Here is a 57,671-nt window from a genome sequence, read left to right on the forward strand (position 1 = left end):
GCTGCGGGCGTACGCGGCCGAGCTCGCCGCCGAGACCGACGGCCCCACCGAGCGGGCCGAGGCCCTGGCCCGCCTGCTGGACTACTACCTGGCCACCGCCTCCAGCGCCCTGGACGCCATCGCGCCCGACCGGGACAACGAGCGACCGAAGCCGCCGGTCTGGTCGGGAGAGGTCCCGCCGTTGACCGACGCCGGCCAGGCCCTGCGCTGGCTGGACGCCGAACGCGACACCCTCCTGGAACTCGCCCACCACGGCGACCAGGAGTTCGTCGTTGACCTGTCCACGATCCTCTGGCGCTACCTCTTCACCGGCGGCCACATCGCCGAGGCGATCGGCCTCATCACCGAGGAGCTACGCGCCGCCCTGGCCCTCGGCGACCCACGCGCGGAGTCCCGGGCGCGCACCCACCTGAGCACGTGCCTGAGCCGGGCCGGAAAGGATCCGGAGCTGGCGTTCGAGCACGTCCAACGGGCCCTGTTCGCCGCCCAGCAGGCCGGCGACGCGGAGCTGGAGGCCCCCGCCGTCAACTCCCTCGGTCTCGCGTACGCGAGGAGGGGGGAGTTCACGGAGGCCGCCCGCCACTTCGAGCGGTCCCTGGAGCTGGCCAACTCCACCGGGTCGTGGGCGGCCCGCCGCGCGGCCCTGGTCAACCTCCACAACTGCATGATGGCGATCGGCCGCTTCGAGGAGGCCCTGCGGTACGCGGAGGACGCCAGAGCGGTCTGCGAGGAGGTCGACGACGAGACGAACCTCTCCAACGCGCACATGGGCATCGCCGAGGCGTGGCGGGCGCTGGGCCGCGACGACCGGGCCAGGGAACACGCCGAGCGCAGCCTGGACCTGGCCCGCAGGACGGGATACCGCGCTGTCGAGTCCGACGCCCTGTGCCTGCTCGGCAGCATCGCCCGCGACGCGGGGGACCACGAGCAGGCCACGCGCCACCAGGCAGAGGCACTGGGCCTCGCCCGTATCCTCGGCGCCACCGACAACCTGGTCACCCGCCTCAACGAGTTGGCCAGCACCCACACCGCCGCGGGCCGCCCGGACGAGGCGCTGCTCCTGCACCGCGAGGCCTTGGCCGTGGCCACCGAGGGAGGCCACCGCAAGGAGCAGGCAGACACCCACGCCCACCTCGCCGTCGTCCACGCCGACCTCGGCGAACACGAGGCGGTCCACGAGCACCGGGGCCTCGCCCTCGCCCTCTACGAGGAACTCGGCCTGCCACGCGCCGAGGAGATGCGGGCACTGCTGTCCGCAAACCCCGCGTGAACGAGGCCATCGCATGATCACTCGATAGGGTGGCGTTAAGTCATCAGAAACATCATCGGGTGGACTGCTGGTTAGCCTACGGGCGGTGTTGATCTCTGTAGGGATCTTTCGGGAAGGACATCATGCGCCGCCTCTCTCTGCTCGTCGCCCTCGGAGCAGCCGTTCTCGGCACGGGAATGACCGCCGCTCCAGCGCACGCCTCGACCGGTGAGGTCGTCATCTTCACCACGGAGTTCGCTCCGCTGACCGTCCACGAGAATCCCAGGGGCTGTCATTCCTTCCCCGCCCTGGCGCACGTGCTGAACAACCAGACCGACTCCACCGTCACCATCCACGGGGACCCCTTCTGCATGACCCCGGGGATCAGGGTGGCTCCCGGATACGGCACGCACGTTCCCGAGGGTGTCGGAAGCTTCTCGGTCTGACCGGTTCCCAGAAGAGGAACGCTCACGGAATTCCGGCCCGTCATTGCCGGATATCTCACCAGTCTTGTGACGGGCGTCGAACGACGCCCGCACGAGTCGGCACCGAAAGAAAATCGCGGTCGGTGCCGGTGCTGTTCACGGACTCCTGGCGAAATTCTCCCGGAGTCGAACGATGACCAAAAGAAAGGGAAGGGAACGGGATCGTGACTACCGCCCTCGCGAACGACCGGCTGAAGAAGCGCTTCGACAAGTGGGACGCTGACGGCAACGGTCAGCTGGAGCGCAGCGACCTCAGGGAGGAGGCCGCCAGGATCGCCTTCAGCTTCGGCAAGCCGGCCAGCGCCCCCGAGGCGCGGGCCCTCAGGGACGCCTTCGACGGCCTCTTCGACCACCTCGCCGGTGAGGCGGGCGTCGGCGCGGACGGCCCCATCGGCGAGTCCGCGTTCCTGCGCGTCGCGGGTGACCTCATCTCCGCCGAGTCCACCTTCGACCGGGTCCTCGGCCCCGTGGTCAAGGGCATCGTCGGGCTGTGCGACAGGAACGGCGACGGGCTGATCAACGCCGCGGAGTTCGAGGCGTGGCTGGCGGGCGTCGGTGTCGACCGTGAGGAGGCCAGGTCGGCCTTCGCGCAGGTCGACACCAACGGCGACGGCGAGCTGTCGCTGGACGAACTGCTGGTGGCCGTCCGCGACTTCCACTTCGGCCGCCTCGAGGTCGAACTGCTGGGATAGCGGCGCGGCGCCCGCCGCGTCGCGCGGCGGCCCGAGCAGCGGCTGGTGTCCCGCACGGCGTGGCACGGGCACCAGCCGCCTTCGCACGGCGCGTTGGCGCGGCGCCTTCGCACGGCGCGTTGGCGCGGCGCCTTCGCACGGCGCGTTGGCGCGGCGCGTTCGCCGGCCCGTCGGGGACGCGGCCGGACCGAGCACCAGCAGTGAGCTTTCTTCTTGGTGAGGTGAGCGATGATCCCGTTCTTCTCGCAGGCGGCGACGTTCGAGGAGCTGTGGCCGCTGATCGAGCGGCACGTGGGAGAGGTCTTCGACAGCGGGAAGTTCTCCCACGGCCAGCAGGTCGAGCGACTGGAGCGCGCCGTGGCTGCGTACACCGGCGCGCGGCACGTCGTCGGCGTCAACAGCGGCACAGACGCGCTCGTTCTGCTGCTGCGGGCGTGCGGCCTGCGCCCCGGGGACGGCGTTCTGGTGCCCGCGTACTCCTTCGTGTCCACCGCCACCTCGGTGGTGCTGGCCGGCGGGCGGCCCCAGTTCGTGGACATCGACCCCGCCACGTACGCCATGGACCCCGACGCGCTGGAGCGTGCCGTCACGGAGACCAGCCGTTTCGTCATGCCGGCCCACCTGTTCTGCCAGATGGCCGACATGGCGGCGCTGTCCGAGGTGGCGGCCCGCCGCGGCCTGGTCCTGCTGGAGGACAGCGCGGAGGGCATCGGCATGCGTCAACGCGGCGTCCACGCCGGCCTGCACGGCGTCGGCGGCGTGCTGTCGTTCTTCCCCAGCAAGACCCTCGGCGCCCTCGGCGACGCCGGGGCCGTACTCACGGACGACGCGGCGCTCGCGGAGCGCGTCGCCGGCCTCCGCCACCACGGGCGACCGGGTCCCACCCTCAACGACTTCCCGAGGATCGCCACCGAGACGGCCGTCCCCGGGGTCAACAGCAAGATGGACGACATCCAGGCCGCCGTGCTGCTGGCCAAACTCACCCACCTCGACCGCGACATCGCGCGGCGCGACGAGCTGGCCAGGGCGTACCGCGAGCGGCTCGACGGCCTCCCGGGCGTCGTCCGCCTCCCCGAGGTGGGCGACGGGGCGCCCGGCGACGCGCGCGTCTTCTACGTCTGCCTCGTCGAGGTCGAGCGGCGCGACGCGCTCGTCGAGCACCTGGCGCGCGAGGGCATCGGCACCGAGGTGTACTACCCCACGCCGCTGCACCTCCAGCCCTGCTTCGCCTACCTCGGGCACCGCGCCGGGGACTTCCCGCACGCCGAGGCCGCGAGTGGGCGCGCGGTGGCGCTGCCGCTCTATCCCGACCTCACGCTCGACCAGGTCGACCGGGTCTGCGAGGCGGTGCGCGCCTTCCTCACCGGCACCGCCGCCCCCACCCCCGCCGCCGCTCCCGCCGCTCCCGCCGCCGGGACGATCACCGCCACCGCGACCGTGGGGAGGACACTGTGACGGCGACGGACGCGGCCACGGACGCGCCGGCGGCGCGGGCGGCCATCCCGTTCTTCCCGCCCGACCTCTTCGAGGGCGACCGCGCGGTCATGCTCGACCTGATCCGCCGGATCGGGCTCGCGTCGGAGCAGCGCTTCATCCTCGGCGAGCACACCCTCCGCTTCGAGGCGGTGCTGCGGGAGTCCCTCGACCCCCTCGGTCCCACCGGCCCCGGGGGCGCGCCGGGCGCGCCGGGCGCGGTGGACGTGATCGCCTGCGGCAGCGGCACCGCCGCGCTGACGCTGACGCTGACCGCCATGGGCGTCGGCCCGGGTGACGAGGTGGTGGTGCCGGCCTTCGGCTGCGCCCCGTTGGCCGCCAGCGTCGTCGGGGTCGGGGCCACGCCGGTCTTCGCGGACATCGACCCGTACACCATGGTCGCCGACCCCCACGAGGTGGAGCGGCGCATCACGCACCGCACCGCGGTGGTCATGCCGGCGCACGTCTTCTCCGTCATGGCGGACATGCCGCGCTTCGTCGAGATCGCGCGGCGGCGGGGCGTCCGGCTGCTGGAGGACTCGGCCGTCGCCCAGGGCGGCGTGCTCGCCGGCACGCCCGCCGGCCTGTGGGGGGAGGCGGGGGTCTTCTCGTTCGTCCAGGTGAAGACGCTGGGCATGCCGGGCGAGGGCGGGGCCGTGGTGACCAGGGACGCCGACCTCGGCCGGCGGGTGCGGATGCTGCGCAACCACGGCCAGGACGGCACGCGGCGCTTCGTCCACCACGTCATCGGCCACAACAGCAGGTTCGACGAGATCCAGGCGGCCTTCCAGGTGCACCGCATGGCCGGCCTCGCGGAGCGGCTCCAGCGGCGGGCCGCGATCGCGGAGTACTACACGCAGCGGTTCGCCCCGCTCGTCGAACGGGGAGTGGTGCCGCCGCCGCCGGGCCGTGACGGCCGCTGCTTCTACGTCTACACGCTGCTGGCCGCCGCCCGCGACAAGCTCCGCGCGCACCTGCTGGCCCGCGGTGTCCACACCCACGTCTACTATCCGCGCCCGCTGCCCCGGCAGGCCGCGTTCGCGCGCTTCACCAGGCCGGGCGACCACTGGCCGAACGCCGAGCGCGCCAGCGCCCGCATCCTGTCGCTGCCCGCCTACCCCCACCTGAGCGACGCGCAGGTCGAGCACATCGCGGACGCCGTCTGCGCCTTCCAGGGCTTCGACGCGGCGGACGGACGCGCACCCGAGGAGACAAGCCCATGACCCCCAGCACCACGGACACCGCCCAGGCCACCGCGGCCACCACCACCGCCGCCGCGACGGGCGTCGGGGACGGTGCCGCGCCCGCGACCCCGCCCGCGACCGAGAGCAGGCTGCGCGCCTACGCCCGGCTCGGCAAGCTCGACGTCTACGACTACTACCTGAGCATCGCCGTGGTGGTCGCCGCCGTCGTGGCCCTGCCCGCCTCCCAGGTCGCCGCGGGAGACGCCCCGTGGGTGCTGGCGCTCTTCCTGCTCGGGGAGGTCGGCGTCGTCATGGCCATGGTCGCGCTCGACGACCTCACCGGCTTCCGCGACGGCAGCGACCTCGCGAACTACGGCCCGGACAACCCCCTGCGCAACAAGCTCCGCAAGCCGCTGGTGGCCGGCACCCTGACCCCCCGCCAGGCCGGCGGCTTCGCCTGGCTGACCGCCTTGGCCGGAGCCGCCGCGTGGGCCGCCGCCACCGCGCTCTCCCCGCACCGCCCGACGTGGGCGGTGGCGCTCGTCGTCGCGCTGTTCGTGGTCTCGCTCCAGTACTCCTACGGCCTGAAGATCAGCTACCACGGCTTCCAGGAGCTGTTCCTCGTCGGGCTCGGCGTGGGGCTCGTGCTCGCGCCGTACGGGCTGGCGACGGGCGAGTTCAGCGGGTTCCTGCTCGTCCAGGGCGTCCTGTTCGGCTTCGGCCCCCTGATGTTCGGGGTCTACTCCAACACCAACGACGTCGCCGGGGACCGCGCCGCCGGGCGCCTGACCGTCGCCTGCCTCGTCTCACACCGCGGCAACGCGCTCTTCGTCGGAGCCCTGTCGGCCGCCGAGTTCCTGCTCGGCGCCGTCGCCTCCGCCACCGGCGTCGCGCCCTGGTGGTTCGTGCTGCTGATGCTGCCGGTCACCGCGCTGCGCCTGCGTCAGTACCTGATCGGCTTCCGCACGGGGGAGATCATGCGGGCTCGCCGGCTCGGCTTCGCGGTGCACCGCGTCAGCGTGGCCCTGCTGCTCGTGGCGAACGTCGTCGCCTGGGCGGAGGGCGCCTGATGGCCCCCGACCTCGACGTGGCCGTGGTCGGCGCGGGCGTCGCCGGCCTCACGGCCGCCCACGAGCTGCGGCGCGCCGGCCTCGACGTCCGCGTCTTCGAGGAACGCCCGCACGTCGGCGGCAGGACGCACAGCCACCGACACCGGGGTTACACCATCGACGAGGGCGCCGAGCAGCTCTCGCCCCACGGGTACCGCGCCACGTGGCAGCTGCTGACGCGGCTCGGCGTGCCGGCGAGCGAGATCCGGCGCATCGGGCGGCCCGTCGCCGTGTGGCGCGACGGGCGCGCGCACCCCGGCGTGGCGGACCGCTCCGCGCCGCTGACGGGGGCGGGGCTGTCCCCGAGGGCCCGCCTGGACCTGGCGCGCTTCCTCACCTGGGCCGGGCGGCGCCGCGCCGGGTTCGACTGCGACAGGCCCGAGGACACCCCGCTGGGTCACGCCACCGTCGCGGAGCTGGCCGGCCGGTACCACGGGGACCTGCACGACTACCTCCTCCAGCCGGTCGCGGGCTGCTTCTTCGGCTGGGACACGGCACGCTCGGCCGCGGCGCCGATGGTGAGCCTGCTGCTGGAGGTGGGGCCCGCCGCCGGCTGGCTGACGTACGCGGGCGGCATGGACCTCCTCGCCCGGCGGCTCGCCGAGGGCCTCGACGTCGTCACGGGCCGCCCGGTCCAGGAGGTCGTCACCGACGACGACGGCGACGGCGGCGCGCGGCTGCTCCTCGGCGCGGGCCGCGAGCCCGACGGCTCGGGCGGCGGGGAGCGCGGCGGCACGGAGACGGTGACGGCCCGCGCGGTCGTGCTGTGCGTGCCCGCGCCCGTCGCCGCCCGCCTCCACGTCAACGCGCCCGACGCGGAGCGCGACCACCTCGCGGCGTGCACCTACCGGCCCGTGCTGAAGCTGAGCTGCCTGCTGGACCGGCCGCTCGCGCCCGCCCACCGCGCCGGCGGCCGCACCCCGTACATCGTCCTCACGCCGGCCGTGGAGGAGAGCGAGCTGTCGGGGATCATCGTCGACCACGCCAAGCACCCCGACCGGGCGCCCGCAGGCAAGGGGCTGCTGACGCTGATGGCCGCGCCGGGCGTCGTCCCCGAGCTGCTCGGGGCGCCGCGCGAGCAGGTCGTCGACCGGCTGGTGTGCGCGGCGGGCCGCTTCGTCCCCGGGCTGGAGGCCGCCGCCACCGAGCACCTGGTGCACGCCTTCACCCACGGCCTGCCCGAGGCCACCCCCGAGGCGCTGCGCGGCCGCGCCCGGTTCATGGCGCGGCCCGTGCGGCCCGTCGAGTACGCGGGCGACTGGCTGATGCTGCGCCCCTCCAGCGAGGGCGCCGTGCGCTCGGGCGCGCTCGCCGCCTCCCGGGTCCTCAGCCGCCTGCGCCCCCTCCGTGGCGCCGGGGCCCCTCCGGCCGTCACGGGCCGACCGACCACCGCAGGGGAGAAGCACGAGTGAAACCACACGACATGGGCGTCCTCTTCGACGAGTGCGCCGAGCGCGGCTCCGCCACGCTGGTCCACCTCGACCGTCCGTTCGACATCGACGGCGGCGGTCCGGGGCCGCGTGACCCCGGCCTCACGGTCCACACCGTCGCCGAGTTGGCCGCCCTCGTCCGGGACGCCGCCGGCTGGCTGGCCGCCGCCGGGGCCGGACGCGGCCACCACGTCGCGATCGTCAAGGACAACCACTGGGACTACGACCTGCTGGCCTGCGCGGCCGTGCGCGTCGGGGCCGTGCCCGCGCAGCTCTCCGCCCACCTGCCGGGCGGCACCCTGGCGACGCTGCTCACCCGCCTCGAACCCGCGGTGCTCGTCACCACCGCCCGCCTGCTGGCGCGCGCCCGGCGGGAGGGCGTCGACCTCGCCGCGCTGGCCTCCGCCACCGTGGTGCTGGACGCCGGGCGGCCCGGGACCGAGGTGCCGCCCGGCGTGCTCGGCCTCGACGACGTGCGGGGGCACCCCGCGCCCGCCCCCGCGCGCCGGCACGACGACGAGCCGCTGGTCGTCAACCACACCTCGGGCACCACCGGTGTCCCCAAGCTGGTGGTGCACTCCACCCGCACGATCGTCCACAAGCTGGCCCGGTTCGAGACCGTGCGCGTCCCGCGGGTCGGCCTGCGGCGCGACGACACCCTCGTCAACGCGAGCGCGTTCGCGCACGGCAGGACGTTCTGCTGGACCGCGAGCGTCCTGTGCCTGGCGCCCCGCCACCTCGTGATCCTCAGCCGGCAGGACCCCGACGCCGCCGACCCGGTGCTGCGGGCCCACCCGCCCACCGTCATGGAGGCGCTGCCCGCGACGTTCGTCCGCTTCCGGCCCCTGACCGAACGGCTGGACAGCCCCTTCCGCCGGATCCGCACCATCATCAGCACCTACGACGCGGTGCACCCCCCGACGATCCGGGCGTACCTGGCGGCGAGCGCCCACCCGAGGCCGGTGTGGATGGAGGGCTGGGGGCAGACCGAGACGGGGCCGCTGACGTTCCGCTTCCACACCCGCCGCTCGGTCGCCGAGCGGCGGCCCGCGCCCGCCCGCCGCAACCTCGGCCGCCCCGTTCCCGTCAAGACGCGGCTGCGCGTGGTGGACCCCGAGACGTTCAGGCCGCAGCCGCGCGGCCGGGCGGGCCTGGTGCTGACGCGGACCGCGGCCTGCGCCCAGGGGTACGTCGGCGAGCGCGAGCGGTGGGCCGCCAAGTGGGCCGACGGCTGGTGGAACACCGGCGACATCGGCGTCCGCAACCGCGACGGCAGCGTGCGGCTGCTGGACCGCGAGGTCGACCACCCGTGGGAGCTGAGCTGCCTGGAGACGGAGGACCTGCTGGAGGAGCGGCTGCCGCGCGCCTTGGAGTGCGTCGTCCTCGCCAGCAGGGACGAGGCGCCGCTGCCGGTCGTCGTCACGGCCGACGGCGAGCTGGACGAGGAGAGCTGGCGGCGGGCGGTCGTCGGCCTGCCGCGGCTGCGCGAGCCGGTGGTGCTCGCCTGGGAGCAGGTGCCGCGCACCGGCACGGGGAAGGTGCGGCGCGGCGAGCTGACGCGGATGCTGACGGGCAGCGTGCGGAACTGTGGGTCGGGGCGATGGACGTAGAGCGGACCCGCGTGGCGCCCGGGGCGGCGCGCACCCGGTACGTCTTCGACGACGACCGCGCGCGGGGCGAGGAGCAGCACCGCTGCCTGGCCGCCGCCTACGACCCGATCACCCTCGAACGGCTGGCCGCGACCGGCGTCGGCGCCGGATGGCGGTGCCTGGACGTCGGGGCTGGCGGCGGCAGCGTCGCGCGGTGGCTCGCCGAGCGCGTCGGACCGGGCGGCGAGGTCGTCGCCACCGAGCTGACGTCGCGACACCTGCCTGAGCTGGCCGAGCTGGCCGCGTGCCCGACGATGACCGTCCTCGTCCACGACGTCGCGGCCGACCCGCTGCCCGAGGCGGCGTTCGACCTCGTCGTCGCCCGGCTCGTCGTCCGGCACGTGACGGACCGCGTCGCGGCGGTGAAGAAGCTGGCCCGCGCCCTGAAGCCGGGCGGCTGGCTCCAGCTCGACGAGCTCGACGCCGGCTACGAGCCCGCCCTCCTCACCCCCGACACGCGCTCCGCCGAGCTGTACCGGACGTTCCTGCGCGCGAAGGCCACCGCCATGCGGGCCGGCGGGGGAGACCCGCACTGGGGCCGGCACGTCCCGGCCGCGATGCGCGCCGCCGGGCTCGTCGGGGTCGACCCCCGCCCGTACGTGGGGTTGCGCCGGGCCGGCTCGCCGGAGCTCGCGCTCCAGCTGAACCACACCCACACCCTGCAAGACCGCCTGCTTGCCGCGGGCATGACGGAGAGCCAGCTCCGGCAGGTGCGGGAGCTGCTGCTTAACCCGTCGTTCTGCGCCACCTCCAGCGTCCTGTACTCGGTGCAGGGCCGCAGGCCACGCGAGGGGGAGGCGCCGTGACGGGGCGGATGCCGCCGCCCGTCGCGCGCGTCGCCGCCCCGCTGCTGGCGCTGGCGGACCGGGCGGCGCCCGGCGGGGTCCACGCCGACGCGGACCGCGGTCTTCTGTGCGAGGTCGACTGGGCCGGCCCGGTGGGGCTGCCGCTGTCGGAGGAACGGGAGGTCCAGGCGGCCTGCGGCGTCATGCACGTCCACGGCCGGGTCGCGGGCCGGCCCACCCCGCTCGCCGTCGACTACGCGGCGACGGCGGCCGGGGTCCTGGCGGCGCAGGGCCTGCTCGCGGTACGGCTCGCCCGCGCCCGCGGGCTGCCGCTGACGGGCGTGCGCACCTCGGTCAGCCAGGCCGCGCTGCTCGCCGTCTCCCAGTACCTCGCGGCGGCGACCGTCGCCGTCGCCGACGCCGACGGTGGGGAGTGGGAGCCGGACGAGGCGGGGGAGACGGACGGGCTGGCGGGGGCCGCGACGCTGACGTCCCGCGACGGGGTGCGGTTCGAGTGCGAGACGCTCGACCCCACGCGGTGGCGGGAGTTCTGGACGGAGCTCGGCGCGACGCCCGGCGAGGCCGGGCGCGGCTGGCGCCCGTTCCAGGCGCGGTACGCGACCGCGCGCTGCGCGCTGCCCGGCGCCCTGCGCGCCACGGCGGCGCGCGCCTCGTTCGCCCGCGTCCTGGCGGCCGGCCGCGCGGCGGGCGTCGACGTGCTGGCGGTGCGGGAGGACCCGACGCCGCCGCTCGCCGCCCCGGCGTGGCGGCACACCCCCTTCCCGCACCGCCCGCGCGTGCAGGCCCCCGGCGTCGCGGGCCCCGTGACGGCGGGTCCGCTCAGCGGCCTGCACGTCGTGGAGTCGACGCGGCGGGTCCAGGGGCCGCTCGCCGGCCACCTCCTGCGGCTGCTGGGCGCGCACGTCACGCGCGTCGAGCCGCCCGGCGGGGACCCGCTGCGCGGCGTCCCGCCGATGGCCGGCGACTGCTCCGCCCGCTTCAGCGCCCTCAACGCGGGCAAGGACGTCGTCGAGCTCGACCTCGCCGCCCCGGCCGGCCGCCGCGCCGCCCTCGACCTGGCGGCCGACGCCGACGTCTTCCTGCACAACTGGGCGCCCGACCGGGCCCGGCGGTGGCGGCTGGACGCCGACGACCTGGGCGCGGCCCACCCCGCGCTCGTCTACGCCTGGTGCTCGGGCTGGGGTGAGGACTTCGGGCCGAGGCCGCCGCTGGGCACCGACTTCCTCGTGCAGACCGGCGGCGGCCTGGCCGCCGCGGTCCGGCCCGCCGAGGAGCCCGCCGCCCCGTCGCTGATGACCCTCACCGACGTCCTCGGCGGCATGGTCTGCGCGACCGGCGTCGTCGCCGCCCTCCTCGCCCGCGCCCGCACGGGACACGGCGGGCGGGTCGACTCCTCGCTGTACTCCGCCGCCTCCCTGATCCCCCGCCCGCCCGGGCGGCCCCGGTGGACGCCGCTGGACCGCCCCGTCGCGACCGGTGACGGCCACCTCTGGCTCGGCGAGGAGGCCCGCGCCCACCCCGACCGGCTGGCGAAGGTCCTCGACCTGCCCGCCGACGCCGATCTCGCCGCGCTCGCCGCCGGGTTCCGCGGACGGTCCACGGCGGAGTGGTGCGGCCGGCTGGCCGAGGCGGGACTGCCCGGCACCCCCGTCCTCACCGAGCTGCGCCGGCTGGCCCACGACCGGTGTTTCGCCCGGGCCGTCACCGTCGCGGCGCACGCCGCGCCCCGTTCCCCCTGGGAGTTCTCGTCACCTTCCCGGCCCTGAGAAACCGAGGGTGGTGACCGGCACGCACCGGCACCCACCGGCACGAAAGGACCTCGATTGCACGCCCTGTCCCCCGCACGTCCCGTCCCCCGCCGGCCGCCGGGCCCGGCCCGCGTCCGGGGCCGCACGGCGCGGCCCCGGGGCGCCTGACCGCGCCCGGCCGCCGCACGCCCGCGCGGGGGTGAGGGAGTCGCCGCGTCCCGCTTCCGGCCGCGACCCGTCCGCGGCCGAGCCACGTCCGTGGCGAGCCGGTCCCGGCGAACGACCGTGTCCCCGCCGGCGCGTGGTGCCCGCCTCCCCGCCCGCAGCCTCCCACGGCGAGCGCCCGACGCCGCGACGCCGCGACGTTCCGCAGCGCCTCGACGTTCCTCGAAAGGACCAAGGTGAACGACCCCGACAGGCCCGGCGTCCCGACCGCCACCGACCGCGTCTGGACCTCCCGCGACGGCGTCGTCATCCGCGACCCGGTGCCCGCCCGCCTGCGGCGGGCCTGGGTCGAGCGGGGCCTGTGCCCCGGCCGCGACCTCTACACGCTCTTCCGCGAACACGTCACGCGCCACCCCCGCCGCGAGGCCGTCGTCGACCCGGAGGGGGCGCTCGACTACGCGACCCTCGACGCGGAGGTGCGGCGCGTCGCCGCGCGGCTGGCCGCCTCCGGCCTGACGGAGCGGGACATCGTCGCGGTGCGGGTGCCCGGCGGCCGGCGCGCCGTCACGGCCGAGCTCGCGGTCGCCGCGATCGGCGCCGTCACCCTGCCGTACCCGGGCCGCGGCAGCCGGGACACCCTGAGCCTGCTGGGCCGCGCCCGCGCCCGCGGCGCCATCTTCGCCGACCCCGCCGACGTCGCCCTGGCCGAGCGGCTGCCCGCGCTGCGGTCGGTGTGGACCTTCGGCGCGAGCCCGCCCGGCGCCCGGTCCCTCGACGGGCCGCCGCCCTCGGGCACGGCGGGCTGGCGGCCCCGCCCGGTCGACCCGGAGGCGCCGGCCAGGATCCTGGTCTCCTCGGGCTCCGAGGCCGAGCCGAAGATGGTCGCGTACTCGCACAACGCCATGGCCGGCGGCCGTGCCCGCTACGTCAGGGCCCTCCACAACGGCGCCGGGCCGATGCGCAACCTCGTGCTCGTGCCGCTCGCCTCCTCCTACGGCTCCTGCGGCAGCCACGTCACGATCGCCGCCCTCGGCGGCACCCTGCTGCTGACGGACTCCGCCGACCCCGCCGCCGCCCTGCGCGTGATCAGCGAGCACCGCCCCACCCACGTCTTCGCCGTGCCAACGCTGCTGCGGCGCATGGCGGACCACCCGCCCGTGCCGGGCGAGGACTTCGGCAGCCTGCGCGCCCTGGTCTCCAGCGGCGCGGCCCTGCCCGAGGCGACGGCCGAGGCGTGCCTGGCCCGCTTCCGCCGGCCCGTCGTCACCGTCTACGGCTCCTCCGACGGCGTCAACTGCCACACCGCCGCCACGGGACTGTCGCCGGAGCACGGCACCGGCCTGCCCGACCCGACCGTTACGCGGATCCGCGTCGTCGGCCGCGACGGCGCGCCGCTGCCGCCCGGCCGCGCCGGCGAGATCGAGGCGCGCGGCCCCATGTCGCCGCTGGGCTACGTCGCGGCACCCGACCTCGACGCCCGGTACCGGACGGCGACGGGCTGGGTCCGCACCGGCGACCACGGGATGCTCGACCACCACGGCCGGCTGCACGTCCTCGGCCGTCTGCGGCAGTTCGTCAAGCGTGGCGGGCTCACCCTGAGCCCCGCGGAGCTGGAGCGCGAGCTCGGCACGCACCCGGGCATAGCCGAGGTGGCGTGCGTGGGGGTGCCCGACGCGGAGCTCGGGGAGCGGCTGTGCGCCTGTGTCCGGGAGGCGCCGGGGGCGCCGCCCCTGACGCTGCCCGAGCTGACGACGTACCTGCGGCGCGAGCGGGGCGTCGAGCCGCGCAAGCTGCCCGAACTGCTGCTGCGCGTACCGGAGATGCCGCTCGGACCGACGGGGAAGCTCTGCCGCCGCACCCTGTCCGCGCTGGCCCGGTGTCACGCCGCCCGCCCCACTCCCGCCGCCGGCGGCCCGTCCTCCGCTTCCCGTTCGTCCTCCGCTTCCCGTTCGTCCTCCGCTCCCCGTCCCCCGTCCGCGTCCCGCACGACTCCCCGAGAGGCCACAGCAGACCGATGACGAGCCCGAAGCCCGCCGCGCCGCCCTCGCCCCCGCTCCCGTCCCTGCCGCTGGGTCAGCTCACGCCCGAGGCCCTCGACACGCTGCGCACCCTCGCGTCGAGGACCACGGACAAGGCCGTCGCCTCCGGCCTCGACCCCCGCCTGCTGGAACTCGTCAGCCTGCGCGCCTCCCAGCTCAACGGCTGCCGCTACTGCGTCGACCTCCACACCCGCCGCCTGCGGGCCGCGGGGGAGGGCGAGGAACGCCTGGCCGCGCTGCCCGCCTGGCGGCGGGAGGCGGCCCCGTTCGACGAGGCGGAGCGCGCCGCGCTCGCGCTGACCGAGGCGGTGACGCTCGTGCCGGAGGGCGAGACGGCCGACGCCGTGCACGGCGCCGCGCGGGCCGGCTTCGACGAGACGCGGATCGCGCACCTGCTGTGGGTGATCGCGCTGGTCAACGCGTTCAACCGCCTCGCCATCGCCTCCGGCGCGCCCTGACACGCCGCACGCGCCCTCCCGCGGGCCGGGCCCGGATCAGGGATGGAAGCGGAGCATCGCGGCGGTGCCGCGCTCGACGTCCCAGGCCCGCACGTCCACGCCGTTGATCCCGCACCCCGTCGGCGGCGAGTCCGCCGGGAGGGCGCCCGGGAGCAGCCGCGTCAGGGGCAGACGGGCAGGTCCGCCCGGCCGGGCAGGTACCGCTCGCGTTCCCGCGCGGTCAGGTCGCGGCCGACGACGGAGCAGACGTGACCGATCGCCTCCGCGGGGGAGGGCAGGGCGAGGTCCCAGAGCATGACGGCGCCGTCGGCCGATCCGCTGGCGAGCGTCGCGCCGTCGGGGGTGACGACCACCGAGGTGACGGGCGCCGCGTGGCCGACGCGGCTGTCGCGGTGGGTGAGGGTGGCGACGTCCCACAGCTGGACGGAGCCGTCCGTGCCGCCGGTGACGAGCACCTCCCCCGCCGCGCCGAACGCCACCGACGCCGCGGTGTGGTGACGGCTGGCCAGGTCGTGCGCGACGGTGCCGGTGGCGACGTCCCACAGCCGCACCGAGCCGTCGCCGAGCAGGGCGGTGAGCGTCGAGCCGTCCGGGCCGAAGGCGAGGGCGTCGACCCACCCGTCGGCGTCGAGAGTCCGGCCGGGTCCCCGGCCGTCATCCTCCCGCTTCTCCCTGCCCGGCTCCTCCGCCCGGCCCGCCGCGAGGCCCCACAGCCGCACCCGGCCCTCGACGCCGCTGACCGCGAGGGTGGCGCCGTCCGGGCTGACCGCCAGGGCCGTCGTCCAGCCCACCTCGACCGTGCGCACCGCGCCGCCCGTGGCCGTGTCGAAGACCCGGACCGTCCCGTCGCTGTTGTTCGCCGAGACCAGCCGGGTGCCGTCCGGGGTGAACGCCAGGGCGTCGATCCAGCCGCTGTGGTGGCGCAGCCGCTCGCGCAGGCGGCCGGTGTCCAGGTCCCACAGCTCCACCTCGCCCTCCAGGCCGCCGACCGCGAGCGTCGCGCCGTCCGGGGCGAACGCCAGGGAGGTGACCCGGTCCAGGACGAGTTCGCGGCGCGGCTCGCCGGCCGTGGTCCAGACGCGGACCGTGCCGTTCTCGTCGCCCGCGGCGAGGGTGGTGCCGTCGTGGCTGAACGCCAGCACGACGGTGGCGGAGCCCTGTCCTCCGGGCCCTCCGACGGCTCCCGACGCCCCGTCGGTCAGGTCTCCGTTGGTGTCCGCGTCGGTCGGGTCTCCGCCGGTCGCGTCCCCGCTGGTGTCCCCGTCGGCGGTGCCTCCGGTCAGCAGCCGGCGTGGCAGGCCCGCGCCCGTGTCCCACAGCCGCACGACCCCGTCGGCGTCGCCGGTGGCCAGGGTGGTCCCGTCGGAGCCGAAGGCGAGCCCCGTCACGGGCGCGCCGTGGCCGGGCAGCGTGCGCGACAGCTCCGGCGCCTCGCCCGGCGCCTCGCCCGGCCCTTCGCCGGGAAGCGTCCGGCGGGGCGCCTCGCCCGGCGCGACGTCCCACAGCCGCACGACGCCGTCCTCGCCGGCCGTCGCGAGCGTGTCGCCGTCGGAGCTGAAGCCGACCGCCGCCACCCCGCCGCCCGGGGAGACGCGAACGGTGTGGAGCGCCGCCCCGCTGCCGGCGTCGACCAGCCGCGCCGTGCCGTCCGCGACCCCCGTCGCGACGGTGGTGCCGTCCGGGCTGAAGGCGATGCTCGTCACGTCGCCGTCGCCCTCCCCGTCACGGGGCGCGAGGACGTGGCGGGCGTCGTCCGTCGCCGCGTCCCGGTCCCACAGGCGCAGCTCCCCGTCCGTGGCGACGGAGGCGAGCATCCGCCCGCCGGGCCCGAAGACGAGGTCCACCACCGAGGTGGCGTGCCCGGTGAGGTCCCCGCTCGGCTCGCCCGTCGCCGCGTCGACCAGCCGCACCGGGCCGTCGCTCGACCCGAGGGCGAGGGTGCTGCCGTCGGGGCTGAACGCGAGGGACGTCACGAGGCGCGGGGTCGCGAAGAGCGTGCGGGAGCGGCCGGACCGGACGTTCCACGCCTCCACCAGGCCGTCCGAGGCGGTGAGGGTCACGAGCGTGGCGCCGTCGGGGCTGAACTCCAGCTCGTCGACCCAGTCCTCGACGCCCGCGGCCCGCAGCACGGTGTGCCGCCCGGTCGCGGCGTCGACCAGCCACACCGCGCCGTCGCCGAAGCCGACGGCCAGCGTGGCCCCGTCGGGGCTGAAGGCCACCGACTCCACCGCGCTGCCCTTCCCGGCCAGGCGGCGCCGCAGCGGCAGCGCCGCCGCCTGGTGGAGGCCGCTGGCCGCCTCGGCGGTGTGGCTCGTGCGGTACGCGGCGACGGCGAGCAGCGAGGCCAGGTCGGGGTCGCTCGCCAGCCAGGTGGCGGACTGCGCCGCGAGCTGGCGGGAGAGGGCGACCTCCTCGGCGGCGACGGCCCGCTCCCGCGCCGCGTCGGCGGCCTGCTGCTGCCGCACCGCGACCACCGTGGCCGCCGCGGTCAACACCAGCAGCAGCGCGAGGGTCACGGCGAGGCCGCGCAGGCGGCGGGCGGTGCGGGCCGCGGCGCGGCGTTCGCGCTCGCGCGCGTCGAGGCTCGCGGTGAGGAACGCCCGCTCGCGCCGCGTCAGGTCCGCCCGGTCCCCGGCGGGGAACGTCTCCGCGGCCGTCGCCAGGCGGCTGCCGCGGTACAGCGCGCCGGGGTCGCGCTCCAACTCCTCCCACGAGCGGGCGTCCGCCGCCAGCCGCTGGCGCACCCACAGCCGTTCGCGGTCGGCGTCGATCCAGTCGCGCAGCCGGGGCCAGGCCGTGATCAGCGCCTCGTGGGCCAGGTCCACCGTCGTGCCGTCGAGGGTGATCAGGCGGGCGCGGGCCAGCCGTTCCAGGACGGTGTCGACGTCGTCGGCGTCGGCGTCGGCGAACGCCAGCCCGGAGCGCTCGGCCGGCCGCCGCGTGTCGGGCGCGCCGTCGCCGAGCGCGACCAGGCGCAGCAGGACGCGGCGGGCGAGCTCGGCCTGGCGCGGGGTCAGCCGGGTGTGGGTGTCCTCGGCGGTGCGGGCGACCGCGCCGCTGACGCCGCCGACCGCCTCGTAGCCGCGGGCGGTCAGCGTCCGGCCCCGGCGCTGCCGCCAGGTGGCCAGCAGGGCGTGCGACATCAGGGGCAGGGCCGCCGGCCGGCCGGCGACGTCCTCGACGATCCGGGCCGTCAGCTCCCGCTCCACGACGAGGCCGGCCGCGCGGGCCGGCATGACGATGGCCTCGCGCAGCTCGGCCTGGCTCATGGGGCCGACCAGCACGCTGGCCCGGTCCGCCGCCGCGGCCAGGCCCGGGTGGTCCGCGAGCCGGCCGTAGAAGTCGGCCCGGACGGCGATGACGACGCGCAGCCGGCTGGCGGGCTCGTTCGCGGCCAGCAGGAGGTCGACGAAGGCGGCGCGCTCGGCGGGGTCGCGGCAGAGGGTGTACAGCTCCTCGAACTGGTCGACGATGACGGCGGTGTCCCCGCGAGCGGCGTTCCGTTCACGTTCGCCCGCGTCGGCCCCGCCCGCGTCGGCCGTGCCGTCGCCGGCCGTGCCGGTCACGGCGGCGCGGTGGGTGCGCACCGGATGGGCCCCGGGCGTGAGGATCCGCACCACCGCCGCCCCCGGCCCCGGCACCCCGCCCGGCCGCCGCAGCGCCGGGATCAACCCGGCGCGCAGCAGCGAGGACTTGCCGCTGCCCGAGGCGCCGAACACGATGCTGAAACGGTGCTCGCACACCATCGCGACCAGCCGGTCCACCAGCTCCGCCCGCCCGAAGAACCGCCCCGCGTCCCCCGGTTCGAAGCGCGCGAGCCCCTGGTACGGAGCCGTCGCGGCGCCGTCGCCGCTCTCGCCGCCCTCGTCCTGCGCCGGCACCGCGTCGGCCAGCGCCGCGTCCGCCAGCTCCCGCGACACCCCCTGCCAGCGCCGCCGCCACGCCGCCACGTCCCCGCCGCACGCCTCGACGTACGCCAACGTCACCGCCAGCGACGGCAGGTGCTCGCCGCCGGCCGCCCGCGAGAACGTCGAGGCCGTGAACCGCGTGCGCCGCGCCATCTCCCGGTACGTCAGCCCACTGCTCCGCCGCAGCTCGCGCAACTCCCGCGCCAGCGCGGGCACCGGCCCGCCGCCCGGGTCCAACGGACGTTCCTGCCGGCCCACGACCCCTGACCCCCTCCGTGCTGTCCGCCCCGACCCGGCGTTCACGCTAGCCAGGGCGCGTCGAACCCGCCAGGCACGCGCGCGGCGATTGTTGCGGCCGTCGACGGGGGCTGCGCAACAACGGGGGAGTCGTCGATGATCACTCCATGGTGACCGAAACGGTGTTCCGGGCCAGCGAGGTGCCCGCGGGCAGACGTCCCGCCGCCTGGCGCGAACTGATGGAGACCCTCATCTGCCGCATGGACACGGGCGTCGACACCGGCGTCGACACGGAGGCCGGCGGCACCTCCGCCGACGACCTCCCCGCCCAGCTGCGGATGCTGGAGTTCGGCGCCGTCCGCGTGTGGTCCATGATCGCCCCGGCGATGTGGTCGCGCCGCACCCAGGCGCACATCAGGGAGTCCGACCCCGGCCTGTGTCACCTGCTGATGCCGCTGCGCGGCACGGCGCGGGTCAGGCACGCCGGACACGAGGCGCACCACGGCCCCTACGACATGCACCTGCTCGACACCTCGCTGCCCTGGGAACGGACGTGCGGTTCGATGACGGCCGTCGGGCTCGTCGTCCCCCGGAAGCTGCTGCCGCTGCCGGCGGACCGGCTCCGCCCCCTGCTCGCCCGCCGCATACCCGGCCGGACGGGGCCGGGCGCGCTGCTGTCGGGCCTCGTCACGCGCCTGACGCGGGACCGGACCCACTACGGCCCCAGCGAGGTCACCGGCCTCGAACAGGCCGTCGTTCACCTGCTGGCCACCACCCTGTCGCACCACCTCGCCTCGTCGGACGGCGCCTCGGACGCCGCACCCGACGCCTCCCGCCCCTCCTCCACCGCCCCGCCCGCCCCGTCGCGCGGCGGCACCCTGCTGCCGCCGATACGGGCCTACGTGCTCCAGCGCCTCGACGACCCGGACCTGACGCCCCGCGCCATCGCCGCCGCGCACTACATCTCCGTCAGCTACCTGCACCACCTCTTCCAGGCCGAGGGCACGACCCTCGCCGGCTGGATCCGCGCCCAGCGCCTCGAACGGGCCCGCCGCGACCTGAGCGACCCGGCCCTGTCCGCGACCCCGGTCCGCGCCATCGCCATCGGCCGCGGCTTCCTCCACCACTCCTCGTTCACCCGCGCGTTCCAGACGACGTACGGCGTCACGCCCCGCGAGTACCGCCGCCAGGCGCTGCGGGCGCGTGTGCATGAAGGGTGTGGCCACGAGGGGTGCGGCCACGAGGGGCGTGCTCGCGAGGAGCTGGGGCGGTCGGCCTACGCGTCGTCCCCGTGAGGGGGTCTGACGGATCAGCGCAGCGACATGCCTTTCTCCGCGAGCGTGTCGGCGAGGATGCCTACGGCCTTTGGTCCGACGCCGTGCAGCGCCAGGAGGTCGGCCCTGGAGCGAGTCGCGACCTGATCGAGCGTGACCAGCCCGGCAATGGCCAACGCGCGTGTCGCGGCCTTGCCGATGCTTGCCGGCAGATCGCTTCCCGGTCTGGTGGGTGACTCCACGATGGCGGTCAACGTCGCGGCCAACCGCGCTGGCGCGTGGTGTTGCCACGCGGTCATCACAAGGGACCACAGGTGTTGGCCGTCGACGTCGGCCAATGGCGCCTGGAACCCGACCGGCCGTCCCGCATGGACCAGTCGTTCGGCGTTCGGACAGGCCGCCACAGCGTCCTCGGCCTCCGCGTCGGGCAGCCTCAACCGCACTGTTCCGTCCTTCGTGACTGAGACAAACTCCTTGCCTCGCACGGAATAGACCACCACTCCGTCCGTGGTGTTCTCTTCGACCTCCTGGAAGGTCAGCGCCGTCTTGCGCAGTTGGGCCCGTGTCGTCATTCCACGATGCTAGCCAGAACCACTGACGACAACCGGAGTGAGATCGTTGAGGCGGCCACCGATCACGCCCGTGTGCCCATCCGCTCGTCTGCCCGCCGTCTGCCGGTCTGGGCGACCACCGCCGGCCGCGACGGGCCGGGTGGTCAACGGTCCGCGGCCCAGGCGTGTGAGACCGCGACCAGGGCATGCGCCCGACAGCCGGCGTCGGTGATGGTCTCGGCAATGCGCTGGGCGTGCTCCGGGTCGGCGGGGGCGAGCGCCTTCACCAGGTGCAACAGGATCCACGTTCTCCGCTCGTCGTCGGTGAGGCGTTCCGCGGTCCGTTGGGCCCTTTCCGCGTGGGACGGGCGGTGCCTGACGATCTCGACGTGGAGCATCATGATCCTCGTCAGGTCGCGGTCCTTCCGCTCCGCGTCGGCCGCTGACTTACGGACGAAGCGTTCGGCTTCCCGCGCGTAGCTCGCCGCTCGCTCGGGGTCCGTCCCGACCACGCTCGTTCCGGCCGCCGCCAGCGCTTGGGCGATGGCGGACAGGGGCCACATCGCGTCCTGGGGCGGAAGCCCGAGGACGACGCGTTCGGACTCCCGGACGAAGGCGTCCACCCGGTCGGGACGGGTGCCCGCGACCTCCTGCCCCGCCCTGGCCAGTCCCTCCGCGACCGCCGTCAGACCGCGCGTCCTCTCCGACTCGGGGAGGCGGCGGGCGAGGGATTCGGCCTCCCTGGTCAGCTCCTCGGCCCACTCCGGGTTTGTTCCCGCCAGGTGGCCACCGGCCTGCGCCAGCACGACCACGACATCGCGCGACGTCCAGTCCTTCATCAGGCCGGCGTCGCTCTGCGAGCTGACGATGTCCCATGCCTCGTGGGCGAGTTCCACCGCGTGCTCGGCGTCGGCGGAGGCGATCTCCTTTCCCACGCCGACCAGCGCCCGCGCGACGAAGTCCCCGAGCTTGCGCCGCCGCCCCTCGGTGATGTGGGGGGCGATGCCCTGTGCCTGGCGGACGAGGTCGACCGCTCGCCGGGGGTCCGTGCGGGACAGGTGCCACGCGACATCGGTCAGCGCCATGGCCACGTGCTCCAGCCTGTCGTCACGCGCGTAGTCGGGGGCGGGGAGGCTGTCGATGGTCCGCTGTACCCGTGCCAACAGGTCGATGACACGATCAGGGCTGGTCCTGGCCGCCCATCCCACGTCGAAGCGCAGTGCGTACGTGAGCTCACCCAGCGCCCTCCCCTTGTGGGGCCGGACCTGCTGGACGGTCTCCTCGGCTTCCTCCAGCAGTTCCAACGCCTGGTGGTAGTGCTTGTGCTCGACCAGGTCCTTCGCGATCCCCACCAGCTTCTCCACTCGCTGCTCCTGGTGGGGGATGGTTCTGGCCTCGTTGGCCCGGACCTCGTCCCGCGACGAGCGGCGGGAGGCCTCGTCGAGCTCTCTGCTGCGCTTAGCGGCGTTCCACAGGTTCTCGGCCTCGTCCTCCATGCGCCGACGCCATTCCGGTGTGTCGTCGAACACGCCGCAGTAGGACAGCCTGAGGAGAAGGCTCGACTTCTCGTAGGAGACGGGCAGGCTGTGAACGACTTCCTCCGCCTCCTCCACGAGCCAGATCGCTCGGTCGCGGTGCGTGGCGGACAGCGCGTCAGCCAGCTTCGCCAGAGCTGTCACCTTCGTCTGGGGATCCGCCAGAGCCTGGATCGTCGTCTCGGCCTCGTCCAGGAGCTGCCGCGAGCGTGGCGGGTCGAGGGCGACCAGGCCGGTGGCTGTCCTGGCAAGGAGGAGCGCGCGTTTGGTGGCGTCGGTGGTGTCGCGACCGGCAGCGACGACTTCGTCGGCAAGGCCCCTGGCCTTGTCCGGGTCGACCGTGGCCGTCGCGCTCGCGACCTCGGCCAGCAGCGACATCCTGCCGTAGGCGTCCGCGACCTCGCGGGCGGCGCGTTCGGCGGCGGCCAGGGCCGCGAGGTGGGCGGCGGACGTGCCAGGGCCCGGCTCGGGCCCGGGACCCGGATCCGGGTTCTGGTCCGGACCCGGGCCCGGGTCGGAGGTGGTGGCGCGGTTGAGGAAGTGGATGTGGCGGGTGGCGTTGTTCTGCGCGAAGTGCTGTGGCTCCGGGCTGCCTCGGCTGCGCATGCGGTCGCGGACGCGCAGCCAGGCTCCCTCCAGGCTGATCAACGACCCGGCTCCGGTGATGCCGGCCTCCAGCGTGGTGATCAGCTCGCCCGTGAACTCGGGAAAGGTCGCACCGGGCCGCACGAAGGACCGGCTCTCCGCTGGTGCGGAGGTCAGGACGCAGTCCCCGTAGCGGTCCTCGGCGCCGTTCGCGCGGGCGCCGTTCGGGTCGTTGCCGTTCGCGTCGGCGCGTTCGTCGAGCGCGTGGGCCAACTCGTCGCGGCTGGGGGCCGTGGTGGGGGACATGCCGCCCGCGATACCGCTGTAGCAGCAGTCCAGCACGGTCACGCGGTGCCTGGCGCGGTGGCCGCTCTGGCGGATCAGGTCGCGGAGTTGCACGTACGGCAGGGTGCCGAGCTGGGGGTAGTCCGGATCGGCGTCGGTGAGGGCGAGGTAGAGGTGTCCGGCGGGGTCGCGCAGGCCGTGCCCGGCGAAGTACACCAGCAGCGTGTCCTCCGTGGCCACGGCGGCGTCCCTGACGGCTGTCAGGATGCGTGCGCCCGAGGCGTCGGCACCCAGGACCGTGACGTGGTCCTGTGGCAGCCCCCAGACCGAGGGGTTACGCAGCAGGCCCGCCAGGCGGTCCGCGCCGGCCGCTGTCGCGGGCATCGTGGCGAGGTCGTCGTGGGCGTAGTCGCCGATCCCGACCACCACCGCCCGGCTCGTGCGCGGATCAGGAACCGCCACCGGCACCCTCCCCGTCGGGGGCCGACGTGGTTCCCAGGAGGCGGGCGAGCCGGGCGGCGTCCTCCGGGCCGCCCTCCTCGACCACGATCCGGACGCCGTTGTACTCAATCACCATTCGGGCTGCCGGCCGCTGGCGGGGCGGGAGGGACGCGCGGAAGTTCAGGTGGGAGTAGATCAGGTTGGCGGCCGAGAACCCCGTGCTCAGGGTGAGACCGATCCACCCCAGGAGGTCTCCCGACATCGCGCCGTCCGGCGCGGGCGACCGCTCGCGGGTCAACGTCACGTGCCGGCCGACGTTCCGGTCCCTGGCCAGCCACTCGGCGAAGCGCCCGGTCAACTCCGCGCCGCTGGCGCCGGCGCCAGCGGCGTCGCCGGCCGTGCTCTGGTCGGCCGATCCGTCGTCCCCGATGCGTATCCGCATACTCCCCCTCCCCAAGGGTCCCCGGCAGGCGGCCTCGTCAGAGGCTGCCTGCACTGGGTGATCCGTATGGACCATCCGCGACCGTACTGGCGTCGGACACCTTCGCCAAGGGGGAGAGGCGGGGGCCGCCCCTTCAGAGGGCGTTGGTGCGTATCGCGGTGAGGAACGCGTCCCAGGCGGCGGGGGAGTGGTGCGTGGTGCCGCCGCGCGGGCGCTTGCTGTCGCGGACGGCTCGCCCGCCGTCGGCGGTGTGGGCGACGGCGACGCACTCGTTTCCGCTGCCTCCGGCGGAGTATGAGGAGGTGGTGAACACCGAGGTGAACTGCGGGCGGTCCATCGTTTCAGCGCGTCTCCATCTCAGTGCAGCCCGAGCGCGTCAGCGCGAATGGCGTCGAGGAACGTCGCCCATGCGGTGCGGGAGTGGAAGGCGGTGCCGCCGTTGGGTCGCTTCGTGTCGCGGACGGCTCGCCCGCCGTCGGCGGTGTGGGCGACGGCAACGCAGTCGTTGAGCTGCCCACCGGAGTAGCTGGACTTGGCGAAGGCGGAGGTGATCTGCGGGTGGTCCATGGCTACGACGCTTCCTTGTTGATCTGGTGTGCGGTCTTCTCGATGAAGTCCATTGTGTCGCGCGGTGGCAACGCGGACGAGCGCAGCGAGTCGAAGGCGTGGGCGTAGTTCGCGACCTCACTGGGGTCCTCGATCATCGCCGTGTTCGAGAATGTGTCCGTCGAGACGACCTCTGGCGCGTGGTCGTGGCCGAACGAGAACGCGGTGAACGGAGGGGCCACTCTGGCAGCCGCCCACTCGGTCAGCGGCAGTACCTGGATCGTGGTGGACGGATGCTCGGCGATGCGACGCAGATGGAGCAACTGGTCGTAGTGAACGCGGGGGTCTGTCATGAGTGAGGTGATCGCCGGCTCCCAGATGACAGCGGCGAACCGTATGCCGCTCTCCTCCACAGCCCGGCGCCGCTCCTGCCGCACTTTCACACCCTCCTCGGCGATCTCGTTCGGAAGGGCTGCCGGGTTGGCCCGCATGAGCGCTCGGGTGTAGTCAGCGGTCTGAAGGAGGCCCGGAATAAGAGCGAGTTGCCATGAGCGGATGAACGTGGCGTCCGCCTCCATCGAGATGAAGTCGCCGATTTGCGTCATGGCGTTCGTCTCGTAGTCCAGCCACCAGCCGCGCTTTCTGCTGTCGCGCGCCAACTTCTCCAGCCAACGGCGACGCTCTGGGTCCTGCTCCCCGTAGAGGTCGAGGAGGATCCGCACGTCGCCCACGCGTGCCTTGACGGCGCCCGACTCGATGCGGCTGATCTTGGCCACCGAGCAGTCCACGGCCTCGGCAGCGCTCTCCTGGTCGTATCCGGCGGTCGTCCTGAGTCGCCGGAGCATCGAGCCCAGGCGGCGGGCGCGGGCGGAGGGGTGGCGGTCTGTCGACACGTGAGTCTCCCTGTATGCACTGCGAGTTCGGCCAGCTACGCGCCGTCGGCAAGACTGTACTTCGTCGACGATTCGAAAGTCACATCGAACGGATCGTTTCTCCAAATCGCAAGACTTGCAGAACTGTCGAGCGGGTCAGTAGCGTGTGATTCCCACCGAGCGTGCGCGCTCTGACGCACCGCGTGAGCTGCCCGTGCTGCCTCACCATCGGGAGGCCCCATGCACTCCGTCCCAAGCCACCGCCTCCGCCTGCCCGTTCGGGACACCTCCGCCTCCGCCGCGCGGCGCTGTGTCCGCGAGGTGCTCGACGCCTGGCGGCTGCCGTACCTCGCCGACGACGCGTCGTTGATCGTCAGCGAGCTGGTGACCAACGTCGTCCAGCACACCCCGTTCGGCATCGCCGAGTTCGTCGAGCTGACCCTCGAACGCCACGACGCCACCCTGCTGATCGCGGTCGCCGACTCCTGGCCGTGGGAGATCCCTGTGGCCGACGCGCCCGACCCGCACGCGCAGAACGGGCGGGGGCTGCTGCTCGTCGACGCCTTAGCCCGCAGCTGGGGTGTCGAGGCCCACCATGGCAGGAAGACGGTCTGGGCGCGGCTCGGACTCACCACGGCGTGCACGAACGGCCCTGGTAGTAACCCGAGTTCGTGAATGATGATCCCCATGGATCGTGAGACCGAGGTGGAGGAGTGGGTCGGGCTGTTCGACCGGGCCGCTCTCGGGGAGACCGTCGAACGCGCGCAGGCGGAACGGGCGCTGGTCAGGGAGAGGTTCCCGCTCCACGGGTGGGGGGACCTGCCACTGGAGCGGTACGCGCTTGGCATGGGCGACGGGAAGGGCGACGGACGCGCGTCGAGGTTCTGCTGGCTCATGGAGTACGGCACCGACGCGCTCGGCAGCATCCGGGGCGGCAGCGCGGCCAAGCACATCATGTACCGGGCCCGGAGCGGGGCGTGGCACCTGCCGAGACCGTTGCGCTCGCTCGATCACGTGCGTGCCTGGGCGCGCGTGCGAACAGACTTCACGGTGGCGTTCGACGCCGTCCAGGAAGGGGCCTTCCCCTACCTCGACGAGTTGGAGACGCTGACCTATGGGCAGGCGCTCGTCACCAAGACGCTCGCGACGTACTTCCCCGACGAGTTCCTCCCCGTCTACGCCGCCGACCACGTGCGGCACTTCATCGAGGTCCTCGGGGGCCCCACCTACCGCACCTACGGCGGCGTCCGCACATGGCAGGCGAACCGGCAGCTCTTCCAGCTCGTCCGTGAGCGGGCCGCGTTCCGGGGGTGGCACCCGCAGGAGGTGGTGCACTTCCTCTACGAGTGCTTCGACCCGCGTCCCCGCGCCCGCACCGTGTGGAAGATCGCCCCAGGACCGCGCGCCGCCCTGTGGGACGAGTGTCGTGCGGAGGGCACCATCCGCGTGGGGTGGGACGAGGTCGGGGACCTCGGCCACTACGAGAGCGACACCGAGCTGAAGGCGACGCTGGACGCCCACCGGCCGGAGTCTGCCGGAGGGACGCTGCGGCTCGCCCGGCAGCTGCTGGCGTTCCGCGACCTTGAGGACGGCGACCTGATCGTCGCCAACCGGGGCACCACGGAGGTGCTCGCGCTCGGCCGGGTCACCCGCGGCTACGCCTTCGACGAAGCCCGCCGCAAGTACCGGCACACCGTCGGCGTCGACTGGGACGAGTCCTACGCCCAGACCCTCCCCGTGCCCGAGAACGGCTGGCGTCAGACGTTCGGGAGGGTGTCGGAGTCGCTGCTGCGCCGCATCCGCGAGCGGCGAGGCAGCCGTTTGGTGGTCGCCACCAGTGCCGCCGCCACACCCGAACCGGTGGCCGTTCGGCTGCCCGCCGCCGTGCGGGAGGCCATGGACCTGCTCGACAGCAAGGGGCAGATCATCCTCCACGGCCCGCCCGGCACCGGGAAGACGCGGCTGGCGCTCAGCGTCGCGCTCGCGATGACCGGCCGTGCGGCGGCGATCGAGGCGCCGGCCGCCCAGCGCGCGGCGGCCGTGGCGGCGTTGCTCGACGGCAACGGCAGCGGCAACGGCAGCGGCAACAGCAACGGCAATGCCAACGGCGTGCCGACCGTCACGATGGTGACGTTCCACCCCTCCTACGGCTACGAGGACTTCGTCGAGGGCTTCAAGCCCGTCACGGCGGCCGGCGCCACCGGGCTCACCCTCGACCTGCGCCCGGGGCTCTTCCTCCGGATCTGCGAGGCCGCCGAGAAGGAACCCGACCGCACGTTCCTGCTGATCATCGACGAGATCAACCGGGGCGACGTGGCGCGCGTCCTCGGCGAGCTCGTCACGCTCCTCGAAGCCGACAAGCGGGGCATGCCGATCCGGCTCCCCGTCAGCGGCAGGCAACTCGCCGTCCCCGCCAACGTCCGGCTGATCGGCACCATGAACACCGCCGACCGCAGCATCGGCCACCTCGACGCGGCGGTCAGGCGCCGTTTCGCGTTCGTCGAGGTGCCGCCGGACGCCGACGCCGTCAGCGGCTCCGTCGGGCCGCTGGACCTGGGCGCGTTCCTCCAGACGCTCAACGCCCGCCTCGTCGCCGCGTTCGACCAGGACCACCGCATCGGCCACGCCTGCCTCCTGCGGGAGGACCAGCCGCTCGGCACCGACGAGGAGTTCGCCGCCGTCTTCTACCACGAGCTCGTTCCGCAGATCGAGGACTACGCCGCCGGCCACCCGGCGCCGCTGCGCGCCGTGCTGGGCGATCTCGCCGAGCCGGTGACGGGGCGCGTGGCCCGCATGAGCGCGGGCGACCTGGTCAGGAAGCTGGCCGACGAGTTCGTCGAGGGAGTCGAGGGAGTCGAGGGGATCGAGGCGGTCGAGGCGGTCGAGGGGGTCGACGGAACGGACGACCTCGTGGACTCGGACGAGACGGCGCCCGTCGAGTGAGGGCCACGACGACGGCGATCGACACGTTGCGGGTCGACGAGCACCGCTCCCTCACCCTGCCGCACGCCACGCTGAACGACGCCGACGTGCGGGTGCTCCAGCACCTGCGGGAGCAGAAGGTGATCGGGCTGGACCGGACGCCCTCCGGCTGGCGGGTGAGGGCCAAGGCGGCGGTCGGCGTCGTCGTGCTCTCCCGGACCCGGCTCGTCCTCCACCCCAAGCTGGAGATCGACGGCGAGCAGCTCGTCACGTGGCTCTGCTACGCGGAGGGCGTCAGCGCGCCTCGCCACCAGGACCTCCCCAGACGCTGGCGCCTCGGCGACGCGGGCCACGCCGAGGTCGCGCTCGCCGGGCTGCTGGCCACCTGCCGGGCACTCCTGCGGCAGGGGCTGCGCCGCGACTACGCCCCGGCCCGGCGGGAGGAGCAGGTGCTGCGCGGCCGGCTCGACGTGCGGGCGCAGGCCACCCGCCGCTTCGGCGCCGTCGACCGGCTGCACGTCACGACGTTCGAGCGGGACGAGCGGACCTGGGAGAACCTGCTGTGCGGCGCCGCCCTGGCGAAGGCTGCCGACCACGCGGAGACCCTTCTGCGGGTCGCCACGCAGCCCGCCGACCGGAAGCGCGTCGCCGAGTTGGCGCGCGAGCTGGGCGCGACGGCGAAGCGCTTCCCGCGGCCCGCCGGGGCCGCCGCGCTCGCCGCCCTGCTGGCCCAGGACCACCGTCGCCGCTACAACCGGCTGACCCACCGCTACCGCGCCGCCCACACCTGGGCCCGCCTGGTCCTGCGCGGCGGCGGCGTCACCGACCTGCTGACCGAACGCGGCCTCCGCGCCGACAGCATGACAGTCAACATGAACGTCCTGTGGGAGGCCGTGGTCCGGAAGATGGCAGGCGACGCCGCGGCGGCGTTCGGCGGCGAGCCCGTACGGCGGGACGACGATCCCGGCATCACCACGAGCGGCGATCTGCGAAGGAGCCGGGGGGAGGCGGACCCGGCGTTCATCCCCGACGTGCTGGTGCGCCTGCCGGGCGACCCGCCCCGCTTCCTGCCGATCGACGCCAAGTACAAGTCCTACGCCGGCAGGCGGGTGGAGGCCGACGACCGGCACCAGCTCCTCACCTACATCGCCGGGTACTCCCCGCCCGACGCCCCGCTGGCGGCCGTCGTCTACCCCTCGCCCGAGGGTGAGCGCCGACGGACGCTGACCGTCACCGGGCCACGCGGGCAGCTCCTGGGCGTCATCGAGGTGCTGGGCCTCGACACCGGCCTGCCGCCCGAGCGGGCCGCCGAGCCGCTGCGCCAGGTCGTCGCGGGCTTCGCGGCGGCCACGCGGGCGTGAGGCGCGTCAGTCGCCGGCCGCGCGCGTGTCGGCGAACGAGTGGTGCTCGTGGGTGACGACCCAGCGGCCGTCCGCGTCCTTCCGCAGGCCGAGGGTGAGGCGCAGCCGGGACTCCGGGTGCTCGGCGAGCTCCTGCGGCGTGCCGCAGCGCAGCAGCGCGTGGGCGAAGGCGACGTCCGTCCCGGCGGTGACCTCCAGCGACACGATGTCGAACTCCGCGCCCTGCGCCTGCCACTCGAAGAACGGCGGCCACGTCGCGCGGTAGGCGTCGATGCCCCGCACGCCGTCGTGCGGCGGGGGCACGTCGAACATGACGATGTCGTCGGCGTGGTCGGCCAGAACGGCCGGGAGGTCGCCACGGTGGACGGCCATGGCCCACTCCAGGATCAGGGCGCGGATGCGCTGCTCGTCGTCCTCGGGCGGCGGGGTGGGTGCTGTCATGGGCTGCTCCTCGTACGGTGTCGCCGGTGCGGTGCCTGCCGCCATGGTGCGGCGTTCGGTGGGGACTTTCCATCGCCGTGGAACTCATCGGCGTGGCGTGCCGGGGACGACGGTCGGAGACGGTCGGGAACGGTCGGACGGCCGCGCCCGGCCGGCCGTGCCCGGCGGCGGCGAACGAGGCGGCGGCGAACGAGGCGGCCGATTCCCGCCAGCGTCCCGTGGGGGATCCGGGCGAGGCTGGCGGGCATGAACGAGTTCCCAGGATTCGAAGGCTCCACACCGCTCGACGGCCGGGTCGCGCTGGTCACCGGCGGGACCCGGGGCATCGGGGCGGCGGTGGTGCGTGCCCTGGCCGCCCGTGGTGCCGACGTCGTCTTCACCTACGAGCGCAGCGAGGAGCGCGCCACACGGCTCGTGGAGGAGACCAAGGAGGCGGCCGGCCGGCGGGCCCTCGCCGTCAGGGCCGACTCCGCCGACGAGGCGGCGGTCACCGGGGCGGTCGAGCAGGCGGTCGCCGCCTTCGGCCGGCTCGACATCCTCGTCAACAACGCGGGCGTCTTCCCCACCGCTCCCGTCGAGGAGCTGACGACGCCGGAGATCGACCGCGCCCTCGCCGTCAACGTGCGGGCGCCGCTGGTGGCCGCCCGCGCCGCCGCCCCCCACCTGCCGTCGGACGGCGGCGGCCGGATCATCAGCATCGGCAGCCTGGTGGCCGACCGCGTCCTCTTCCCCGGGTACAGCCTGTACGCGATGACGAAGTCGGCGCTGGTCGGTATGACCCGGGGGCTGGCCCGGGAGCTCGGCCCGCGCGGCGTCAGCGTCACCGTCGTCCAGCCCGGCCCGACCGACACCGACGCCAACCCGGCCGACGGGCCGTACGCCGACACCATCCGGTCGTTCACGGCCCTCGGCCGCTTCGGGAGGCCGGACGAGATCGCGGCGACCGTCGCCCACCTGGCGGGCGCCGGCGGCGCGTTCGTCACGGGCACGACGATCACGGTGGACGGCGGCTTCAACGCCTGAGCGGCCCCTGCCACGAGCCGAACGACACGGCCTAGCGCAGCCCGTTCAGCTTCTCCCGCACCAGGCGGCTCTCGGGGTGGTCGATCTTCTCCAGGAGCCGAAGGGCCTCCCCCCAGGCCGCGGCGGCGCCCGCGGCGTCGCCGCGCGCCTGGTGGGTGTCGCCGATGTGGTGCAGCGTGTCGGCCTCCAGGTACGAGTCGCTGATCGCGCGGTAGATGGCCAGGGCCTGCCCGTAGCAGTCGAGCGCCTCGTCGTACTCGCCGAGGTGGTGGTGGGCGTAGCCCAGGCTGTCCCAGGTGGCGGCCTCGCCGTTGCGGTTCTCCATCCGCTGGTGGAGGGCGAGCGAGGCGCGGCATTCGACGAGCGCCCGGTGGTGGTCGCCGATCAGGATGTACGTCCAGCCGATCTCGTTGAGGACGCCGGCCTGGCCGTCCACGTAGGCGGTCGCGCGGTAGTCCTCCAGGGCGCGGCCGTAGTGGTCGAGGGCGTCGTCGTGGTGGTTGAGGGTGTTGGCGCGGAAGGCGAGCAGGCGGCGGGTGCGGCCCTGGCTGTTGCGGTCGCCGAGCTCGGTGAAGATCTCCAGGGCGCGCGTCAGGTACAGGCCGGCGTCCTCGTGGTTGCCCAGCCGGACGTGGGCGAAGCCGAGCGCGCGGCGGCTGAACGCCTCGCCCAGCCGGTCCCCGGAGCGCTGCGCCGCCTCCAGCGCGTGCCGCTGTATGACCAGCTGCTCCTGCCAGCGTCCCTTCCGGTCCAGGAAGAGGTCGACGGTGGACGCGATCTGCCAGGCGTGGCGGGGGAAGCCCGTGGCGGCGGCCTGTTCGACGGCGGACCGCAGCACCGACAGCGTGGCGCCGAACCACAGGGCGGCGCTGGGCGGGTCGGGGAAGGTCCCCGGCGAGGCGCCGGGCGCGGGTGGTGGGAGCGGGAGCCGCTCCGAGCGCGCCGGGATGAGGAGGCCGGCGGCGGCCTGCGCGGTGCGGAGGTAGTGGTCGAAGACGCGGTGGCGGGCGGCCTGCGTGTCCGCCGGGTCGTGCTCCTCGGCGACCTCGACGGCGTAGGAACGCAGCAGGTCGTGGAAGGTGTACCGGCCGGGCGACTGCTCGTTGAGCAGGTGCGCGCGGGTGAGCTCGGCCAGCAGCGCGCGGGCGCGGCGGGGCGGCAGGCCGCCGAGGCTCGCCGCAGCCGGGGCCGTCACGTCGCCGCCCGGGTGCACGGCCAGCAGCCGGAAGAGCCGGGCCGCGTCGGGGCCGAGGGCCTGGTAGGACCAGGAGAAGACGCTGCGCGCGTCCGTCGCCGGGTCGCCGTCGCTGAAGTCGCTCAGCGCGTCGAGCCCGCCCTGGTCCTCGCGGAGCTCGGCCGCCAGCGCGGCCAGCGGCCACGCCGGGTTGGCGGCGGCGCGGGCGGCGACGACGGCCAGGGCCAGCGGCAGGTGGCCGCAGTGGATGATGATCTCGTCCACCGCCTCCGGCTCGGCCGCGACCCGCGCGCCGCCGACGCGGCCCGCCAGCACCTCGCGGGCCTCCTCCGTCGTCAGCAGACCGAGCGTCAACGGGCGGGCGCCGTCGGCGGCGAGCAGGCCCTGGAGCCGGTCGCGGCTGGTGACGATGACCAGGCAGCCGGGGGCGCCGGGCAGCAGGGGGCGGACCTGCTCGGCGTCGCGGGCGTTGTCCAGCACGACGAGGACGCGGCGGCCCGCGAGCAGGCTGCGGTAGAGCGCGGCCTGGCCCTCGCCGCTGGAGGGGACGTGGCGCGGGTTGACGCCGAGGGCGTCGAGGAAGCCGCGCAACGCCTCGGACGGCGCGACGACCTGGCCGGTGGGGTCGAAGCCGCGCAGGTTGACGTAGAGCTGGCCGTCGGGGAAGCGGTGCGCTATCTGGTGGGCCCAGTGGATCGCCAGGGTCGTCTTGCCGATGCCGGCCATGCCGCCGATGGCCGTGATGACGACGGGCGCGGGGCCGGCGAGGTCGTCGGTGGGCAGGAAGGTGTCGGCGGTGGACAGCTCGGTGTGGCGCCCGCCGAAGCTCGCGAGGTCGGCCGGGAGCTGGGCGGGGCGAATCCGGTCGCCGGCGGGGCGCGGCTCCTCGGCGGGAGGCAGGCGTGGCGGAGCCTCCACGGCCGTCGTGACGGCCGAGCCGTCGGCCACGCCGTCAGCCTCGCCCTCGGGTGGCACGGGCGCGGGGTCGGTGACGGTGACGGTGAGGGAGCTGGTGGCGGCGGTGTCGGTGGCGGCCGGGCCGGCGCCGGCCGCGGCGGGGACGGCCGTCGCGGGCACCGTCGACCCGGTGCCCGAACCGGCGCCGGCCCCGGCGGTGACCGGGGGAGTGACGGTCTGGCGCAGGACCGCCTGCTGCGCCGCGCGCAGCTCCGCGCCCGGATCGATGCCGAGCTGCTCGGCGAGGCGGCCCCGCACCGACTGGAACACGTCGAGCGCCTCGGCCTGACGGCCCGTCGCGGCCAGCACCCGTATCAACCGGGCCTGAAGCGCCTCGTCGAGCGGATGGCGGGTGGCGGCCCGGCGCAGCGCGCCGAGCACCCGCTCGGGCGCGGGCGAGCGGAGCGCGACGTCGGCCGCCTCCGTGACCGCGGCGAGCAGCTCGCGGTCCACCGAGGCGAAGACGGGGTGGGCGCGGATCTCCTCGGGAATGCCCGTGGCCGTGTCGCCCTGCCACAGCGACAGCGCCTCGACCAGCAGCGCGGCGGCCTCGTGCGGCGCCCCCGTGGCGGCGGCCGACCGGGCCCGCTCGGCCAGGCGGCGGAAACGCAGCAGGTCCACCGCGTCCTCCCCGGCGTCCAGCCGGTACCCGCCCGAGCCGCGCACCAGCTGCCCGGTGTCCACCAGCCGGCGCACCGCGCCCACATGCCGGTGAATGACGTTGACCGCGCTGTGCGGGGGGTCGCGCTGCCACAGAACGTCTACGATCTCACTCAGACTCACCGGCCGTCCCGCGCGCACCAGGAGCAGGGCGAGAAGGGCCCGCCGCTTCGGCGGCCCCAGGTGTATCTCGACGTCGTCCCGCCACGCTCTGACCGGGCCTAACACAGCGAATCGCACAAACACGGAGTGTAACCGACGAGGGCCCCTCGCGGCGATCGGGCCAGGCGTCAGTTTTTCGGCACTTCTTCGGCACTTTCTCGGAACCAGGTCTTTTCTACGTTCATTCGGAACGCGGACTCAGCGTCGACCCGCGCGAACCGTTCCGCACGACGAGGGACCGAGAGCATGAAGACCAGTGTCTTAGCAGCGGACCCCACGACCGAGCAGCGTCCGGAGGAGTTCCTCCGCGCCCTGTACGAACGGCACGGCTCAGTCGTCCTCCGCTTCGCGGCACGGCTGCTGGGAGGTGACTGGCACCGCGCCGAGGACGTCCTCCAGGAGGCCGCGATACGGGCCTGGCAGCACGCGAGCGAGCTCGACCCGACCGCGGAGGGGGTACGGCCCTGGCTCTTCACCGTCGTGCGCCACCTCGTCATCGACGGCCACCGCGCCCAGCAGGCGCGTCCGCCGGAGGCGGCGGAGCTGGACGCGACGCGGCTGCCCCTGGCCGACGGCGCCGACGGCATCGAGCAGGCGCTCACGGCGCAGCTCGTGGTGGAGGCGATGGGCGACCTCCAGCCCTTCCAGCGGGAGGTGCTGCTGCACGTGTACTACCTGGGCCGCACCGTCAGCCAGACCGCCGAGGTGCTGGGCGTGCCCCCCGGCACCGTGAAGTCCCGCACGTACTACGCGGCGCGGGCGCTGCGCGAGGCGCTGCGCAACCGTGGCGTGCTGTCGGGCTGAGGCCGTGTCAGAACCGAGGCCCACAACGGCGTCAGCACGAGCACCAGAACGAACTCCAGAGCGACCTTCGGCACGACCTTCGGCACGACCTTCGAAGCGGTCTCCGTCACGATCGCTGGCACGAACTCCGTCACGAACTCCGTCACGAACTCCGTCACGAACTCCGTCACGAATACCGGCGTGGGAGCCGGCGCCACCGCCATCCGGGTCCGGGCCCGCGTCCGGGCCCGGATTCCCGTGCGGCTCGGCGCCCGCGCCAGAGCCACCTGCGTCAGAGCTGGCCGCGGCCGACCGGGTCGACGGTGAAGGACTCGCCACGGTCCGACAGCTCCCCGGTCATCAGGTCGAACGCGGGTGCCGGCTCCGGCTCTCCGTCGGTCCACGCGATGCCCGCCTGGGTCCCGTCGGGCAGCACGACCAGGCTGTACCCCACGTCCTCGCGGCCGATCTCGCCGCCCGCCCGGTACACCCCTGCCGGCGCCTCGGCCAACGGCAGGGTGAACCCGATCTGCCAGTCCCCCTGTGCCGCGATCCCCGTCACCTCGCCGCCCGCGACGCTCGCGTCGAGGAAGGCGCCGTCGGCGCCCGTCAGCGCCAGGGTGTCACCCGCGGGGGCGCCGTTCAGCCAGGCCTCGCGCCGCGCGCCGTCACCGGCGTAGGCGACCACCTCGTCTCCCCAGACGATGATCACGACCGCGAACGCCCCGTCGTCGCTGATGCCGACGTAGCGGGCCTGTTCGCCCGGGCGCGGCTCGCTGATCCGGTCGGCGGCGTCCAGCTCCGGCACGTCCTCCGGTCCGGCCGGCGCGGCGTCGTCCGTCGGCGGGGACTCGGCGGCCTCGTCCTCGCCGACGGCGCCGGTCGTCTCGCCCCCCGCGTCGCCGTCGGAGCCGTCGTCGGGCACGGTGGCGAGCACGATCGCCAGGGCGGTGGTCAGAGCGAGGATCGCGGTGATCAGCGGCCACCTGAGGTTCATGGGTCTCTCCAGGATTCCGGGGCGGTACGGTCGGGCCGTGCGCCGCGGTCAACGGACGCCGCCCCCGGGCGGTTCACTCACGCCCCCACACGGTTGACGCTCCGTTGTGAACCATCGGAGCCCGAGCGTCGTCACGGCGGAGACGGCCAGCGACTGGAGAGAGACGGTGGACTGTGAACAGGTACGCATCGGGCTCGCGGCCTACGCGTTCGGAGGGCTGGACGCCCACGACTGGCGGGTCGTTACGGCGCACCTTGGCGAATGCGCCGCCTGCCGCGCCGAGCACGCGAGCTACGCCGACCTGATGGAGCTGATGGCCGCGGTCCACGCGTGGGAGGCGGAGCCCGACGCGCCGGGCGGCCCGCCCGCCCCCGACCAGGCGATCCGCGCCGAACGCCAACGACGCCACCCTCGGCGTGGGTCGGCCGCCGGTCCCGAGAAGGGCGTCCCGGAGGAGTAGCGCCATGTCCTCCGGGCCGTCCGCCCGTCGCTAGCTCGTCACCGGCCTGATCCGGACCGAGCTGTGGTACGTCCCGTTCAGCGAGCTGTAGTAGGAGGGGCCCTTCGCGGTCGTGACCAGGACGCCGATCGCCTTGGCGTGCACGGGGTCCTTGGAGTGGTAGACCTCGAACCTGAGCTGGGGGGTCCTGCCCTTCTTCACCTCGGGGCTGCTGGCCTTCTCGTAGCTCCAGTCCTGGGTGATCGAGGCGTTCCTCAGCGGGATCTCCGACTCGTCGACGTAGTCGATGAGCGACGTCTTGTCGTTCAGCGTGGTCGCGTCGACCTCGATGGGGTTGCCGTTGTCGTCGGTCGGCTGGATGCTGATCACCACGCCGATCCTTCCCTTGGCGTCGGCTTCGGTCTCACACTGCTGCTCGCCGGTCTCCAGTACCACCGAGAGCTTCGATACGGACGTCCAGTCCGCCATGTCCTGTCTCCTTCGTCTGCGCGGGATGGCGCGGTTCTCACCAGCCGGGTGCTTCAGATGTCATCGATGTTGATGTCGCTGTCGACGGACGGTGCCCTCCTCCACTGCGGCAGGTTGAGGCACTGCCTGACGTACGCGTTGCGGGCGCTGTAGCAGGGCGCCACGATGGTGTCGACGTCGTCCAGGAGGAGTTCCTTGAGCTTCTTCGGCCCCACCGTCGCCAGGTTCCGGTACTCCATGGACGTGAGCTTGGCGACGCGAGGTCCTCGCGAACCGTTGAGCTGTTTCGCGACGACGCGGGCGGCCTCGCGCGACCCCAGGTACAGCTGGCGGTCCGGTCTTCCCCAGGTGCCGTCCTCGGTGCCGTGAAGGCCGCTCAGGATTCTGAGCCGGGTCTTGTTCTTCATCGCGTCCCGGATGATCGGTTGGATGTCCTCCGCGGTGGCCACCTCGTTGGTCAGCCACACCCTCTTGCCCTGGGGGGTGACGGTGGGCGTGAACCTGTTGGTGGGGTTGAACCCGGTCGAGGTGGCCGCGTCGTCCCCGGCCTTCAGCTTCAGCAGCGCCGTTCGTTCGGCGTCCCTGGCGACCTTCGAGCCGCGGCCGGCCATGCGGTAGATCTTCTGCGGCCACTCCACGGCCTTCCTGACGAGGCCGGGCACACCGGTGGCGCGCGAGATGTATCCGAGGATCGACGACGCCTGCGGTGACACCTCCTCCAGTGCGGCGCTGGCGATCCCGGTGACGTCGGAGACCGCGCCGACGGCGCCGAGCACCAGGCTCGTCGTCGAGGCCGCGCTGATCGCCGCCATCACGCCGCCCGCCGCCACGATCGACTGGCCGGCGGTGAACGCGGCGAACGCCAGGCTCGCGACCCCGATGCCGATGCCCACCCACGCCTGCCAGCTCAGGTGCCCCGACGGGTCGGTCCGGTTGACGGGGTCGCCCAGGCAGTACACGTACGGGTTGATCCCGCCGCCGCCGAACGGGCTCAGGCTGTCGGGGGTGGTGAACCGCATCGTCACGGGGTCGTAGGCGCGGTACCCGTTGCCGAGGTGCAGCCAGCCGAGGACGGGGTCGGTCCGTTGACCGTCGAAGCCGAGGACGTCGTCCGTCGCGCTGACGGGGCGGTGGCCGTAGGCGGTGTACGCGTGCTCCGTGTGCTGAGCGCCCGTCGCCGACACCAGCACGGTGCGCTTGCCGTCCGTCCCGAGCAGCCGGGTCTCGGCCTGGGCGCCGTCGCGGTGTTGGGCCACGCAGGCCGCGTCGAGCTGGAGCAGGCGCGTGTGCCGCTCGCCGTCGGTCACCGTCGCGAGCCGGTCGCCGTGGTAGGAAAGCACGCTTGTGGAGGCGTCCGTCTCCTGGGTCAGCAGCCGGTCCAGCGGGTCGTATCCGTAGCCGCTGGCGGGTCCGGTCCCGCTGGCCGGCCCGGCGGACTTCAGGCGGCCCAGGGGGTCGTAGGAGAGGGTGTGCCCGGCGCCGTCGGCGATGAGCTGGCCGGCGGAGTCGTAGTGCAGGCCGGAGACGAGCCGGCCGGCGGAGTCGTAGCGCAGCTCGGTCCTGGCCGGGTACAGGCAGTGGGTGTGCTCGACGCTCGTGAGTTGGCACGGGTCGTCCGCGTTCTCGAACCGGTAGGTCGCGGTGTCGGTGCCGGGGGTGAGGTCGGCCGTGCAGGACGGGTCGTTGCCCTCGCCGGAGACGAAGTCGGTCGTGCAGGACGTGACGTTGCCGTAGCCGTCGTGGGTGAACGTCTGCCGGGTGAGGGTGTTGCCGTACGCGTCCCGCGGCGGCCTGGTCCCCTCGCAGCTGTAGGCGGTGAGCTCGTTGCGGGCGCCGTAGGTGAAGGTCTCCTTCCGCAGGGTCGTGTCGCCCTGCTTCAGCGTTCGGCCGCTCAGCAGGTCGTTCTTCTGCCAGGTCTGGGTGAGCGTCCACGACGTGCCCTGGCTGTGGGTGATCGTGCGCTGCGTCTCGCGCCCGAAGTCGTCCAGGGTCAGGGTCGTGGTGAGCGTGTGGCCCGAGGAGTCCTTGGCCGTCCATGTGGTGAGGCGGTCGGCGCTGTCGTAGCCCAACGACGCCTGCATGTCCTGGTCCGCGACCGTGGAGACCCGGCCGTGGTCGTCGAAGGTGGTCGTCTGGACGACGTCGTCCACGCCCGTGTAGCTCTGTTCGAGGCCGCCCACCGTGTAGCTCGTGCGCGTGGTGTCCTCGGGGTGGCCGGTTGGCTGGGTGGTGTCCTTCCGCGGGCGGCCCGACGGGAAGTAGTCGCGCGCGACCCTGGCGCCGCTTCCCGGGGCGGAGGTGTCGCTCTCGTCGGCTTTCCTCAGCAGGCCGGAGGCCGGTTCGTGCTCGAACCGCTGGGTGAGGGTGCCCGCCTGGAGCCGCGCGAGGGCGTTGTCGAGCTGGGGGACGTACTGGTAGGTGCGGGGGACGCCGTCGGGTGTCGTGGCCGACGACGGGAACGGGTCGCCGGTGGCGGCGTAGTCGTAGGACCAGGCCCGCCCGCCCGAGGTGGTGGCCTTCAGGCGGCCCAGGCCGTCGAAGGTCTGCGTGCCGTAGCGCTTCCCGCCGACGGCGATCTCCGTGACCAGCTCGTCGTCCGGGGAGAACGGCGCGTAGCCGCGGGTGACGCTCGTGCCGTCCGGCAGCGTGGTCCTGACGACGCGGCCGCGCGGGTCGTAGGCGTACTCCGTCGTGTTCCCCAGCTCGTCGGTCTCGCTGCGCAGCCGGCCCCAGCCGTCGCGCTTCGACGTTCGCTGGCTCACGGACGCGCCGCCGCGGTCGCGGCGCTCGACGCTCACCACCTCGCCCCGCAGGGTGTGGGTCGTCACCTCGGTGCCGCTGACCGGGGCGCCGCCGCCCAGCAGTTGGCTCGTGGTCGTCCGCGTGACCGGATCGGCGCGGGTGACGTGGGCCGCCCCGTCGTCGAAGCGGGTGGTCTCCAGCTCGCCCCAGTCGTCGTAGGAGAAGCTCCGGGTCAGCTGGGTCTTCTTCCCGCCGCGGACCTGGTCGAGGGCGGTGATCGCCGAGGCCCGGCCCTGGTCGTCGTAGCGCAGGGTCTGCACCGTGTACCAGGTGCCCTGGCCGTCGTCGTCGATGTCCTTCTGCTCGCGCAGGATCGGGCGGCCGGCGCCGTCGAGGGTCTCGCGGAGCTGGTTGCCCCGCTCGTCGGTGGAGGTGACGACGAACGGCGCGGTGCTGCCGCCCATGGCGTAGGTGTGGGTCTCCTTCGCCTCGTGGGGGGTGCCCGGGTTGACGGTGCGGACGAGGGAGCGGCCCAGGCCGTCGTACGTCAGGGTCGTCCTGTTGGCCTGGGGGTCGGTGGTGGACCACAGGCGGCCGGTGAACCGGGAGCGCTTCTGGGAGCGGGTCGTCGTGAGGCCGTCGTGGGTCGCCAGCGTGTGGGCCTGGTCGAGGGCCTCGCCCTCCGTCGAGAAGGTGAAGGTGTGGGTCGTGGCGTACGACGTGCCGTTCTCGCCGTTCGGGTACTCGGTCTCGACGAAGCCGGTGACGCGGCCGAACTCCGTGCCGGGTGAGGTGGAGGTGGAGTAGGTGAACGTCTCGCGCCTGAGGAGGGCCTTCCCGGCGTACTGCCGCTCCTCGGACTTCAGCACCGCGGTGCTCACCCGCGCGTCCGGGGTGGTGTGCCCCTCGTAGCGGTAGCTCGTCCGGTAGACGGGGGCGTCGTCGAAGCCGGTGCCCGGCGCGGGGGTGCGGGTGACGCTCCTCAGGAGGCGGACGAACCCGTTGGGCTCGGGTGGGCAGTCGGAGCCGCTGCCCTCGGCCGGGTAGTAGGCCCACTCGGTGAGCCTGCCGTCGGGGTCGAGTTGGGTGAGCGGGTTGCCCGCCTCGTCGAAGGTGGTCTCCGTGACCTCGCTGCGGGAGGCGTCCCCGCTCCCGGAGCCCGGGGGGCGGGTCCAGGTGACGGTGCGCTTCCTCGGGAGCTGGAACTGTGGCCGCTGCTGTGCGAAGGGCTGGCCGACCACCGCGTAGTAGTCGGTCTGGACGTGGTGGGAGCAGGCGTTCTGCTGCGTGGTCTCGGTCGTCTGGAGGTGCAGGTGGTTGTAGTGGCGGAGGGTGCGCGTGGTCTGGGTGCCCTGCGCGCCCTCGGAGGTGACCACGCGGCAGTCCCGCGTCTCCGTGGAGCCGTAGGAGTACCCGGTCAGGATGTCGTAGAGGTCGTCCTTGTCGGTGTCCCAGGACTCGTTGGAGTGGCCGCCGAGGAAGTTCGTGTCGGTGTAGCCGTACGACGCCGCGATGACCGGCTGTTCGCCGCCCGAGACCTGGACGAGGCGGTGGACGTAGGGGAGGGGGGACAACCCGGCGAGCTGCGGGAACTGGTGCCCGTTGTGGGTGTGGTGCGCCGTCTCCGACATCCCGCCCGGCATGCTCGTGCCGGTGATCCAGACGCCCCACTCCTCGTGCTCGCCCATCGGTGTGTGGGTGAAGTCCCACACCAGCGGCTCGTTCTGACCGAGCCCGAAGTGGTGCACGCTCCCGAGCAGGCCGTTGCGCAGGCGCAGGTCGACGTCGTAGCGCTCGGAGCAGTCGGGCAGGACGTGCAGGGTGACCTTGGAGGTGCCGTGGTACTCGGCCGTCAGCAGTCTGTCGGTCTCGTCCCTGATCTCCTTCAGGCGGGGGAGGGGGCCGGTGAAGTCCCAGCTCAGGGAGACGCGGCGGCCGGCGGGGGTCAGCAGCGCGGTCGGCACCTTGAGGCTGAACGCGTTCCGGGGGCCCGTCAGGATCTCCACGGTGCCGGACTTGTGGTGAATCCGGTAGGAGTCCTCGTCCTTGGTGATGCGCACCGTGTCGAGCTTGTTCTGGAGGAGGACGACTTTCGTCGCGGTCTCCTGGACCAGGTACTGCCCGCCGGTGGACAGGGTCAGCAGGCGGTTCTCGGTGTCGTAGGTGGTCACGCCCAGCGAGACGCCCTGCCCGAATCCCGTGTCCGTCCTGGTGAGCGGAGAGTAGCTCAACTCCAGGGGAACGGAGGGACCGAGGTTCCGGTTTCCGACGAGGTGGCCGAGGGTGATCTGGAGGTTGAAGAGCCCGGTCCGTGGATCGACGCCGCCGGAGACCGCGCTGCCGAAGTTGGTGGCGTTCGTGTACACCTGCGAGATCGCACTCATGCCAGAACCCTCTTGGTGGCGTCTGTCGTGGGACGGCCGATGCTAGCCAGGCCGTTGTGTTCGGAGTGCCGAATTCATGAGGCGGCCACTCGTTTGGTGGAGTTCTTGGCTCCATAGCATCAGTCGTTGATCCGGGGATCACGGACGATTTCCGGACCCGGGGCGCGTGGTGCGTCGACGCCCGGATTCTCCGATGCATCGTTTCGCCTGTTCGTGAACGACCGGAAATCGGGGTGGCGGGGATCGCCGATTCGTTTCTTCGGTAGATGAAGGGAAAAGTGGTGAACGGCCTGATCCCTCGGGTCACCCCGGGAGTCAGGCCGTTCGGAGCCCGGCGAGGACCGACGTCGGCGGTGAGGCTCGCGGGCTACTTGATCTCGTTCACCGAGATGATCGTGAGCGTGGTGCTCCCGTCCTCCTCGGTGAAGGTGTACTCACCCTTGCCGGCCCAGTCCTTCGTGCCGTACCCGATCTCGTCGTCCCCGATGTTGTCGTCCTCGTCGACGTCGGCGGAGATGGTCTTGACCTTCGAGATGTCGAGCGGGGCCGTGGTGACGGGCCCGTAGGTGCTGAGGGTGTCGGCCCCCGACTCGGTCTGCTCCCACAGGTTGACGTGGCCGCCGTCCTTGTAGTCGAGGCGGACGTACCCGTAGGGCTCGGGGCCGGAGCCGGCGTCGCCTGGCTGGCTGAAGTCGATCTTGTAGGTGACCGAGTACAGGGTGACGGCGGGCAGCTGGGCCGTCGCCGGGCTCACCGTTCCCGCGCAGGCGATCATCGCGAGTGCGGCGACCGCCGCGCAACGGGAGAAAGCACTCTTCATATCGACCCTCCTGGTCGAATAGGAGAAGGACAGTCTTCTGCCTTCCCATGCCCCCTTCTCCCAATCGCTTTCTTCGTCATCCGTTGGGGTGAATGGTTCGACAAAAGGATTCTGCTTTGTGGTTCTTTGTTTCTTTGGCTCGTCGTACTTTCCTCGCGGCCGTTCCGGGGAAATAACGTTTTGCTGGAGGGTCGGGGCTGCTGTGCTTTTTCTGCGGATTGGAAGTGGTCGTCGCGAGGCGGTGGCGGAATCGCGTGGTGGAAACGGTTCTGCGGCGACTCGCCGTGCGGTCGGGTGCGGTCCGCGCTTTTCTGCGAAGCCGAAACGAAAGGGATGACGGTGGCCTTTTTCTCGCGCCGGTCTACGCCGGGCGTACGGGAGAGCGCGGCGCGTCCTCGGTGAGGAGTTCGCCGCCGTCGTCCGTGACGAGCGCGGTGTCGGAACGCGCGAACGTTCCGAGGCGCGGATCGAGAACCCAGGACTGCACGTGGAAGGTCATGCCGGGGCGCAGCACCGTCGTGTTGCCCGGCCGCAGGCTGTCGACCCGCCCCGACATCCAGCTCGGGGGAAAGCCGATGCCGACCGAGTACCCGCAGTGGTGCCGCTGGTAGGGCCGGCCGAGCCCGGCCTCGATCGTGGACCGCCAGTCCCCGAACACGTCCTGCGCCGTGCGGCCGGGGCGCAGCCCGGCGACGATCGCGGCCAGCCCGGCGTGGGAGAGCTCGGCCGCGGCGCCGCCCCGTTGGCTGCCGTGGGGGAGCACGGTCCGCCCGAGGGGGGCGTGGTAGCGCTGGACGGCGGCGGACAGTTCGAAGAACAGCGCGTCCGTGGGCGTGAACGGGTCCTCGGTCCAGGCGACGTGTTCCTGGCTGATCTGGCGCACGGCCCGCACCAGGGGCACGAACCCCGGATAGTCGCTCCCGGCCGACAGCATCGCCTCCTGCACCGCGCCGACGAGCTCCCCGCCCGTGCGGCGGCCGGCCGCCGCGGCGACGCCGGCGCGCACGCCGACGGCGGAGAGCCTGGCGGCCTCGCGCAGGCAGGCGATCTCGCGCTCGGAGCGGACCGCCTGGGCCTCGGTCACCGCCGCGGCGCAGTCGACCCACTCGGGCGAGCCGAGGACCCGGTCGACGCCCCGCCACACCGCCACCGGCAGCGACAGGGACTCGGGCTGGTACCCGACGCGTCGCTCGTCGCGCCCGAGCGGGCCCACCACCTCGTGGAGCACGGCGCACGGGTCCTGGCCGTCGGCGTACCCGGCGAACGCGCAGCCGCCGGTCTGGGCCGCCACCGTCGGCGCCTCCATCTCCCGCGCCACCAGCGTCGCCGCCCCGGAGCGGGTGTCCAGGACGAGGGCGGTGAAGACGAAGTGGCCCTGGTTGCGCAGGCCGCTGAGGTAGTACACGTCCTCCGGGGCGGTGATGACCGCGGCGGCGAGCCCGAGCCTGGCCAGCGCGTACCGCACCGTGGCGCGCCGCCGCTCGTACTCCTCCGCCGGAAACGGCTCCACCGAGCTCATGGGCTCCTCCTTCCGTTCTTTCGCTCTTCCGTTCTTCCGTTCCTGGGCCACCGACGAGGCCGGTCGCGTCGGCGCTTCTACCCGGATCGGGCGATCCGACTCAAAACGAACGACACGGACGCTCGGAACGCTCGGGAGGGCTGGAGCCGTCGGAGCGGGGAGCGGGAAGGCCGTGTCGCCCTCACACGTAGGCGGTGAGGGCGGCGAAGTAGACGCCGAGGGCGGTGGCCGCGGCGCCCGCGCCCGTCAGGATCGCCCGCGGGACGGACGCTCCGGCGCGACGGTCCAGCAGACCGGCGGCGATCGCGACGTTGAGGGCGAGGGAGAGGGCCAGCAGCAGGGACAGCGTCTGGGTGGGACTCATCGCGGGACTCCCCGTGGTGGTGGGTGGAGGGCGGGACGTGTCCGAGGCTGCCCGTCAACGGAGCCGTCCCACAGGAGTCCGGCGAACCCCGGACACCCCGCGCCCCGCCGGGGCCGCGTGAGCGGCGGACTTGCCGGGCGCGGCGGTCCGTGCGTCCACTGGTGTCCACGGGGTCGTCCACGGGGAACGTGGACACGACCGCAGGGAGCGGGGAGCGGGGAGGGCGCGGCGATGGAGGGGCGGACAGCGGAGTACGCCGTGGTGGTCGCCGAACTGGCGGCGTTCCGACGGGACCGGTTACGGGGCCGCCCGTCGGATCGGGCACTGGCCCACGCCGCCGGGGTCAGCCCGACGACGATCGGGAACTGGCTGGTCAGAGGCCAGTTCCCGCAGGAGGTCGACCCGCTGCTGGCCCTCGTGCGGGCCGTGCGCGCCCAGGCCGAGCGCGCCGGGCTGACCCGCGACCCGGCCGTGGCCGCGCTGCTGGAGGCGGAGCGGTGGCGCGGCGTCTACCGGGCCGAGGCCCGTCGTCGCGGGGACGCGACGGGCGTCGCCGTGCGGGCGGAGCAGGGCCGGGCGGTGCTGGAGCGGATGCGGCCGGGCAGGCCGCTCGGCGAGGTCACCGACCCGTTCCACCTGGAGGTGCACCGCGCGATCAGCGCGCCGGACGGCGCCGGCCCGCCGACGCTGCCGGTGCTGCCGGCGTACGTGCCGCGCGAGCACGACCGCCGGCTGGCCGAGGCGGTGGCGCGGGCCGCCGACGGAACCAGCCGGATCGCGGTGCTGGTGGGCGGCTCCTCCACCGGCAAGACCCGCGCCTGCTGGGAGGCCCTCGCCCCGCTGCGGACGCGGCCCGAACCCTGGCGGCTGTGGCACCCGATCGACCCCACCCGCCCCGACGCCGCGCTGGCCGAACTGGCCGACGTCGCCCCGCACACCGTGGTCTGGCTGAACGAGGCTCAGTTCTACCTGGCTCCCGAACCGCTCGGCGAACGGGTCGCCGCGGGCCTGCGCGCCCTCCTGCGCGACGCCCGGCGCGCCCCGGTCCTCGTGCTGGCCACCCTCTGGCCGAAGTACTGGCGGACCCTCACCACACCCTCGGGCACCGCGACGGACCCGCACGCCGACGCCCGGCAGCTGCTGGAGGGGCACAGCATCACCGTGCCGGACGCGTTCACCGGCGCCGACCTCGTCGCGTTGGGCGACGCGGCCGGCGACGATCCCCGGCTCGGCGAGGCCGCCGAACAGGCCCGCGACGGCCGGGTCACCCAGTACCTGGCCGGGGTCCCCGTCCTGATGGAGCGCTACGACCACGCGCCGCCCGCGACCAGGGCGTTGATCAACGCGGCCATGGACGCCCGCCGCCTCGGCGCCGGACCCCACATCCCGCTGGCCTGGCTGGCCGAGGCCGCGCCCGGCTACCTCACCGACGACGCGTGGGACCGTACCGAGGAGGACTGGCTGCCGCGGGCGCTCGCGTACGTCACGCAGCCCTGCAAGGGCATCCCCGGCATCCTCACCGCCGTCAGGAACGGCGAGCCGCGCAACCGGAGGCGTGGGCGCCGCACCGCCGCCGGCACCCCGCGCGTCGAAGCGGCCCCACCCGACTCCGGGCCGTCAGCGCCGTCCGAGCCGTCAGCGCCCTCGGGGCCGTCCGGGCCGCACTACCGGCTGGCCGACTACCTCGACCAACACGGCCGCCGCCACCGCGCCGGCCAGATCCCGCCCGTCGACTTCTGGACGGCGGCAGCCACCCACGCCCACCCCACCGACCTGGAAGCCCTCGGCGACGCGGCGTGGGACCGCGGGCTGTACCGGGACGCCGCCCAACTCCACAAGAACGCCACCCCCCACAGCGCCTCGGCCGCCACGTCCCTCCTCCACCACCTGCACGAGCTCCACCCCACCGACCAGCGTCCCGCCGAGTGGGCCGCCACCCGGGTCCCCCTCGGCGACGCGCTCGCGGTGGTCAGGCTGCTGGCACGGCTGCTGATGGCCGGGGTGACGGGGCACGCCGGCGCCGTGGTCGCGAGGGCCGTCTCCCAGGTCTCCCTCGATCTCCCGCTCGCCGTGGGCAACTCGTTGAGGTTCCTGCGGGAGGCCGGGGCCTGGGAGCACGTCACCGCCCTGGCCGGGCGGGTCGCCTCCCAGGTCTCCCTCGACTCCCCGTCCGAGGTGGGCGGACTGCTGGAGAGCCTGCGGAAGGTCGGAGCGGCCGAGCAGGTCGACGTGCTGCTGGCCCGCGACCCCGCCTCCCGGGTCTCGCTCGACAGTCCGTACGGGGTGGGCCGGCTGCTGCACAGCCTGTGCGAGGTCGAGGCGGCCGAGCAGGTCGACGTGCTGCTGGCCCGCGACCCCGCCACCCACGTTCGTCTCGACGACGTGTTCGCGGTGGGTGGGCTGCTGGAGGGTCTGCGGCGGGTGGGAGCGGGGCAGCAGGCCGCCGCCCTGGCCGCGCGGGCCGTCCGTGAGGTCCCGCTCGACGACCCGTGGGTGGTGGGCCGGCTGCTGAGCAGCGTGTGGGGGGTGGAGCTCCGGGATCAGGTCGACGCGCTGGTGGCGCGCGACCCGGCGTCCCTGGTCTCGCTCGACAACGCGTTCTCGGTGGGTGGGCTGCTGGAGGTTCTCCGGCGGGTGGGCGCGGTGGGGCAGCTCGCCGCCCTGGCTACGCGGGCCGCTGGTGCGGTCTCGCTCGACGACCCGTCGGCGGTGGGTGAGCTGTTGGAGGGTCTGCGGCGGGTGGGCGCGGTGGGGGAGGCCGCCGCCCTGGCTACGCGGGCCGCTGGTGCGGTCTCGCTCGACGACCCGTCGGCGGTGGGTGAGCTGTTGGAGGGTCTGCGGCGGGTGGGCGCGGTGGGGGAGGCCGCCGCCCTGGCCGCACGGGCCGCCTCCGGCGTCGCCCTCGACGACCCGTACGCGGTCGGCGAGCTGCTGGCGGACCTGCGGGAGGGGGAGGCTCGGGAACAGGCCGACGTTCTGCTGGCCCGTGATCCCGCCCGTCGTGTCCCGCTCGACGAGCCGTTCGGGCTGGGCCGCCTGCTGGACAGGCTGGTGCAGGTGGGGGCCCGGGAGCAGCTCGACGTCCTGCTGACCCGCGACCCCGCCTCCCAGGTCTCCCTCGACGATCTGGCGGCGGCCAGCGTCCTGTTGGACAGCCTGCGGGCGGCCGGGGCCGTGGAGCAGGCCGCCGCCCTGGCCGCGCGGATGGCCTGCCACGCGCCCCTCGACAACCCGCATCCGGTGGGCGGGCTGCTGAGCGTCCTGCGGGAGGCGGGGCCGCCGGAGCTGGCCGACGTCCTGGTCGCACGGCTGCCGGCCGCCGGGCGCTTCTTCGAGTTCCTCGGGATCGACGGCCACAGGGAACGCTTCCGCTTCGGACGGGAGCCCGACGGGAGCGCCGCCGCCGCGTGGACGTGGGAGGACCTGGAGTGACCACCTCGCCGACGCACACCGGCGCGGGCCGCCTGGGGAGATCAACTGCGGCGTTGCCGTCGACACGGCGCTCGCTCCATCCTTGGGGCCATGGATGACGCCGTGATCGACCAGCTCGTCGACCTCGACCGGCGCGGGGAGTGGGAGGAGGGGCTGGCCGTCACCACCCGCCTCCTCGCGAGCCTGGAGACACGGCCGTCGTCACCCGAACGAGACGCGAGGCTGGCCCACGTCTTCGAGGCCCGCGCCCACTTCCACGCCGTGACCGGCGGCTTCCCGGCCGCCGTCGCCGACGGCCGCCGTGCCCTGGACATCCTGTACCGGGCGGAGGAGCCCGACGAGATGGCCATCGCGTCCGTGCTCCACAGCCACGTGCAGCTCCTGGCGGAACTCGGCGACGCGGAGGCGATCGGCGCCCTGGACCACAACCCCATGGTGGCGTACCGGGCGGCGTTGGACGCCTGTCCACCGGGCGAGGTCTCGATCCGGGTCTTCATGGCCCGTCAGCTGGTCGGATACGCCAACGGAATGCACATGGTCGGCGAGCACGAGCTGGCCTGTGCGTGTGACCGACAGGCGCTCGCCGTGTTACGCCAGTGCGTACAGGCGCTGGGCCCCGACGAGTGGAGCGCCTACAGTCGCGGCGCGTTGAACCTCTCGGAAGCCACGCCGGACGCGGCCGAGGCGAAGGCGGTGGCGGACGAGGCGGTTCACCGTCTCACCGGCCTGATGAACGCCGGCCGGTTCGGCTTCCTTCTTCCCCTCGTCCGGGCCGTCCACCTGCTCGGGGTCGCCGGCCGGCGACTCGGCGAGGACGACGCCGCGCGGTCGTTCGTCACCGCGGAGTACCTCCTCGACCTCTTCCGGCCGGACGACCCGGAAGCCGCGGAACTCGCCGAGGCCATCGACGGCCAGCTCACACCGGAGGAACGGCAGCAGGGCTGGTACGTCGACTCCGACCTGGCCCGGATGTCCGGCGACTGGTATCGGCGGTTGAGGGCTCAGCCCCGGTAGGCGGGGGCACGAGTCGGTGGCTGGCGAGCCAGTCCCGCGAGGCGTACGTGAGGCCCCGAGCAGCTCCGCGTGGTGTTCCGACCCGCTGGCATCCGGCCGCGGAGCCCGCACGGAAAACCGTTGGCCGACCACGGCGGCCCCTGCTACCTTCCGCGGAGGCCGTGCGAGGGAACGAGGAGGTGGTACCCGTGAACGTTTCGACATGGGTGCTCTCCTCCGGGGTCACGGTCGGGCGATAGGTCGTCCGGGAGCGCCGTTCAACAGCACTCCCGAAAGGCACGACCATGGGCCTTCACCTCACTTCCGAACAGCGCCTCGACGACGGGGTCCTCGAACGCGCGTTCACGCTCGGCGAGATCCCCGGTGTCCTGTGGACGCCCGCATCCGCATCCGCATCCGCGCCGGCACCGGCGCCGCTGATCCTGCTCGGCCACCCCCCGCTCGGACTGGACAGGATGTACCCCCGGCTCGTGGCACGGGCCCGGCACGCCGCGGCGGACGGCTTCGCCGCGGCCACCATCGAGCTCCCCGGGAGCGGCGACCGGCCCCGTTGGGCCGCCGCCGAGCAGGCCCGCGCCGAGCTGCGCCGGGTCATGGAAGCGGGCGAGCCGGTCAGCGACGAGATCGTCGACGCCCTCGTCCTCCCGCTCGTCGACAAGGCGGTCCCGGAATGGCAGGCCGCCCTCGACGCCCTCCTGCCGCTGCCCGGGATCGGCGGCCCGGTCGGGTACTCGGGGGGAGTGATCTCCATCGGCGTTCGGCTCGCGGTGGTCGAGCCGCGCATCGTGGCCGCCAGTCTCTTCGCCGGGAGTTTCGTGCCTCGCGTGATGTTCGAGGAGGCCCGCCAGGTCACCATTCCGCTGCACGTCCTGTTGCAGTGGGACGACGAGGGGAACGACCGGCAGGCGGCCCTCGACCTCTTCGACGCCTTCGGCTCCAGGGAGAAGACCCTGCACGCCACCATGGGCGGGCACACCGGTGTCCCGCAGTTCGCGGGGGACGCCGCGGCGCAGTTCTTCGTCCGTCACCTGAAGTGAGGCCGGGCCGTCGGGCCATCAGCCGACGGTGCGCCATGGTGGCGAGGATGCTGCTCGGTCCCCGGCGCGGCCTGGCCGGGTGGGGGGTGCGGTGCCCACCCCGGGGGGTGTGGGTGTGAATCAGCGGTTTCCCCGGGGTGGGCGGGTGTGTCCCTCACCGCGGTGCGGCACCCCAGTGAAGGGGCGGACCGGGGCGGGAGCGGCGTCGGGGGCGCCTCCCTGGCCGCTCGGGGCTGGTCCGGTCGGGGGACTTGCCCGAACCGCCCGCTGGGGGGCGGTTCGGGATCCTTCGTGGAAGCGGGCTATCCGTTCTCGCGGCGGTGGTCGGCGTTGAGGGCGAGTCTGTCGAGGTTGGCTCGCCACTCCCAGCCGGAGCCGTCGGTGGGTCGTAGGTGGGCTTCGGTCCACAGGACGCGTTCGCGTCCGAGGACGTCGTAGGCGACGTGTTCGACGACCAGCCCGAGCCGGCCGGTCCTGCCGGTGCGGGGTTCGACGACGCGTTGCCCGATCCAGGGGTGCGCGACGTCGCGCAGCACCTCCCTGCCGTTGTGCAGGCCCCCGATCACCGGGCTCCTCCCGTCCCGGCGACGGCGGCGGTGAGCGCCTCACGCAACAGGCCGGGGTCGGTCAGGCCGTCCCAGCCCGGCTCGGGCCGGACCACCCACTCCACCCACCGGGTGTGGTCCTGGGCGAGCGACGGCACCAGCAGCCGGCACGCGACCCCGAAGACCTCCACCGGCAGGCACTGCCTCCAGTCCTCCGCCGCACCGGGAGCGACGAGCCAGCAGAAGACCCGGTCCCGACTGTCATGGACGACCAGCCCCGAACGCTCCGCCAGCGCGCGTAACGCCAGACCGCCAAGCCGCTCGGGCACACGCACCGCGTCCCACCACCGGCCACACTCCACACGCCGCGCGCCGACGTCGGACGGCGGCAGCCACGAGGGAAGGGACGGGGTGGGAACGTGGGTGAGGGATGGGCGTTGCTGAGGCATATTCGGCTCCGGTGACGTGTCCGATGCGGACGGTCACCAGGCTGGCCAGACGCTGAGGTCGGGCGTTGCACAGAACTGTGCAACTTCCCGTGCGGCTGTCAGGGAACGCCGGCCCAGGCGGCCAGGCGCGCCAGCGATCCGCTGCGTGCCCGTTCGCGCCTCCTGAGCTGGATGATCGTCTCCCGCGTGGTCGGGTGGTACTTCGTCTGCTGGGGGGCGACGCGTCGCGCTCGTTCGAGGCAGGTGAGGGCTGTGGCCTGACTCCCGGCCCAGGCGTGGATCCTGCCCAGGTCCATCCAGTGGTGCCCGGCGCGCGAACGCGACCAGCCGGCCGGGATGCGTACCTCGTCGGCCAGCTGAATCGCCCCGTCGTAGTCGTCGAGTTCCGACGCGATCACCACAGCGTGGACGCCGACGTTCGGCGCACCCCAGGTGAGGCCGTAGTCCGGCAGCTCGCCCGTCTGCTGGGCAAGGAGGCGCGCTTCCTGGAGGTGCCCGTCTGCCGCGTCGCGGTTCTTCGCACGGCCAGCGATCAGAGCCGCGCGCAGATGGAGACTGCCCCGGACGGCGTGCAACCGTTCAGGCCGCCGCGATTCCAGGCCCTCCAGGTCTCGCAACGCCCGGTCGGTCAGCCGCATGCCGATGTCGTACCGGCCATGCGCCAACACGGTCTGCGCGCGGAGGTACGCCTGGATCGCGGACAGCCCCGGCTCGTCCGCACGGGGCGCGGCGAGGGCGATACGGTCCAGCGCCACCGTCGCGAGGTCGAGGTAGCCGAACTTCCACGCGGCGGTGAAGACGCAACGGAACGTCCCCGCGAGGCATGCGTGGGCGAGGCGCTGTTCCTCGCCGGACGTGGTGTGGACCGCGTGCACGCACTCGTCGATCACGCTGGGGAGTTCGCGGAGCATCGGGGTGTACTCGGCGTGGCGCCGCATCACGAGAAGGCGATCGACATCGTGACGGATGACCGACGCCGGTCGAGGTGGCGTCTCCCAGTCGAGAGGAACGTCCCAGTTCTCCATGCCGACGCGGATCGGTTGGAGCAGGACGTCCAGCTTGTCGCGCCGCAGTTCGTCCGCGTACGGCTGCCCGAGCAGTTCCGACACGGGAACGTTGAGACCTCGGGCGCACGCCGCGACAAACGCGGGCGACGCGGGACGCTGACCGCACTCGACCTTGGACAACAGCGACTTCGACACGTGCGCCCGCATGGCGAGCCCCGTCTGCGTCAGCCCTCGCCGTGCCCGCAGCTCCGCGATCCGGGTGCCGATCAACTCGCCAGCCTGGTTCGACATGATGGCTCCGTTTCCCACATCGACACCCAGAACGGTAGACCCGGAAATGCTCGGGGGTACAGCAACTGCCCTACTCCGGGGGACGTCGTGCCGTCTGAGGCCCGTGCCGGTACCGACGATGGCAAACTCGCAGGTTTCGGTCGTGGCCCCGCGCGTGTGCTGAGGGCGTCGCGGAGACGGTCCGGGCATCAGGTGGCGAGCGGTCGGTCGGGCCGTCGCCGGACTCTGCCCGCGTGGTCACCGCGTGCTGCCCGCGTGGGCCTTGTCCCACCGGTTCCCGGACGCGTATGCATGAGCAACGCCCCTGCAAGAAAGGCCCTCATGCGCGACCAGGACGCGACCACGATCGCCGCGACCGGCGGCAGCCGGGCAGCCGCCCGCCGAGCGCGGGCCAGGATCTCGCCCGTCGGCCAGCGCTCCCTCGCGCTCCAGGCCGCAGCCGGCAACGCCGCCGTCGTCCAACTGCTCCGGCAGGCAGGGCACCCCTGGGCGCAACACCAGCACGGCCCCGGCTGCGGCCACCAGGCCACCGAGGACGTCGCCGTGCAGCGCTCGACCGTCCACGACGTCCTCCGCAGCCCTGGCCGCCCCCTCGACACCAGCACCCGCGTCGACATGGAAGCCCGCTTCGGCGCGGACTTCTCGGACGTTCGCATCCACAACGACACCGCCGCACGCGCCTCCACGACGGAGATCGGCGCCCACGCCTACACCAGCGGCAACCACATCGTCCTCGGCGACGGCGGAAACCGCCCGCACGTCCTGGCCCACGAGCTCACCCACGTCATCCAGCAGCGCCGAGGCCCGGTCGCGGGCTCCGACAACGGTGCGGGGCTGTCGATCAGCGACCCGTCCGACCGGTTCGAACGGGAAGCGGAAGCCACCGCGACCCGCGTGATGCAGTCGCCGCCTTCGGGGCGGGCGTCACACGCGAAGGGCACGGGTGAGACGCACGGGCACGGCTCGACGAGCGGCACGTCCGCCCCCGCCGTCCAGCGGGCGCGGATGGAAACCCGCAACACGCTGCTGTACCCCCAGCAGGGACCGTCGTGCTGGCTCTACGTTCTCGAAGCACTCGCCCGGGCCCACGGCCTGGACACCTCGGCTCTGAGGTTGGCGATGTTCTCCTATCCGAACTCCAGTGACCTCGACGACGATGGCGACAGGGAAGCCGCCGTGCGGCGGCTGACCGCCAACCTCGACCGGATGATCGCGGAACTGGCAGACTACGGAGAAACCTCGCAGGCGATCTCTCGCCAGCGTGTCGAGGAAATGGCCGAAAGAAACCTGGGGTCCACCAGGTGCGTCCTCTCCCTGAGGTTCCAGACGATGCAGGCCGGAGGCGTCAGCGTCGCGATCGCGGACGTCGAGGGGATCATTGACGCGTTCTCGGAAGCCCGCGAGAAGGCCGGCCTGTTGCTGGAGACCATAAGCGAATCGGATGATCCCCTGCGGACCATACTCGGCGCGAAGAAGCGGAAGATCAGGGCCGGCGACCCCGTGGACTCCGTCAGGGAGGAACTCCAGGGACTGCGGTCACGCATGCCCGTCTACCTCGGCGTTCGCAAGCGATTCAAGCCGCGCCCCCAGGACACGCCCGGAGGGCAGGCACCCTCACGGGTCGACTGGACGAGTCGCACGGACGCGATGGAGAGCACCGTTCACGCCGTCCTGCTCACCGGCTACCGGCCCTCGCAGGGAATTGTCTCCTACAAGGACCCGAACTTCGGCGACATCGAAATCCGGATCACCGTCGAGCAGTTCCAGCGCATGGCGGGCGACCACCGTCTCACCGTGAGGCCGTACAGGCAGGGCCACGGCACGCTTCCTCAACTGGCCGACTGACGCGGGTCACAGACCGTCCAGCCGACTGACCACCGCGTCGAGTGTCGGCCAGGGAGGACCCTCGCGCAGCGAGCGCAGCAGCTCCTCCCCGAACCGCCTCCCGTTCGGGAACTCGTCGCCGAGCTCCCAACGCCACGCCGCGACCATCGCGAGAACGAGCTGCCGGCACTCGTCCAGCAGCCCGTGGTCAACGCTCGGGTAGTGCTCGCAGACCGCCTCGGGAACATGGGCGAGGTCGAACTCGACGGGGCCACGGCAGCACGTCTCGAAGTCGATGAACAGCGGGCCGTTCCTCGTGCTGAGCACGTTGCCCGGATGCGGCTCCCCGTGGAGCAGCTGCTCCACGGCGCCGCGCCCCTCGATCGCCCGTCGCAGGCTTCCCAGCCTTCCGCCGAGGAAGACGCGGTCCGCGTCGGCGAGCTCCGGCGAGAGACCCGGGGTGGCGACGATCTTCTCCGCCTCCGCGACGCGGTCCGTGAACCGTGGGCTCGCCACGTCCACCTCGCGCATGCCGGAGTGCAGCCGCTCCAGCGACGTGGCGTAGTCGACGGGGGAGACGTGAGGTGTCACGGGCTCCTGGAAGGCCCACAGCGTCACCGCGAAGCCGTCGCGCGTGTGCACACGCGGGTCCACCCGGGGCTCCAGGGGACACACCGGCGCTCCGACCTCGGCGAGCCGTTGGGCGAGCTCGACCTCGAACCGTGCGACCTCCTGCCCCACGGGGGCGACCCGGGCGAAGACGTCGCAGGGCGTCAGCCGCAGCGCCAGCTTGTTCGAGTTGTGGAGAACGGTCGCGTCGTCGGCGGGCAGGTCGAGCGACGCGGCGACCGACGTCGCGGCCGCGACGGCACGCGTGACGTCGGACATCTCCATGACGCGGTGACGCTACTACAGCCGTGCGATGCGTTCTCCTCCTTTTCGTGGGCGGCTTCGTGGTCGGCGGGGCTGCGGCAGCCGAGAGCGCCGTGCCGTCGTCGGGGCCCGCGTTCACCGTGCCTCGTCGAGGTCCGACACCCAACGGCGGAGCGTGGCGTCGTAGCGCACCGGGTCGTGGCGGAAGGTGGTCAGGTCGAGGGCGCGGAGCTGCTGGTACGCCTCTTCCGGGAGGTCCCGGGGAACGATGATCCGCAGGCCGGTCGCCGTGTCCTCCAGCACGAACGGGCGGAGCGGCGCCGGGTCGTCGTCGGCGGCGGCGTTGGCGCGGGTGCCACGGGTGCCACGGGTGCGGAGGGCGTCGACGGCCCGCCGGAGCCGGTGGTAGCCGTCCTCGCCCAGCGCGGTCAGGAAGCCGCTGAGGGGGAGGGCGACGAGCGCCAGCCAGGTCAGCGCCTCACCCGAGCGGCGCACGGGCAGGACCCGCACCTGCGAGACGAAGCCGAGGTCCGTGAGGAGGCCCAGCAGGGGTTCCTCCTGCTCCCGGGTCAGTCCGGCGGCGAGGACGACGTCGGCGTCGGCGGTTGGAGCGTCGTACGGGTCACCAGATCTCATAGAGGTCGCCCTCCTCGCTCTGCTCTTCCCCGTCCCAGGTGAGCCGCCAGAGTTCGATCCGCCTGCCGCCGTTCGCGATGGCGAGCAGCTTTCCGTCGGGGCTGATGGCCACGTCATAGGTCGACGAGACGTGGCTGATGCGGTGAAGCTCCTCCCCTGTGCCCAGATCCCAGATCCGCACCGTCTGATCGAAGCTCGACGTGGCGATCGCGCGTACGTCCGGGCTGAAGGCCACGCCGGTGACCTGGAATCCCAGGGTGAACAGCGGCGTGCCGGTGGAGGTGTCCAGCACCACCGCCTGCTGCCTCACGTAGCCCTTGTCGTCCTCGGTGGGAGGGAGGATCGCTTTCGTGGCGAGCCTGGTCGCGTCGGGGCTGAGCACCAGCCGGAACGCGTTGTCGCCGACGGACAGCTCGCCGACCTCGTTCCCGTTGTGCAGCTCCCACAGCCGCAGGGCTCCGTCGTCGCATGCCGTGATGAGCCGCCTTCCGTCCGGGGTGAAGAGGGCGGAGTTCGTTTTCCGGTCCGCGCCGACGGCGGTGATCAGCGCCCCCGTATCGGTGTCCCAGACCCGCACGGTCGATCCCGTGACGAGTGCGATCCTGGCGCCGTCGGGGCTGAACGCCGGGCGACGGCCCTGGTCGATCCGCAGGAGCCGGGTGCTGCTGGTGAGGGACCGGATCACGCAGCCGTAGCCGAAGGAGACCGCGATGTTCCTGCCGTTCGGGCTGAAGGCGAGCGTGCCCTCGTCGTGGCCTATTCCCAACCAGCGGCTCCTGACCCGCATGACGCGCCGCCCGTGGAGGTCGGTGAGGACGACGACCTTGGTGCCGGCGATCGCCAGGTGTTTGCCGTCCGGGCTGAACTCCACGGTGGAGGCTGAGTCGGGAGTCCGCAGGGTCCTCAGGTGCTTGATCCTGAGGCGCTCCGGGCCCTCTTCGGCGCCGGTCGACGACAGCGGCCAGGCCGCCGCCGGGGGAGGGGGCGAAGGAGGCGAGGAGGGAGAGGGAGAGGGAGAGGCCGGAGGCGTGGACGCGGTGGCGGACAGTCCCGGCCACTCCTCCGCACCTCCCGGGTTGGGCTCCAGGTCGGGCTCCGGCTCGGGCTCAGCCCTGGGCTTCGGCTCGGTCTCCGGCTCCGGCTTCACCGCCACCTCGCCCGGCACGGCGGTGTCCCGTTCGACGTCGAACAGCCGCCCGTCCGGCGAGCGCATGTGGAGCACCGGCGTGCCCCACTCCAGGCTGCCCGGCTGCGCCAGCGGGATGGCGAGCCTGGCCTCCGTGATCGCCTCGTCCACCGGCCGCCCGTTCGCCAGCGCGTCGTAGAGGCTGCCGCTGAACGTGATGGCGGCGTGGTCGGAGATCGGATACTGCATGGACAGCACCGCCGAGGCCCCGCCGCGCATCAGCGTCCCCGCCGTGCTGGAGAACGGGTCTGACGGGCTGGAGCGGCCCGTCTCGCAGGCGTTGAGCACGACGAGCCGCAGCGCGGGCTGCGCCGCCAGCATGCTGGCGAGCAGGTCCGCGCTGAGCGCGTACGTCCCGCCGTCCGCCTCGTCGACGAGGGCGAGCGTGCCCTGCTGGGCGCCGGCGTCGAAGCCGCCGTGCCCGATGAAGTGCAGCACGTGCCAGGGCTCGCGCAGCGCGTCCCGCAGGGCGCGCCAGCTCGGGCCGTCGGTGAAGGCGAGCCGCACCAGGCCCCGGCTCTCCAGGCCGGCGAGGGCGGTCCGCATCCGCCGCCGCTCGTCCTCGGTGTCCAGCCCCTGCTGGTCGTCCGGGTGGGCGACCTGGCACAGCACCCGCAGCGGCGGGCGGACGCGCAACGGCCGCACCGGGCGCGGCACCTGGGGATGCCGGATCAGGGGCGTGGTGAGACACAGGTAGTCGCCCGCGCTGGGGTCGTACAGGAACTCCCAGGGGAGGGCCGCCAGTTCGGGAGCGTGGACGCGCAGGACGACGCGCAGCCGATGCTCCTGCCGGCCCGCCTGGTGGCGGCTGACGGCGAAGAGGGTGCGCGCCTCACCGGTGAGCAGCGCGTCGAACAGGGTCTGCCCCAGCCGCTGCACCGGTGTGTCCCGACGGGTGGCGACGCGGCGGGCTCGGGCGGACGAGGCCAGCACGGCGTCGGGCACCCGCTCCACCA

44 protein-coding genes (1 of these 44 running past the window's edge) are annotated in these 57,671 nt (G+C 73.7%); 23 read left to right on the plus strand and 21 right to left on the minus strand.

The features are described 5' to 3' along the window. From ACTWP5_RS26265 to ACTWP5_RS26320, 12 genes are all read left to right on the plus strand, one after another. Positions 1–1,270 (plus strand): tetratricopeptide repeat protein (locus tag ACTWP5_RS26265; protein ID WP_443223606.1); only part of this gene is annotated, 1,270 nt, incomplete at its 5' end. A 122-nt stretch (positions 1,271–1,392) separates the two neighbouring features. Next, positions 1,393–1,695 (plus strand): hypothetical protein, encoded by a 303-nt coding sequence (locus ACTWP5_RS26270; protein ID WP_443223607.1) that lies wholly within the window; start codon positions 1,393–1,395, stop codon positions 1,693–1,695. Between the two features lie 203 nt (positions 1,696–1,898). Then, a complete protein-coding gene (locus ACTWP5_RS26275) occupies positions 1,899–2,426 on the plus strand; it encodes an EF-hand domain-containing protein (RefSeq protein ID WP_443223608.1) in 528 nt (175 codons plus the stop codon). A 228-nt stretch (positions 2,427–2,654) separates the two neighbouring features. Beyond that, complete coding sequence (locus tag ACTWP5_RS26280; protein ID WP_443223609.1) at positions 2,655–3,881, plus strand: DegT/DnrJ/EryC1/StrS family aminotransferase; 1,227 nt, start codon at positions 2,655–2,657, stop codon at positions 3,879–3,881. Between the two features lie 89 nt (positions 3,882–3,970). Further along, a complete protein-coding gene (locus tag ACTWP5_RS26285; RefSeq protein ID WP_443223653.1) occupies positions 3,971–5,122 on the plus strand; it encodes a DegT/DnrJ/EryC1/StrS family aminotransferase in 1,152 nt (383 codons plus the stop codon). Beyond that, a complete protein-coding gene (locus ACTWP5_RS26290; RefSeq protein WP_443223610.1) occupies positions 5,119–6,153 on the plus strand; it encodes a UbiA family prenyltransferase in 1,035 nt (344 codons plus the stop codon). The genes ACTWP5_RS26285 and ACTWP5_RS26290 overlap by 4 nt, the downstream gene beginning before the upstream one ends. After that, on the plus strand, positions 6,153–7,604 hold the full coding sequence (locus tag ACTWP5_RS26295; protein WP_443223611.1) for a protoporphyrinogen/coproporphyrinogen oxidase: 1,452 nt from the start codon (positions 6,153–6,155) through the stop codon (positions 7,602–7,604). Before ACTWP5_RS26290 ends, ACTWP5_RS26295 begins: the two co-directional genes overlap by 1 nt. Next, positions 7,601–9,232, plus strand: coding sequence for an AMP-binding protein (locus tag ACTWP5_RS26300; RefSeq protein ID WP_443223612.1), 1,632 nt, complete (start codon positions 7,601–7,603; stop codon positions 9,230–9,232). The genes ACTWP5_RS26295 and ACTWP5_RS26300 overlap by 4 nt, the downstream gene beginning before the upstream one ends. Next, positions 9,223–10,077, plus strand: coding sequence for a class I SAM-dependent methyltransferase (locus tag ACTWP5_RS26305; protein WP_443223613.1), 855 nt, complete (start codon positions 9,223–9,225; stop codon positions 10,075–10,077). The genes ACTWP5_RS26300 and ACTWP5_RS26305 overlap by 10 nt, the downstream gene beginning before the upstream one ends. Continuing rightward, entirely contained in the window at positions 10,074–11,843 is a 1,770-nt protein-coding gene (locus ACTWP5_RS26310) for a CoA transferase (RefSeq protein WP_443223614.1), read from the plus strand. Before ACTWP5_RS26305 ends, ACTWP5_RS26310 begins: the two co-directional genes overlap by 4 nt. Positions 11,844–12,226: 383 nt before the next feature. Further along, a complete protein-coding gene (locus ACTWP5_RS26315; protein ID WP_443223615.1) occupies positions 12,227–14,008 on the plus strand; it encodes a class I adenylate-forming enzyme family protein in 1,782 nt (593 codons plus the stop codon). Then, complete coding sequence (locus ACTWP5_RS26320; RefSeq protein ID WP_443223616.1) at positions 14,005–14,487, plus strand: carboxymuconolactone decarboxylase family protein; 483 nt, start codon at positions 14,005–14,007, stop codon at positions 14,485–14,487. The genes ACTWP5_RS26315 and ACTWP5_RS26320 overlap by 4 nt, the downstream gene beginning before the upstream one ends. Positions 14,488–14,648: 161 nt before the next feature. On the opposite strand, the gene ACTWP5_RS26325 is transcribed toward ACTWP5_RS26320, so the two are convergent. Then, the gene (locus ACTWP5_RS26325; RefSeq protein ID WP_443223617.1) at positions 14,649–18,653 is read right to left on the minus strand and encodes an nSTAND1 domain-containing NTPase; all 4,005 of its coding nucleotides are present in this window, start codon (positions 18,651–18,653) and stop codon (positions 14,649–14,651) included. 146 nt (positions 18,654–18,799) lie between these two features. Between ACTWP5_RS26325 and ACTWP5_RS26330 the strand changes: the two genes are divergently transcribed. Then, the gene (locus ACTWP5_RS26330; RefSeq protein WP_443223618.1) at positions 18,800–19,927 is read left to right on the plus strand and encodes a helix-turn-helix domain-containing protein; all 1,128 of its coding nucleotides are present in this window, start codon (positions 18,800–18,802) and stop codon (positions 19,925–19,927) included. A 14-nt stretch (positions 19,928–19,941) separates the two neighbouring features. Here the strand turns inward: ACTWP5_RS26330 and ACTWP5_RS26335 are convergent, their stop codons facing one another. The 6 genes from ACTWP5_RS26335 to ACTWP5_RS26360 all read right to left on the minus strand — a co-directional run bounded on the left by ACTWP5_RS26335 (position 19,942) and on the right by ACTWP5_RS26360 (position 25,184). Further along, a complete protein-coding gene (locus ACTWP5_RS26335) occupies positions 19,942–20,478 on the minus strand; it encodes a hypothetical protein (protein ID WP_443223619.1) in 537 nt (178 codons plus the stop codon). 143 nt (positions 20,479–20,621) lie between these two features. After that, positions 20,622–23,324: a caspase family protein gene (locus tag ACTWP5_RS26340; RefSeq protein WP_443223620.1), complete on the minus strand. Its 2,703-nt coding sequence runs from the start codon at positions 23,322–23,324 to the stop codon at positions 20,622–20,624. Further along, a complete protein-coding gene (locus tag ACTWP5_RS26345) occupies positions 23,311–23,745 on the minus strand; it encodes an effector-associated constant component EACC1 (protein WP_443223621.1) in 435 nt (144 codons plus the stop codon). The genes ACTWP5_RS26340 and ACTWP5_RS26345 overlap by 14 nt, the downstream gene beginning before the upstream one ends. A gap of 133 nt (positions 23,746–23,878) precedes the next feature. Further along, on the minus strand, positions 23,879–24,082 hold the full coding sequence (locus ACTWP5_RS26350; protein ID WP_443223622.1) for a DUF397 domain-containing protein: 204 nt from the start codon (positions 24,080–24,082) through the stop codon (positions 23,879–23,881). A gap of 20 nt (positions 24,083–24,102) precedes the next feature. Then, positions 24,103–24,312 carry a DUF397 domain-containing protein gene (locus ACTWP5_RS26355; protein WP_443223623.1) on the minus strand — a complete coding sequence of 70 codons (210 nt, stop codon included), beginning with the start codon at positions 24,310–24,312 and terminating at the stop codon, positions 24,103–24,105. Positions 24,313–24,314: 2 nt separating this feature from the next. Further along, positions 24,315–25,184 (minus strand): helix-turn-helix domain-containing protein, encoded by an 870-nt coding sequence (locus ACTWP5_RS26360; RefSeq protein ID WP_443223624.1) that lies wholly within the window; start codon positions 25,182–25,184, stop codon positions 24,315–24,317. Positions 25,185–25,403: 219 nt separating this feature from the next. Here ACTWP5_RS26360 and ACTWP5_RS26365 point away from each other — a divergent pair, with 219 nt between their 5' ends. The 3 genes from ACTWP5_RS26365 to ACTWP5_RS26375 are packed head-to-tail and all read left to right on the plus strand — an operon-like array spanning position 25,404 to position 29,446. Further along, on the plus strand, positions 25,404–25,838 hold the full coding sequence (locus ACTWP5_RS26365; RefSeq protein WP_443223625.1) for an ATP-binding protein: 435 nt from the start codon (positions 25,404–25,406) through the stop codon (positions 25,836–25,838). Positions 25,839–25,850: 12 nt separating this feature from the next. Further along, the gene (locus ACTWP5_RS26370; protein ID WP_443223626.1) at positions 25,851–28,106 is read left to right on the plus strand and encodes an AAA family ATPase; all 2,256 of its coding nucleotides are present in this window, start codon (positions 25,851–25,853) and stop codon (positions 28,104–28,106) included. Beyond that, positions 28,103–29,446 carry a 5-methylcytosine restriction system specificity protein McrC gene (locus ACTWP5_RS26375; protein ID WP_443223627.1) on the plus strand — a complete coding sequence of 448 codons (1,344 nt, stop codon included), beginning with the start codon at positions 28,103–28,105 and terminating at the stop codon, positions 29,444–29,446. The genes ACTWP5_RS26370 and ACTWP5_RS26375 overlap by 4 nt, the downstream gene beginning before the upstream one ends. Positions 29,447–29,452: 6 nt before the next feature. On the opposite strand, the gene ACTWP5_RS26380 is transcribed toward ACTWP5_RS26375, so the two are convergent. Further along, positions 29,453–29,887: a YybH family protein gene (locus tag ACTWP5_RS26380; protein WP_443223628.1), complete on the minus strand. Its 435-nt coding sequence runs from the start codon at positions 29,885–29,887 to the stop codon at positions 29,453–29,455. A gap of 246 nt (positions 29,888–30,133) precedes the next feature. On the opposite strand from ACTWP5_RS26380, the gene ACTWP5_RS26385 reads away from it, so the two are divergent. Further along, entirely contained in the window at positions 30,134–30,910 is a 777-nt protein-coding gene (locus tag ACTWP5_RS26385) for an SDR family NAD(P)-dependent oxidoreductase (protein ID WP_443223629.1), read from the plus strand. A 31-nt stretch (positions 30,911–30,941) separates the two neighbouring features. Here the strand turns inward: ACTWP5_RS26385 and ACTWP5_RS26390 are convergent, their stop codons facing one another. Next, positions 30,942–33,845, minus strand: coding sequence for an AfsR/SARP family transcriptional regulator (locus ACTWP5_RS26390; RefSeq protein WP_443223630.1), 2,904 nt, complete (start codon positions 33,843–33,845; stop codon positions 30,942–30,944). Positions 33,846–34,130: 285 nt separating this feature from the next. Here ACTWP5_RS26390 and ACTWP5_RS26395 point away from each other — a divergent pair, with 285 nt between their 5' ends. After that, positions 34,131–34,688: a sigma-70 family RNA polymerase sigma factor gene (locus tag ACTWP5_RS26395; protein ID WP_443223631.1), complete on the plus strand. Its 558-nt coding sequence runs from the start codon at positions 34,131–34,133 to the stop codon at positions 34,686–34,688. 271 nt (positions 34,689–34,959) lie between these two features. Here ACTWP5_RS26395 and ACTWP5_RS26400 read toward each other — a convergent pair whose 3' ends face one another. Further along, positions 34,960–35,664 carry a hypothetical protein gene (locus ACTWP5_RS26400; RefSeq protein ID WP_443223632.1) on the minus strand — a complete coding sequence of 235 codons (705 nt, stop codon included), beginning with the start codon at positions 35,662–35,664 and terminating at the stop codon, positions 34,960–34,962. A gap of 166 nt (positions 35,665–35,830) precedes the next feature. On the opposite strand from ACTWP5_RS26400, the gene ACTWP5_RS26405 reads away from it, so the two are divergent. Continuing rightward, positions 35,831–36,124, plus strand: coding sequence for an anti-sigma factor family protein (locus ACTWP5_RS26405; protein WP_443223633.1), 294 nt, complete (start codon positions 35,831–35,833; stop codon positions 36,122–36,124). A 30-nt stretch (positions 36,125–36,154) separates the two neighbouring features. Here ACTWP5_RS26405 and ACTWP5_RS26410 read toward each other — a convergent pair whose 3' ends face one another. The 5 genes from ACTWP5_RS26410 to ACTWP5_RS26430 form a co-directional block, all read right to left on the minus strand. Continuing rightward, positions 36,155–36,592, minus strand: coding sequence for a hypothetical protein (locus tag ACTWP5_RS26410; protein ID WP_443223634.1), 438 nt, complete (start codon positions 36,590–36,592; stop codon positions 36,155–36,157). A 53-nt stretch (positions 36,593–36,645) separates the two neighbouring features. Next, complete coding sequence (locus ACTWP5_RS26415; RefSeq protein WP_443223635.1) at positions 36,646–41,718, minus strand: RHS repeat-associated core domain-containing protein; 5,073 nt, start codon at positions 41,716–41,718, stop codon at positions 36,646–36,648. 367 nt (positions 41,719–42,085) lie between these two features. Continuing rightward, positions 42,086–42,538, minus strand: a complete 453-nt coding sequence (locus ACTWP5_RS26420; protein ID WP_443223636.1) for a hypothetical protein — start codon at positions 42,536–42,538, stop codon at positions 42,086–42,088. A 361-nt stretch (positions 42,539–42,899) separates the two neighbouring features. Next, positions 42,900–44,057: a M24 family metallopeptidase gene (locus ACTWP5_RS26425; protein ID WP_443223637.1), complete on the minus strand. Its 1,158-nt coding sequence runs from the start codon at positions 44,055–44,057 to the stop codon at positions 42,900–42,902. A 181-nt stretch (positions 44,058–44,238) separates the two neighbouring features. Then, a complete protein-coding gene (locus ACTWP5_RS26430) occupies positions 44,239–44,421 on the minus strand; it encodes a hypothetical protein (protein ID WP_443223638.1) in 183 nt (60 codons plus the stop codon). Between the two features lie 231 nt (positions 44,422–44,652). Here ACTWP5_RS26430 and ACTWP5_RS26435 point away from each other — a divergent pair, with 231 nt between their 5' ends. The 3 genes from ACTWP5_RS26435 to ACTWP5_RS26445 all read left to right on the plus strand — a co-directional run bounded on the left by ACTWP5_RS26435 (position 44,653) and on the right by ACTWP5_RS26445 (position 49,904). Further along, positions 44,653–47,853, plus strand: a complete 3,201-nt coding sequence (locus ACTWP5_RS26435) for a hypothetical protein (RefSeq protein WP_443223639.1) — start codon at positions 44,653–44,655, stop codon at positions 47,851–47,853. Between the two features lie 90 nt (positions 47,854–47,943). Beyond that, positions 47,944–48,867: a hypothetical protein gene (locus ACTWP5_RS26440; protein WP_443223640.1), complete on the plus strand. Its 924-nt coding sequence runs from the start codon at positions 47,944–47,946 to the stop codon at positions 48,865–48,867. Positions 48,868–49,151: 284 nt separating this feature from the next. Next, positions 49,152–49,904, plus strand: coding sequence for an alpha/beta hydrolase (locus ACTWP5_RS26445; protein WP_443223641.1), 753 nt, complete (start codon positions 49,152–49,154; stop codon positions 49,902–49,904). A 302-nt stretch (positions 49,905–50,206) separates the two neighbouring features. Here ACTWP5_RS26445 and ACTWP5_RS26450 read toward each other — a convergent pair whose 3' ends face one another. From ACTWP5_RS26450 to ACTWP5_RS26460, 3 genes are all read right to left on the minus strand, one after another. Further along, on the minus strand, positions 50,207–50,470 hold the full coding sequence (locus ACTWP5_RS26450) for a hypothetical protein (RefSeq protein ID WP_443223642.1): 264 nt from the start codon (positions 50,468–50,470) through the stop codon (positions 50,207–50,209). Next, entirely contained in the window at positions 50,467–50,898 is a 432-nt protein-coding gene (locus ACTWP5_RS26455) for a hypothetical protein (RefSeq protein WP_443223643.1), read from the minus strand. The genes ACTWP5_RS26450 and ACTWP5_RS26455 overlap by 4 nt, the downstream gene beginning before the upstream one ends. Positions 50,899–50,996: 98 nt before the next feature. Further along, positions 50,997–52,196, minus strand: coding sequence for a helix-turn-helix domain-containing protein (locus ACTWP5_RS26460; protein ID WP_443223644.1), 1,200 nt, complete (start codon positions 52,194–52,196; stop codon positions 50,997–50,999). A gap of 321 nt (positions 52,197–52,517) precedes the next feature. Here ACTWP5_RS26460 and ACTWP5_RS26465 point away from each other — a divergent pair, with 321 nt between their 5' ends. Next, positions 52,518–54,041: an eCIS core domain-containing protein gene (locus ACTWP5_RS26465; RefSeq protein WP_443223645.1), complete on the plus strand. Its 1,524-nt coding sequence runs from the start codon at positions 52,518–52,520 to the stop codon at positions 54,039–54,041. Between the two features lie 6 nt (positions 54,042–54,047). Here ACTWP5_RS26465 and ACTWP5_RS26470 read toward each other — a convergent pair whose 3' ends face one another. The 3 genes from ACTWP5_RS26470 to ACTWP5_RS26480 all read right to left on the minus strand — a co-directional run. After that, positions 54,048–54,914, minus strand: coding sequence for a phosphotransferase family protein (locus ACTWP5_RS26470; RefSeq protein ID WP_443223646.1), 867 nt, complete (start codon positions 54,912–54,914; stop codon positions 54,048–54,050). Positions 54,915–55,028: 114 nt separating this feature from the next. Then, a complete protein-coding gene (locus tag ACTWP5_RS26475) occupies positions 55,029–55,529 on the minus strand; it encodes a hypothetical protein (protein WP_443223647.1) in 501 nt (166 codons plus the stop codon). Further along, positions 55,516–57,671, minus strand: the 3' portion of a protein-coding gene (locus ACTWP5_RS26480; protein WP_443223648.1) for a CHAT domain-containing WD40 repeat protein. 133 nt of this gene lie beyond the right edge of the window; the window shows 2,156 of its 2,289 coding nt (coding positions 134–2,289); its start codon lies beyond the right edge, outside the window — the gene reads right to left on this strand; the stop codon is at positions 55,516–55,518. Before ACTWP5_RS26480 ends, ACTWP5_RS26475 begins: the two co-directional genes overlap by 14 nt.

This window comes from Streptomyces sp. 4N509B, assembly GCF_052245655.1.
Taxonomy (GTDB): Bacteria; Actinomycetota; Actinomycetes; order Streptomycetales; family Streptomycetaceae; genus Streptomyces.

Coding starts and splice junctions, on each gene's coding strand:
- ACTWP5_RS26350 (WP_443223622.1), bottom strand. CDS start 24,082: ATGGACCGCCCGCAGTTCACCTCGGTGTTCACCACCTCCTCATACTCC.
- ACTWP5_RS26320 (WP_443223616.1), top strand. CDS start 14,005: ATGACGAGCCCGAAGCCCGCCGCGCCGCCCTCGCCCCCGCTCCCGTCC.
- ACTWP5_RS26435 (WP_443223639.1), top strand. CDS start 44,653: ATGGAGGGGCGGACAGCGGAGTACGCCGTGGTGGTCGCCGAACTGGCG.
- ACTWP5_RS26460 (WP_443223644.1), bottom strand. CDS start 52,196: ATGTCGAACCAGGCTGGCGAGTTGATCGGCACCCGGATCGCGGAGCTG.
- ACTWP5_RS26400 (WP_443223632.1), bottom strand. CDS start 35,664: ATGAACCTCAGGTGGCCGCTGATCACCGCGATCCTCGCTCTGACCACC.
- ACTWP5_RS26385 (WP_443223629.1), top strand. CDS start 30,134: ATGAACGAGTTCCCAGGATTCGAAGGCTCCACACCGCTCGACGGCCGG.
- ACTWP5_RS26470 (WP_443223646.1), bottom strand. CDS start 54,914: ATGGAGATGTCCGACGTCACGCGTGCCGTCGCGGCCGCGACGTCGGTC.
- ACTWP5_RS26380 (WP_443223628.1), bottom strand. CDS start 29,887: ATGACAGCACCCACCCCGCCGCCCGAGGACGACGAGCAGCGCATCCGC.
- ACTWP5_RS26425 (WP_443223637.1), bottom strand. CDS start 44,057: ATGAGCTCGGTGGAGCCGTTTCCGGCGGAGGAGTACGAGCGGCGGCGC.
- ACTWP5_RS26270 (WP_443223607.1), top strand. CDS start 1,393: ATGCGCCGCCTCTCTCTGCTCGTCGCCCTCGGAGCAGCCGTTCTCGGC.
- ACTWP5_RS26345 (WP_443223621.1), bottom strand. CDS start 23,745: ATGCGGATACGCATCGGGGACGACGGATCGGCCGACCAGAGCACGGCC.
- ACTWP5_RS26415 (WP_443223635.1), bottom strand. CDS start 41,718: ATGAGTGCGATCTCGCAGGTGTACACGAACGCCACCAACTTCGGCAGC.
- ACTWP5_RS26295 (WP_443223611.1), top strand. CDS start 6,153: ATGGCCCCCGACCTCGACGTGGCCGTGGTCGGCGCGGGCGTCGCCGGC.
- ACTWP5_RS26410 (WP_443223634.1), bottom strand. CDS start 36,592: ATGGCGGACTGGACGTCCGTATCGAAGCTCTCGGTGGTACTGGAGACC.
- ACTWP5_RS26445 (WP_443223641.1), top strand. CDS start 49,152: ATGGGCCTTCACCTCACTTCCGAACAGCGCCTCGACGACGGGGTCCTC.
- ACTWP5_RS26455 (WP_443223643.1), bottom strand. CDS start 50,898: ATGCCTCAGCAACGCCCATCCCTCACCCACGTTCCCACCCCGTCCCTT.
- ACTWP5_RS26330 (WP_443223618.1), top strand. CDS start 18,800: ATGGTGACCGAAACGGTGTTCCGGGCCAGCGAGGTGCCCGCGGGCAGA.
- ACTWP5_RS26420 (WP_443223636.1), bottom strand. CDS start 42,538: ATGAAGAGTGCTTTCTCCCGTTGCGCGGCGGTCGCCGCACTCGCGATG.
- ACTWP5_RS26355 (WP_443223623.1), bottom strand. CDS start 24,312: ATGGACCACCCGCAGATCACCTCCGCCTTCGCCAAGTCCAGCTACTCC.
- ACTWP5_RS26430 (WP_443223638.1), bottom strand. CDS start 44,421: ATGAGTCCCACCCAGACGCTGTCCCTGCTGCTGGCCCTCTCCCTCGCC.
- ACTWP5_RS26395 (WP_443223631.1), top strand. CDS start 34,131: ATGAAGACCAGTGTCTTAGCAGCGGACCCCACGACCGAGCAGCGTCCG.
- ACTWP5_RS26280 (WP_443223609.1), top strand. CDS start 2,655: ATGATCCCGTTCTTCTCGCAGGCGGCGACGTTCGAGGAGCTGTGGCCG.
- ACTWP5_RS26475 (WP_443223647.1), bottom strand. CDS start 55,529: ATGAGATCTGGTGACCCGTACGACGCTCCAACCGCCGACGCCGACGTC.
- ACTWP5_RS26365 (WP_443223625.1), top strand. CDS start 25,404: ATGCACTCCGTCCCAAGCCACCGCCTCCGCCTGCCCGTTCGGGACACC.
- ACTWP5_RS26370 (WP_443223626.1), top strand. CDS start 25,851: ATGGATCGTGAGACCGAGGTGGAGGAGTGGGTCGGGCTGTTCGACCGG.
- ACTWP5_RS26440 (WP_443223640.1), top strand. CDS start 47,944: ATGGATGACGCCGTGATCGACCAGCTCGTCGACCTCGACCGGCGCGGG.
- ACTWP5_RS26290 (WP_443223610.1), top strand. CDS start 5,119: ATGACCCCCAGCACCACGGACACCGCCCAGGCCACCGCGGCCACCACC.
- ACTWP5_RS26285 (WP_443223653.1), top strand. CDS start 3,971: ATGCTCGACCTGATCCGCCGGATCGGGCTCGCGTCGGAGCAGCGCTTC.
- ACTWP5_RS26335 (WP_443223619.1), bottom strand. CDS start 20,478: ATGACGACACGGGCCCAACTGCGCAAGACGGCGCTGACCTTCCAGGAG.
- ACTWP5_RS26465 (WP_443223645.1), top strand. CDS start 52,518: ATGCGCGACCAGGACGCGACCACGATCGCCGCGACCGGCGGCAGCCGG.
- ACTWP5_RS26305 (WP_443223613.1), top strand. CDS start 9,223: ATGGACGTAGAGCGGACCCGCGTGGCGCCCGGGGCGGCGCGCACCCGG.